General features: G+C 69.9%; 42 protein-coding genes and 3 rRNA genes (2 of these 45 only partly in view). 17 read left to right on the top strand and 28 right to left on the bottom strand.

From position 1 onward, the window contains the following. Positions 1 to 103 carry the start of an NAD-glutamate dehydrogenase gene (locus OHT77_RS27360; RefSeq protein ID WP_328831076.1) on the bottom strand. 4,829 nt of this gene lie to the left of the window's left edge, so the window shows 103 of its 4,932 coding nt (coding positions 1–103); it begins with the start codon at positions 101 to 103; the stop codon falls past the left edge of the window. A gap of 639 nt (positions 104 to 742) precedes the next feature. Here OHT77_RS27360 and OHT77_RS27355 point away from each other — a divergent pair. Next, a complete protein-coding gene (locus OHT77_RS27355; protein WP_019056759.1) occupies positions 743 to 1,309 on the top strand; it encodes a DJ-1/PfpI family protein in 567 nt (188 codons plus the stop codon). Between the two features lie 83 nt (positions 1,310 to 1,392). Here the strand turns inward: OHT77_RS27355 and OHT77_RS27350 are convergent, their stop codons facing one another. Continuing rightward, complete coding sequence (locus OHT77_RS27350; RefSeq protein WP_328831075.1) at positions 1,393 to 2,058, bottom strand: HAD family hydrolase; 666 nt, start codon at positions 2,056 to 2,058, stop codon at positions 1,393 to 1,395. Positions 2,059 to 2,133: 75 nt separating this feature from the next. Further along, positions 2,134 to 2,649, bottom strand: coding sequence for a DUF6912 family protein (locus tag OHT77_RS27345; protein WP_328831074.1), 516 nt, complete (start codon positions 2,647 to 2,649; stop codon positions 2,134 to 2,136). A 792-nt stretch (positions 2,650 to 3,441) separates the two neighbouring features. Between OHT77_RS27345 and OHT77_RS27340 the strand changes: the two genes are divergently transcribed. Further along, the gene (locus tag OHT77_RS27340; protein WP_328831073.1) at positions 3,442 to 3,831 is read left to right on the top strand and encodes an Rv3235 family protein; all 390 of its coding nucleotides are present in this window, start codon (positions 3,442 to 3,444) and stop codon (positions 3,829 to 3,831) included. Between the two features lie 304 nt (positions 3,832 to 4,135). Here OHT77_RS27340 and secA read toward each other — a convergent pair whose 3' ends face one another. Continuing rightward, positions 4,136 to 6,949, bottom strand: a complete 2,814-nt coding sequence (secA, locus tag OHT77_RS27335; protein ID WP_266769249.1) for a preprotein translocase subunit SecA — start codon at positions 6,947 to 6,949, stop codon at positions 4,136 to 4,138. A gap of 268 nt (positions 6,950 to 7,217) precedes the next feature. Between secA and OHT77_RS27330 the strand changes: the two genes are divergently transcribed. Both OHT77_RS27330 and OHT77_RS27325 read left to right on the top strand, forming a co-directional pair. Next, positions 7,218 to 7,787: a GNAT family N-acetyltransferase gene (locus OHT77_RS27330; RefSeq protein ID WP_328831072.1), complete on the top strand. Its 570-nt coding sequence runs from the start codon at positions 7,218 to 7,220 to the stop codon at positions 7,785 to 7,787. Between the two features lie 57 nt (positions 7,788 to 7,844). Beyond that, positions 7,845 to 9,047 (top strand): winged helix-turn-helix domain-containing protein, encoded by a 1,203-nt coding sequence (locus OHT77_RS27325; RefSeq protein ID WP_328831071.1) that lies wholly within the window; start codon positions 7,845 to 7,847, stop codon positions 9,045 to 9,047. A 45-nt stretch (positions 9,048 to 9,092) separates the two neighbouring features. Here the strand turns inward: OHT77_RS27325 and OHT77_RS27320 are convergent, their stop codons facing one another. The 7 genes from OHT77_RS27320 to mtnA all read right to left on the bottom strand — a co-directional run bounded on the left by OHT77_RS27320 (position 9,093) and on the right by mtnA (position 18,138). Beyond that, positions 9,093 to 9,839, bottom strand: coding sequence for a response regulator transcription factor (locus OHT77_RS27320; RefSeq protein WP_328831070.1), 747 nt, complete (start codon positions 9,837 to 9,839; stop codon positions 9,093 to 9,095). 206 nt (positions 9,840 to 10,045) lie between these two features. Then, complete coding sequence (hpf, locus tag OHT77_RS27315) at positions 10,046 to 10,738, bottom strand: ribosome hibernation-promoting factor, HPF/YfiA family (protein WP_328831068.1); 693 nt, start codon at positions 10,736 to 10,738, stop codon at positions 10,046 to 10,048. A gap of 313 nt (positions 10,739 to 11,051) precedes the next feature. Next, entirely contained in the window at positions 11,052 to 12,128 is a 1,077-nt protein-coding gene (locus OHT77_RS27310; protein WP_328834355.1) for a phosphoribosyltransferase family protein, read from the bottom strand. A gap of 264 nt (positions 12,129 to 12,392) precedes the next feature. Then, on the bottom strand, positions 12,393 to 14,228 hold the full coding sequence (locus tag OHT77_RS27305) for an LpqB family beta-propeller domain-containing protein (RefSeq protein ID WP_401326839.1): 1,836 nt from the start codon (positions 14,226 to 14,228) through the stop codon (positions 12,393 to 12,395). Further along, positions 14,218 to 16,299: an MtrAB system histidine kinase MtrB gene (gene mtrB / locus OHT77_RS27300; protein WP_328831067.1), complete on the bottom strand. Its 2,082-nt coding sequence runs from the start codon at positions 16,297 to 16,299 to the stop codon at positions 14,218 to 14,220. The genes OHT77_RS27305 and mtrB overlap by 11 nt, the downstream gene beginning before the upstream one ends. 1 nt (position 16,300) lies before the next feature. Then, on the bottom strand, positions 16,301 to 16,990 hold the full coding sequence (mtrA, locus tag OHT77_RS27295) for a two-component system response regulator MtrA (RefSeq protein ID WP_187284748.1): 690 nt from the start codon (positions 16,988 to 16,990) through the stop codon (positions 16,301 to 16,303). A gap of 8 nt (positions 16,991 to 16,998) precedes the next feature. Further along, positions 16,999 to 18,138, bottom strand: coding sequence for an S-methyl-5-thioribose-1-phosphate isomerase (gene mtnA / locus OHT77_RS27290; protein WP_328831065.1), 1,140 nt, complete (start codon positions 18,136 to 18,138; stop codon positions 16,999 to 17,001). Positions 18,139 to 18,278: 140 nt separating this feature from the next. On the opposite strand from mtnA, the gene OHT77_RS27285 reads away from it, so the two are divergent. The 5 genes from OHT77_RS27285 to OHT77_RS27265 are packed head-to-tail and all read left to right on the top strand — an operon-like array spanning position 18,279 to position 23,898. Beyond that, the gene (locus tag OHT77_RS27285; RefSeq protein WP_328831064.1) at positions 18,279 to 19,619 is read left to right on the top strand and encodes a DUF7544 domain-containing protein; all 1,341 of its coding nucleotides are present in this window, start codon (positions 18,279 to 18,281) and stop codon (positions 19,617 to 19,619) included. Positions 19,620 to 19,623: 4 nt separating this feature from the next. Continuing rightward, positions 19,624 to 20,409 (top strand): DUF4129 domain-containing protein, encoded by a 786-nt coding sequence (locus OHT77_RS27280; RefSeq protein ID WP_328831063.1) that lies wholly within the window; start codon positions 19,624 to 19,626, stop codon positions 20,407 to 20,409. Further along, positions 20,406 to 21,599 (top strand): DUF4350 domain-containing protein, encoded by a 1,194-nt coding sequence (locus tag OHT77_RS27275; RefSeq protein ID WP_328831062.1) that lies wholly within the window; start codon positions 20,406 to 20,408, stop codon positions 21,597 to 21,599. Before OHT77_RS27280 ends, OHT77_RS27275 begins: the two co-directional genes overlap by 4 nt. Then, a complete protein-coding gene (locus OHT77_RS27270) occupies positions 21,599 to 22,588 on the top strand; it encodes an AAA family ATPase (RefSeq protein WP_266769267.1) in 990 nt (329 codons plus the stop codon). The genes OHT77_RS27275 and OHT77_RS27270 overlap by 1 nt, the downstream gene beginning before the upstream one ends. Then, entirely contained in the window at positions 22,588 to 23,898 is a 1,311-nt protein-coding gene (locus OHT77_RS27265) for a DUF58 domain-containing protein (RefSeq protein ID WP_328831061.1), read from the top strand. Before OHT77_RS27270 ends, OHT77_RS27265 begins: the two co-directional genes overlap by 1 nt. A 98-nt stretch (positions 23,899 to 23,996) precedes the next feature. Here OHT77_RS27265 and rrf read toward each other — a convergent pair. From rrf to OHT77_RS27245, 4 genes are all read right to left on the bottom strand, one after another. Then, positions 23,997 to 24,113 (bottom strand): 5S ribosomal RNA (rrf, locus tag OHT77_RS27260). 91 nt (positions 24,114 to 24,204) lie between these two features. Beyond that, positions 24,205 to 27,328: ribosomal RNA gene (locus OHT77_RS27255) — 23S ribosomal RNA — on the bottom strand. A 314-nt stretch (positions 27,329 to 27,642) separates the two neighbouring features. After that, positions 27,643 to 29,168, bottom strand: a 16S ribosomal RNA gene (locus tag OHT77_RS27250). The 16S, 23S and 5S rRNA genes sit together here, the layout of an rRNA operon. Positions 29,169 to 29,731: 563 nt before the next feature. Then, positions 29,732 to 30,739, bottom strand: a complete 1,008-nt coding sequence (locus tag OHT77_RS27245) for a stage II sporulation protein M (RefSeq protein ID WP_328831060.1) — start codon at positions 30,737 to 30,739, stop codon at positions 29,732 to 29,734. Positions 30,740 to 30,868: 129 nt separating this feature from the next. Between OHT77_RS27245 and OHT77_RS27240 the strand changes: the two genes are divergently transcribed. Further along, complete coding sequence (locus OHT77_RS27240) at positions 30,869 to 31,858, top strand: RDD family protein (RefSeq protein WP_328831059.1); 990 nt, start codon at positions 30,869 to 30,871, stop codon at positions 31,856 to 31,858. A 45-nt stretch (positions 31,859 to 31,903) separates the two neighbouring features. Here the strand turns inward: OHT77_RS27240 and OHT77_RS27235 are convergent, their stop codons facing one another. Both OHT77_RS27235 and ahcY read right to left on the bottom strand, forming a co-directional pair. Beyond that, entirely contained in the window at positions 31,904 to 32,518 is a 615-nt protein-coding gene (locus tag OHT77_RS27235; protein ID WP_328831058.1) for a hypothetical protein, read from the bottom strand. 177 nt (positions 32,519 to 32,695) lie between these two features. Further along, positions 32,696 to 34,153, bottom strand: a complete 1,458-nt coding sequence (gene ahcY, locus OHT77_RS27230) for an adenosylhomocysteinase (RefSeq protein ID WP_328831057.1) — start codon at positions 34,151 to 34,153, stop codon at positions 32,696 to 32,698. Between the two features lie 470 nt (positions 34,154 to 34,623). On the opposite strand from ahcY, the gene OHT77_RS27225 reads away from it, so the two are divergent. Continuing rightward, positions 34,624 to 37,095: a fructose-specific PTS transporter subunit EIIC gene (locus OHT77_RS27225; protein WP_328831056.1), complete on the top strand. Its 2,472-nt coding sequence runs from the start codon at positions 34,624 to 34,626 to the stop codon at positions 37,093 to 37,095. Between the two features lie 209 nt (positions 37,096 to 37,304). Beyond that, on the top strand, positions 37,305 to 37,982 hold the full coding sequence (gene lepB / locus OHT77_RS27220) for a signal peptidase I (RefSeq protein WP_328831055.1): 678 nt from the start codon (positions 37,305 to 37,307) through the stop codon (positions 37,980 to 37,982). Between the two features lie 64 nt (positions 37,983 to 38,046). Here the strand turns inward: lepB and OHT77_RS27215 are convergent, their stop codons facing one another. The 6 genes from OHT77_RS27215 to OHT77_RS27190 all read right to left on the bottom strand — a co-directional run bounded on the left by OHT77_RS27215 (position 38,047) and on the right by OHT77_RS27190 (position 43,870). Then, on the bottom strand, positions 38,047 to 39,027 hold the full coding sequence (locus OHT77_RS27215; RefSeq protein WP_328831054.1) for a cation diffusion facilitator family transporter: 981 nt from the start codon (positions 39,025 to 39,027) through the stop codon (positions 38,047 to 38,049). A 145-nt stretch (positions 39,028 to 39,172) separates the two neighbouring features. Next, positions 39,173 to 40,324: a mannose-6-phosphate isomerase, class I gene (gene manA, locus OHT77_RS27210; protein WP_328831052.1), complete on the bottom strand. Its 1,152-nt coding sequence runs from the start codon at positions 40,322 to 40,324 to the stop codon at positions 39,173 to 39,175. 97 nt (positions 40,325 to 40,421) lie between these two features. Next, positions 40,422 to 41,549 carry an SIS domain-containing protein gene (locus tag OHT77_RS27205; RefSeq protein WP_328831051.1) on the bottom strand — a complete coding sequence of 376 codons (1,128 nt, stop codon included), beginning with the start codon at positions 41,547 to 41,549 and terminating at the stop codon, positions 40,422 to 40,424. A 31-nt stretch (positions 41,550 to 41,580) separates the two neighbouring features. Beyond that, entirely contained in the window at positions 41,581 to 41,751 is a 171-nt protein-coding gene (locus tag OHT77_RS27200; RefSeq protein WP_019072213.1) for a Trm112 family protein, read from the bottom strand. 136 nt (positions 41,752 to 41,887) lie between these two features. After that, on the bottom strand, positions 41,888 to 43,252 hold the full coding sequence (locus tag OHT77_RS27195) for a phosphomannomutase/phosphoglucomutase (protein WP_328831050.1): 1,365 nt from the start codon (positions 43,250 to 43,252) through the stop codon (positions 41,888 to 41,890). Positions 43,253 to 43,489: 237 nt separating this feature from the next. Continuing rightward, complete coding sequence (locus OHT77_RS27190; RefSeq protein WP_328831049.1) at positions 43,490 to 43,870, bottom strand: DUF3499 domain-containing protein; 381 nt, start codon at positions 43,868 to 43,870, stop codon at positions 43,490 to 43,492. Positions 43,871 to 44,200: 330 nt separating this feature from the next. Between OHT77_RS27190 and OHT77_RS27185 the strand changes: the two genes are divergently transcribed. Continuing rightward, on the top strand, positions 44,201 to 44,650 hold the full coding sequence (locus OHT77_RS27185) for a metallopeptidase family protein (protein WP_019072215.1): 450 nt from the start codon (positions 44,201 to 44,203) through the stop codon (positions 44,648 to 44,650). 28 nt (positions 44,651 to 44,678) lie between these two features. Here the strand turns inward: OHT77_RS27185 and OHT77_RS27180 are convergent, their stop codons facing one another. From OHT77_RS27180 to OHT77_RS27170, 3 genes are all read right to left on the bottom strand, one after another. Next, positions 44,679 to 46,166 carry a DUF5719 family protein gene (locus OHT77_RS27180; protein WP_328831047.1) on the bottom strand — a complete coding sequence of 496 codons (1,488 nt, stop codon included), beginning with the start codon at positions 46,164 to 46,166 and terminating at the stop codon, positions 44,679 to 44,681. Next, complete coding sequence (locus OHT77_RS27175; protein ID WP_328831046.1) at positions 46,163 to 49,882, bottom strand: glycosyltransferase; 3,720 nt, start codon at positions 49,880 to 49,882, stop codon at positions 46,163 to 46,165. The genes OHT77_RS27180 and OHT77_RS27175 overlap by 4 nt, the downstream gene beginning before the upstream one ends. A gap of 186 nt (positions 49,883 to 50,068) precedes the next feature. Then, positions 50,069 to 50,332 carry a WhiB family transcriptional regulator gene (locus OHT77_RS27170; protein WP_003975777.1) on the bottom strand — a complete coding sequence of 88 codons (264 nt, stop codon included), beginning with the start codon at positions 50,330 to 50,332 and terminating at the stop codon, positions 50,069 to 50,071. Between the two features lie 611 nt (positions 50,333 to 50,943). Between OHT77_RS27170 and OHT77_RS27165 the strand changes: the two genes are divergently transcribed. The 4 genes from OHT77_RS27165 (at position 50,944) to OHT77_RS27150 (ending at position 54,938) form a co-directional block, all read left to right on the top strand. Then, positions 50,944 to 51,453, top strand: a complete 510-nt coding sequence (locus OHT77_RS27165) for a cysteine dioxygenase (RefSeq protein ID WP_328831044.1) — start codon at positions 50,944 to 50,946, stop codon at positions 51,451 to 51,453. Between the two features lie 55 nt (positions 51,454 to 51,508). Then, positions 51,509 to 52,468, top strand: a complete 960-nt coding sequence (gene cofD, locus OHT77_RS27160) for a 2-phospho-L-lactate transferase (RefSeq protein ID WP_328831043.1) — start codon at positions 51,509 to 51,511, stop codon at positions 52,466 to 52,468. After that, a complete protein-coding gene (locus OHT77_RS27155) occupies positions 52,465 to 53,781 on the top strand; it encodes a coenzyme F420-0:L-glutamate ligase (RefSeq protein ID WP_328831042.1) in 1,317 nt (438 codons plus the stop codon). The genes cofD and OHT77_RS27155 overlap by 4 nt, the downstream gene beginning before the upstream one ends. Before the next feature lie 155 nt (positions 53,782 to 53,936). Next, positions 53,937 to 54,938 (top strand): DNA-3-methyladenine glycosylase family protein, encoded by a 1,002-nt coding sequence (locus OHT77_RS27150; protein ID WP_328831041.1) that lies wholly within the window; start codon positions 53,937 to 53,939, stop codon positions 54,936 to 54,938. A 361-nt stretch (positions 54,939 to 55,299) separates the two neighbouring features. On the opposite strand, the gene OHT77_RS27145 is transcribed toward OHT77_RS27150, so the two are convergent. Both OHT77_RS27145 and OHT77_RS27140 read right to left on the bottom strand, forming a co-directional pair. Continuing rightward, the gene (locus OHT77_RS27145) at positions 55,300 to 56,382 is read right to left on the bottom strand and encodes an NDP-sugar synthase (RefSeq protein WP_328831040.1); all 1,083 of its coding nucleotides are present in this window, start codon (positions 56,380 to 56,382) and stop codon (positions 55,300 to 55,302) included. A gap of 128 nt (positions 56,383 to 56,510) precedes the next feature. Further along, positions 56,511 to 57,671, bottom strand: partial view of a peptidoglycan recognition protein family protein gene (locus OHT77_RS27140; RefSeq protein ID WP_328831039.1) — the 3' portion only. Its footprint extends 180 nt past the window's final position; the window shows 1,161 of its 1,341 coding nt (coding positions 181–1,341); its start codon lies beyond the right edge, outside the window; its stop codon occupies positions 56,511 to 56,513.

Below are 57,671 nucleotides of genomic sequence, written 5' to 3'. Positions count from 1 at the left end.
CCGTCTTCCCGGTGGGTAGGTGCCCCCCGACCGGGCTGTTCTCAGCTACCCGAGCAGCCCTCTCGAGCAACTCGGCCTTTGCTTCGTCCAGCTTGGTCTGCATTGTCCTCTGGCTCCTGTCGCGCGCCGTTGCGTGACGTAGAAGGAAGTACGGTCTCTTCCCCTGCGGCTCGACGCCACGGCCCGGGTTCTCCGGTCTGCTCAGACGCTATGCCGCAAGGTGAGATGAGCGGTGGGTTATCAGCCATTTTCGGCACCCCCGTCGGGTGTGACGCTGCTCTCGGTCGAGCCGCTACCCGGGGTGTGCACGGCGTCCTGGGAGCGTTTGGAGCTCCGTCCCGCCCGCGTGGGCCCGTCATCGGGCAGGCCCTGGGAGGACCAGCGACCGCCGCCCGGTCACGGATGTATTCCGTGGTCGCCGGGCGCGGAGCAGGGGCGACGATGCCCCCGCGAAATATCGCGCTGATCACGCCACAAGGCTATCGCTCCTCACCGGGGGCTCGTCATGAGCCGGTTGTGTACAAAACAGAGGGTGGAACTTTGACGTTATGCACAGGGGCGCAAGGAGTGAAATCGTCGTATTCACGGGCAGTCGGGACGGTGACGGTCTCCGAGCCTCGCGGCCTCTTGGCAAGGACGCCGGGGCGCGGCACGTTGCCCATGACGGCCGACGCGGACGCCCGACGCGGACGCGTGTCACGACCACGGCCCCACAGCCACGGCCATCGAGGAGCGCACCGACATGACAGCGAAGATCCTCATCGTCACCGGCGACGCAGCGGAGTCGCTGGAGGTCCTCTACCCCTACCAGCGCCTGCGCGAGGAGGGGTACGAGGTCCACATCGCCGCCCCCGAGCGCAAGAAGCTCCAGTTCGTCGTCCATGACTTCGAACCCGGCTTCGACACGTACACCGAGAAGCCCGGCTACACCTGGCCCGCCGATCTCGCCTTCTCCGAGGTCGATCCCGGGCAGTACGCGGCCCTCGTCATCCCCGGTGGGCGGGCCCCCGAGTACCTCCGCAACGATCCCGAACTCCGCAAGATCCTCAAGTCCTTCTTCGACACGGACAAGCCCGTGGCCCAGATCTGCCACGGCCCCCTGCTCACCGCCGCGATCGACGGCCTGCGCGGCCGGCGCGTCACGGCGTACCCCGCGCTCGAACTCGACATGCAGTCCGCCGGCGCGACCTTCCAGGACGCGGAGACGGTCGTCGACGGCACGCTGGTCTCCGCTCGCGCGTGGCCGGATCACTCCAGCTGGATGCGGGAGTTTTTGACGGTGCTGCGGGCGAAGGCTCCGGTCACGTGAGGCGGTCGGCCGGGTGACGGGCAGCGCGGTGCCTGCTGAGTACGGCTCGTCGTGAGCCGGTGTTCTTCAGGCGCCGCGGCGCGTCACGCCGCCAGCCGCTCCGCCTCCGCGACGGCCTCCGCCAGGGAGTCCACCACCGGTACGCCCACGACCTCGAGGCTGGCCCGGCTGTGCGAGCCGCCGGTGTAGAGCACGGCCCGCGCCCCCACGTGCAGGGCGGCCACCGCGTCGTCGGCCGCGTCGCCGATCACGACGGTGCGCGCGGGGTCCACGCCGGTCAGCGCGCCGAGGTGCCGCACCATGTGCTCGGCCTTGCTGCCGCCGGAGGGCCCGGTGCGCCCGTCGACCCGTATGAAGTGCGGCTCGATCCCGAACTCCCGCACCAGCGGGACCAGTTCGTCATGGCCGTACATGCTGAGGATCGACTGGCTGCGACCCGCCGTGCGCCACCCCGCGAGCAGGTCCGCCGCGCCCTCGGTGAGGCCGCAGACGACGCGGTGCTCCGTGTAGTACCGGTGGAAGGTGCCGTCCATGACCTCCCACTCGGCGTCGGTGGGCAGCCGGCCCAGCAGCCGCTCGTAGAACTTGGGCACCGGCACGCAGTACAGCGTCCGGTACTCCTCCATCGTGATCGGCGTCAGCCCCAGCTCGGCGAACGCCGCGTTCGTCGCCCCGATGATCGCGTCATTGTCGTGGAACAGCGTGCCGTTCCAGTCCCAGACGATGTGCGCGCTTCCTTGCATCCCCATGCCAAAAACGTACCCGCCGCCACTGACAATCATGAGAACCGCAGGTCAACGGCCATAAACCGGCGCGGGACAGGCTCAGTCGGCCAGCCCGACGAGGTTCGGGATCTCCTGCGTCGCGTACCAGAGCAGCTCGTGGTCCTCGGCGCCGTCCACGACGAACTGCGCGTCGTCGTCCCCGTGATCGGCCGCCGCGAGCGCGTCGGCGGCGGCGCTCACATCGGCCTCCGCGTCGTCGAGATCCACGTGCACGGCAGCCGCCTTGGCCAGCGCCACGGTTCCGGTCACCCGGACCTCGCCGAGCGCCGCCGGGTCGAGCCCGCGGTCGGGGTCGCCCTGCGCGGTGCCGTCGGGCACGTCGACGGCGACCACGACCCGGCGCCGGGGCACGTCGGGGTGGACCGCGAGCAGCCGCAGCGAGGCGAGGGCGGCCCGGTTCAGCGCCGCGTACTCCAGCTCCTCGATGTCGTCGGAGAGGTACCACTCGCGCAGCGCGGGCGTCACGGCGTAGGCGACGAAGGGTCCCGTCCCCAGCTCACCCGTCTTGTACGCCTCGGCGAGACCGGGGAGGGTCAGGGGGACGTAGACGCGCATGGCTGGCCGCTTTCGTAGTCGGAGTGCCTCGGGGAGGACCGTTCCGCGGACGGTGCCGCGTCTCCTGGAGGACCTTCAGGATACGTGCGCGTGTCCCCTATCGAGTCCCCACCCACCCCCTCGGAACCGTCCACCTCACGCCCGGAATTCACCCTGGGCACCCCCGCGGTGATGGGCTCGCAGGCCCGTGAATCACCCGGATAAGCGAACGTTCCGGCCCCTCCGACCCGCGCCGCCACGTCCTTGCCACCTCGACCCGGGGCCCCGTACAAGATCCCCCACCAGAAGTTACTTCCCGGTACATCCCGGGCCGATCCAACGGGGACCCCCATGCACAAGGTCATGACCAGGACCGCCCAGCACACCCCGACCCGCCCCCCGACCCGCCGCGACCCCCGTCGCCCCGGCACGGGCACGCCGCGCGGCCAGGGCGGGGGCACGTCCCGTACGGCGCCGGTGGCCGAGGGGCCCGAGAACACGGTGACGGGAAGGCGGGCGGGCACTCCGGCCACGGGGTCGGGCACTCGCGCTGACGGCCTGAGCACGGGAGCACCCGGTAGCGGCCCCGGCCGGGGCACAGGACGCACCGCCCCGGGAGACGGCCGCCCGGCGGCCGCGCCGGCACGAGGAGCCCGTACGGCCCCCGGGAACGGCCGCGGGGCGGCAACGGCGGCCCGTGGGGCTCGTACGGCCGCCGAGGCTGCGACGGTCCGGGACGCGGCCTCTACGGCTCCCCCGCAGGCGGCAGGCCAGGGCACCCACCAGTCCTCACGTCATGACGGACCCCATACCGTGCCCGCCCAGGCCCCTCAGGTCGCCACCCGCCCCCGCGTCCCCCAGCCCCGCCCCACCGACGTCTTCGCCGACCGCCTCCTCGCCGTGCTGAGCGGTCAGCGGCCCGTCCACTGGATGCTCCGGCACACCGCAGGCCCCGCCTACGACGAGCTGATCCGCCTGGCCGAACACGGCCCCCTGCGCGCCACCCGCGGCGTCCGCCCGGTCGTCCGGGACATCGGCTACTACGTCGCCCGCCCCGGCGCCGTGGAGGCCTTCGCCCGCATCGGCGCCGGTGACGAGGTACGCGCCATGGCCTTCCGGCTGGAACAGGGCGCCGACCTCCGCTGGCGCTGCACCGCGGTCGAACTGGGCGGCCCCCGCGCCCCGCACCGGGACGACGACTGACAGCGCCTCCGGGCACGCACACCAAAGGGCCCGCCGACGACTGCCGGCAGGCCCCGGGCATGCGGTCGAAGAGCCTGCGCCGGCCGGTGACACGCCCTGGAGACCTGACGCCGACCGACCACGCCCCGCGGGCACGCACGCCGAAGGGCCGGGCACCCTCACGATGCCCGGCCCTTCACACAGCCTCTTCGCGGACCGCGGCCCGACAGGCTCAGCCCCTCACATGGGCCCGCCCGTCACCGACCGGACCCACACTCCGGGGGCCACCCGTCACAGCCCACCGCTCACCGCGGCGGAGCGACCGTCACTTCTTGCGGCGGCTGCTCCGGCGACCCTGCTTGCGGCGCTCCGCGCGCGTGAGGCCGTCCGCCTCGGAGCGCACGGGCTCGTCGTCGCTGGTGAAGTCGCCCTCGACGATGCCACCCTCGCCGTCCACGGTCGGCGCCGAGAAGTGCAGCCGGTCCGGCCGCTGCGGGGCGTCGAGGCCCTTGGCGCGGATCTCGGGGCGGCCGTTCGCCTGCGCGGGCACCGTGTCCTCCTTGTCGAGGGACGGCTTGTCGTCCTCCAGGGGGACTTCCTCGACCTGCTGCTCGACCTGGACCTCCAGGTTGAACAGGTAGCCGGCGGACTCCTCCTTGATGCCGTCCATCATCGCGGTGAACATGTCGAAGCCCTCGCGCTGGTACTCGACCAGGGGGTCCTTCTGGGCCATCGCGCGCAGGCCGATGCCCTCCTGGAGGTAGTCCATCTCGTAGAGGTGCTCGCGCCACTTGCGGTCCAGGACCGACAGCACGACGCGGCGCTCCAGCTCACGCATGATCTCGGAGCCGAGCTGCTCCTCGCGCTCCTTGTACTGCTCGTGGATGTCGTCCTTGATGGACTCGGAGATGAACTCGGCGGTCAGACCGGCCCGGTCCCCGGCCGCCTCCTCCAGCTCCTCCACGGTGACCTTCACCGGGTAGAGCTGCTTGAACGCGCCCCACAGCCGGTCGAGGTCCCAGTCCTCCGGGAAGCCCTCGGCGGTCTCCGCGGTGATGTACGCGTCGATCGTGTCGTCCATGAAGTGCACGACCTGCTCCTGCAGGTCCTCGCCCTCCAGGACACGGCGGCGCTCGCCGTAGATGACCTCGCGCTGGCGGTTGAGGACCTCGTCGTACTTGAGGACGTTCTTGCGGGTCTCGAAGTTCTGCTGCTCGACCTGCGACTGGGCGGACGCGATCGCGCGCGTGACCATCTTGTTCTCGATCGGCACGTCGTCCGGGACGTTCGCCATCGACATCACGCGCTCGACCATCTGGGCCTTGAACAGCCGCATCAGGTCGTCGCCGAGGGAGAGGTAGAAGCGGGACTCGCCCGGGTCGCCCTGACGGCCGGAACGACCGCGCAGCTGGTTGTCGATACGACGCGACTCGTGCCGCTCGGTGCCGAGGACGTAGAGGCCGCCGAGGTCCTTGACCTCTTCGAACTCGTCCTTGACCGCCTGCTCGGCCCTCTCCAGGGCGGCGGGCAGGGCGTGGGCCCACTCCTCGATGTGCTCCTCGGGGTCGAGGCCCTGCTGGCGCAGCTCCGCCTCGGCGAGGTCGTCGGGGTTGCCGCCGAGCTTGATGTCCGTACCGCGGCCGGCCATGTTGGTGGCGACGGTGACGGCGCCCTTGCGGCCGGCCTGGGCGATGATCGGCGCCTCACGGTCGTGCTGCTTCGCGTTCAGCACTTCGTGCTGGATGCCGCGCTTGGCGAGCTGCTGCGAGAGGTACTCGGACTTCTCGACCGACGTCGTACCGACGAGGATCGGCTGGCCCTTCTCGTGCTTCTCGGCGATGTCGTCGACGACCGCCTCGAACTTCGCGACCTCGGTGCGGTAGATCAGGTCGGACTGGTCCTTGCGGACCATCGGCCGGTTGGTCGGGATCGGGACGACGCCGAGCTTGTAGATCTGGTGGAACTCGGCGGCCTCGGTCATCGCCGTACCGGTCATGCCCGAGAGGTTGCTGTAGAGGCGGAAGAAGTTCTGCAGGGTGATCGTGGCAAGGGTCTGGTTCTCGTCCTTGATGTCCACCCCTTCCTTCGCCTCGATCGCCTGGTGCATGCCCTCGTTGTAGCGGCGGCCGGCGAGGATACGGCCGGTGTGCTCGTCGACGATCATGACCTCGCCGTCGATGACGACGTAGTCCTTGTCCTTCTTGAAGAGCTCCTTCGCCTTGATGGCGTTGTTCAGGTAGCCCACCAGAGGGGTGTTCACCGACTCGTAGAGGTTGTCGATGCCCAGCCAGTCCTCGACCTTGCTGACACCGGCCTCGTGGATGGCGACCGTGCGCTTCTTCTCGTCGACGTCGTAGTCGCCCGTCTCCTCAAGGCCCTTGAGGGAGTTGCCGGCCTCGCCCTTCTTCAGGCGGGTGACGAGCTTGGCGAAGTCGCCGTACCACTTGGTGGCCTGGTCGGCCGGGCCGGAGATGATCAGCGGTGTACGGGCCTCGTCGATGAGGATCGAGTCGACCTCGTCGACGATCGCGAAGTTGTGGCCGCGCTGCACCAGTTCGTCCTGCGACCACGCCATGTTGTCGCGCAGGTAGTCGAAGCCGAACTCGTTGTTCGTGCCGTACGTGATGTCGCACGCGTACTGCTCGCGGCGCTGGGCCGGGGTCATGTTGGCCAGGATGCAGCCGACCTCGAGGCCCAGGAACTTGTGGATGCGCCCCATCATCTCGGAGTCGCGCTCGGCCAGGTAGTCGTTGACCGTGATGATGTGGACGCCGTCTCCGGAGAGGGCGTTCAGATACGCGGGCAGGGTGCCGACCAGGGTCTTGCCCTCGCCGGTCTTCATCTCGGCGACGTAGCCGAGGTGCAGGGCCGCGCCGCCCATCATCTGCACGTCGTAGTGACGCTGGCCGAGGACGCGCTTGGCGGCCTCGCGCACGGTGGCGAACGCCTCGGGGAGCAGGTCGTTCAGGGTCTCACCATCGGCGTAGCGCTGCTTGTACTCCTCGGTGAGGGCCTTCAGCTCGGCGTCGGAGAGGTCGACGAAGTCCTCTTCGATGGAGTTGACCTGGTCCGCGATGCGGTGCAGCTTGCGCAGGATCTTGCCTTCGCCTGCACGCATGATCTTCGAGAGGACGGACACGGGGGTTGGTCTCCTTGCCGGTCGGGCCTGGGACGGTCGGTTTCCAATGACATGACTGAGCAACGGCCATCGTATGCGAGGACCCCGCCACGCCGGGAGCCTGCCGGGGACGCCGACCGTCCACTCCTTCAAATCTGCTTCAAAGGGGACAACGGCCGGGGGTCGCCGATGGTGCCGCGTCGCTCCGAGGAATTGCGCGAAATGTGATCACCCGCTCACGCAGCGCAAAAGTATGGCGTCCTCGTGCGCCCCCGAGCAGAATCGGCCGATGGAACCCGTCACGCTCACGACCGACCGTCTCCTCCTGCGCAGCGTCGGCCCGCAGGACACCGACGTCGTGTATTCCGCGGCCCAGGACCCCGAGATCCAGCGCTGGACGACGATCCCCTCGCCCTATCTCCTGGAGCACGCGCGGAGTTTCACCGAACAACTGGTCCCGGAGGGCTGGGAGAACGGTTCGATGTTCACCTTCGGCGTCTTTCTCCCCGAAGGGGAGTTGGTGGGCATGCTCGCGATCACGATGCGCTCCCTGGGCGTCGGCGAGGTCGGCTTCTGGGCCACGAAGGAGCACCGCGGCAACGGCTACATCACCGAGGCCACCGTCGCCGTCTCCCGCTGGGCCTTCACCCGCCTGTCGATCGACCGCGTGGAGTGGCGCGCGGAGGTCGGCAACAAGGGCTCCCGCGCGGTCGCCGAACACGCCGGCTTCACCGTCGAGGGCACCCTCCGCTCCGCGATCAACAACAAGGGCGTACGACGGGACTGCTGGGTCGGCTCCCTGCTCCCGTCGGACCAGGGCCTGCCGTCGACGGCGCCGTACCTGCCGACCCAGCCGTAGGGAACGAATCCCCGGCTCAGCCGGCGCTGTCAGTGCCACCGTCTATCGTGCGGAGACATGACGAGTGCCCCGCGCCCCACGACCGACCTGTCGGCAGCCGACGCCCGCCGCATCGCCCTGCGTGCCCAGGGTTTCCTCGGCGCCCCGGACCGCCGCGGGGGCGTGCGCGGCGTGCTCCGCCATCTCGGCGCGGTCCAGCTCGACACCATCTCGGTCCTCGCCCGCTCCCACGAACTCATCCCGTACGCCCGCCTCGGCGCCGTCCCCCGCAAGACGGTGGAGGACGCGTACTGGACGACCACACCCGCCGGCGCGTCTCCGGCACGCCCCCACGCCTTCGAGTACTGGTCGCACGCCGCGTGCATCCTCCCCGTGGAGGAGTGGCCGCACTTCGCCTTCCGTCGCCGCGCCTACCGCGCCCGCCCGCACTGGAACCACGACCTCCCGGACGGCACCTACGACCAGGTCATCAAGCAGCTCCACACCGAAGGCCCCCTCACCTCGACGGAGTTGGGCGGCGCCAAGCGCACCAGCGAGTGGTGGGACTGGTCCGGCGCCAAGGTCGCCGTCGAGCGCGCGCTCATGTATGGCGAGGTGGTCTGCGTGGAGCGCCGCGGCTGGAAGCGGGTGTACGACCTCGCCGAGCGCGCGATCCCGCAGGACCTGCTGCACGACGAACTGGATGACACGGAGTGCCTCCGCCGCCTGGTCGCCCTCGCGGGCCGGTCGCTGGGCGTCGGCACGCGCGCGGACATCGCGGACTACCACCGCCTCAAGGGCGAGCAGGTCGACGCGGTGATCGCCGACTCGGGTCTGGTCCCGGTCACGGTCGAGGGCTGGTCCAAGCCCGCCTGGGCGGACCCGGCGACCCTGGCGACACCCCCGCGCGGCCGCCACCGCACCACGCTCCTGTCCCCGTTCGACTCCCTCGTCTGGGAGCGGGCCCGCACGGAGCGCATCTTCGGCTTCGCCCACCGCCTCGAGGCCTACGTCCCCAAACCGAAGCGCATCCACGGCTACTTCGCGATGCCGGTGCTCGCCGGCGGCCGGCTGGTCGGACGCGTCGACCCCGCGCGCGAGGGCCGCACCCTGGTGGCCAAGCAGGTCACCCTGGACGGCGCCAAGGCCGTCCCGTCCGTGGCCCAGGCCCTGGTCGAGGCCGCGAGCTGGGTGGACTGCACGGACGTACGCGTGGAGCGGGTCGACGCCCCGGAGCTGCGCGCTCCCCTCGCCAGGGAACTCGTCCGTCTCCTGGCGTGAGCGACCGGCGATCCCCCTGGGAGAGCAGCGGATCCCCTTGAGGGATCAGCGGATCTCGAGGATCTTCTCCCGCATCGCGTAGACCACCGCCTCCATCCTGGAGTGCAGCTGCAGCTTCTCCAGGATGTTGCGCACATGGTTCTTCACGGTGTTCTCGGAGATGAACAACTGCTTGGCGATATCACGGTTGTTCATACCGGTGGCGACGAGTTTGAGGACCTCCAGCTCACGGTCGGTGAGCCGGGGCGCGGGCACCAGCCGGCGCTCGTCGGTGCGCTGGATCATCGACTTGAACTCGGTGAGGAGTTTCGACGCCATGGAGGGGCTGATCTGCGACTGCCCGTCGGCCACGGCGCGAATGGCGGTGGCCACCTCGTCGGTCGAGATCTCCTTGAGGAGATAACCCGTCGCGCCCGCCTTGATGGCGTCGTAGAGATCGGCCTCTTCGTCGCTGATCGTGAGCATGATGATTTTCGCGCTGGGCGCCACCTCCTTGATGGAGGTGCACGCCTCGATCCCGCCCCGCTTGGGCATCCGTACGTCCATCAGGACGATGTCGGGGAGCAGATCGGCGGCCTTGTCCACGGCCTCGGCGCCGTCACCGGCCTCGCCGACGACCTGGATGTCCTCCTCGGCGGCCAGCACGATCTCCAGGCCGCGCCGGAAGAGGGCGTGGTCGTCCACGACCAGGACTCTGATCGGCTCCTTGCGTGTCGAGCCCGCTTCCGGGTCCATGCCGACGACGCCGCCGTCGGCATCCCCGACATGCATCGGTCCGAAGCTGTCCGCCATCGTTCCTCCCCCTGAAGGCTCTGGCCTGTGGTCCTGCGCCATCGCCAACCCAAGGCAGCGGCCCACCGGTTGGGCCCTGTACGGCCATGATTCCATGCCCGGACGACAGTGCGGTCACGGAGCGGGGCGCGAAGTGGTCGCACACCGGTGCCCCTGGGGGCGCACACGCGCTCCAGGGGCACCGGCTCACCTCTCGGCCGGGTGGCTCAGCCGCCCAGCGTGCCGCCCGCCGCGGGCGGTTGCGCCTGCGTGACCATCGGGTCCGTGCTCAGGTGGATGACGCCGTAGTCGTAGGCGTGACGTCGGTAGACGACGCTCGGTTCCTTGGTCTCGGAGTCGACGAACAGGTAGAAGTCGTGTCCGACCAGTTCCATCTCGTAGAGCGCCTGGTCGAGAGACATCGGAGAGGCGACGTGGGTCTTCTCGCGGACGACCAGGGGACCTTCGCCCTTGACCTCCAGCGAACCGATCTTCTTGGTGGGCACACCGTCCGACTGCTCGTCCGGGACGGCTTGGCCGTTGCCGTTGAGCGTCGCGGCGCCCGGGACGTGGTCGGGGACCTCGGCGGCCGTGAGCCGACGGGCACCGCGGCGCGTGTTGCGCTTGTCGTGCTGCTTGCGCAGCCGGGCGTCCAGCTTCTCCGCCGCGAGGTCGAGCGCCGCGTACGGATCGTTGGCCGATGCCTCCGCCCGGATCACCGGACCGCGGGAGCGGAGCGTGATCTCCACTCGGTCACAGCGGTCGGCCTGTCGGGGGTTCGGCTCCTTGGACACCTCCACGTCGAGGCTGATCACCTTGCCGTCGAGCTTCTGGATCTTCTCCAGCTTCAGCTTCTCGGCCACGTGCTTGCGGAACCGCTCGGGCACCTCTGTCTTGCGGCCCTTGACGACGATGTCCACGCAGAACTCCGTTCCCGGATCGCTCCGCTTCGCTGCGGAGCGTCTCCCTTTCGCACCAGGCTCCGGTCACCCCGGAACCTCGGACTCGGTGACTTCCACCTCCTCCTCCCCCATGGGCAAGATCTCCACCCCATGGCGGCGAGTGATTGCAGAAAACCCGCAGCACGGCATTCGGATACGAGAGGCGCGGCCTGCGCCTTTCTCTCACAACCGAACATATCTCGCCCGGACGGATGTCGTCACCCTCTACTGCCGCGTACCTCCGTTCAGGTGAATTGCCCCTGTCATTACCTGCAACGACACAAGATCGCAGTCAGTTCCGGTTTATTTCGAAGGAATCTGGCGAAGCCGCGATCACTGCCGCGCAGATCAGGTCATCGGGGCCGTTCACACCCACGAATCCCGGTGCACTGAGTGCCATGTTCCTCCCGTTCTCCATTGATCTCTCGCTGTGTTCTTCTCTGCCTTCCCTGGACGCACGCGCATACACAGCGTCAGTCGCGCCAACTTCACCGCGGCACACGATCGCCTCCCGAACGGCCCGCGCCGCCTCCCGCAAGGTGGCCCCCGTCGTCATCAGGTCGTCGACGAGCACCACCCGCCCTCCGGCGAGCAGCCCGGCACCGCCCGCGACCACCTCCAGCGCCCCGGCGAGATTCTCCAGCCGCTGCCGGGAGTTGAGCCCCGACTGATCGGCCACCCACCGCCCCTGCCGCAACACGGCGACCACCCGGGCCGGCGTCCCGGTCCGCCGCAACTCCCCCGCCGCCGCGAGCGCGATCCGCCGCGCCGGATCATGCCCCCGAGCCCGCACGGCCGCCCGCGCGGAGGGCACGGGGACGAGGAGGAGGGGCGGCTGGGCTGGGCTTCGGGGGTTAGGGGGGCGGACGTCCGGGTGCCCGTCCGGGTGCCGTCCGGTTTGCGTCTGGCGACGTTCCCCGCGGGCTTGCTCGGTCTGGATTCGGGCGTGATCTGGATGGGGGCCGACCTGGGCTTGGCGATGTCCTGTCCCAGCCTGCGAGGTTTCCGCGCCGTGAGCCTGTCCTGCCACCGGTTGCCGTAGCTGCTGGGCCCTCCCCCACCCCACCCCTCCCCCCTCCCGCACCCCCACCCGCACCGCCCCCGCCAACGCCGCACCCAGCGGCCCCGCAAGAGCCAGCGCGCCTCGTTCCTTGTGGGCGAGGAGCATCGAGCGCACCTCGTCCGCGTACGGAGCCGTCGCGTACGTCGCCGGTAGCCCTGACGGCTCGGGCATCGGTCGCACCCGGCTCGGTACGGCCCCGGTCAGGGCGGCACGGCACTCCGGGCAGAGCACCGTGCGAGGCCTTCCGCAGCCTCCGCACTCGGCCGGCAGCACCAGATCCGTGAGGTCCCGCCACCACCCCCGCATGTCCACCACTGTGCCAACGCCTCCGTCGACCGGCCACCCCTGTGGACAACGGCCTGTGGACAACTCCACGCGACCGTCGACAGCCGTCACCCGTACGAGTGCGAGCCCGCCCCGGAACACGCGAACGGCCGCCTCCACCGAGCCTCAGCCCGACCGGAGACGGCCGCTCTCAGTCCGCTTTCAGTCCGTCGACTCAATGCCCCGACGCCTCGAACACCGGCGCACCTCAATCACCTCGGCGCATCACCTGGACACATCAGGGCCTCACCCCGGATAGACCGGCGCCGACCCCGTCTTGACCACCTTCTGCCACTGCGCCCCGCTGGGCAGCCGTACGATCCCGTCCTCCGAGTAGGCGACCAGCGGCAGCTTGTCGTCCTCGGACGCGGCGATCTCCTTGACCCCGGTCAGGGCGGCGGGCGCCGGGCCCTCCGGTGTGGAGCCGTCGACCTGGACGTACCGCATCTGCAGGACGCCTTCGTGTTCGCGGCCCACCACCACGAGCCGGCTGTCCCCGGCCCACGACATGGCCGTGATCTCCTCCAGGTCCGGGGTGACGGACCGCAGTTCGAGGACCGAGACCACCGGCGGCTCGCTGCTCGTCCCGCCCCGCTGGATCCGCCCGATGAGCAGGGACCGCTTGCCGTCCTTCTCCACGACGAGCGCGATCCGTACCCCGTCGGCGGCGACGCGTACCGACTCGATACGGCCGTCGAGCCCCGGTGCCTCCACCGTTATGGGCTGTCCGGCGCCCTTCTGCAGCAGGAGCAGCCGGGGGTTCGCCTGGTCCCGGTCGGCCACCCAGAGGTCGCCCTGCGCGTCCCAGCTGGGCGGCGTAAGCCGGTCGTCCTCGGTCTTGCCCTGGCTGGTCAGCACGGGGTCTCCGAGCGACGCACCGGACACCATCGAGCCGACGTAGAGCGACTTCCCGTCGAGGCCGACGCCGGCCCCGGTCTCCTCGTCGCGCGAGATCGCCACCGACCGCAGCTGCTTGACGCCCTCGCCCAGTGCGCCCGGCACCGGATCGGCGTGCGCACCGCCCGCGCCGGGCATCCGTACCACCCGGTGCTTGTCGTCGAGGAAGTACAGGTACTCGGGACGGTTCACGGCACCGTGTGCCGCGAGGCCCTCCGCGCTCTCCTCGGAGTAGACGCACAACTGCGCGCCGTTGGCGGCCTGCAGCTCGACCTCGTCCACCGTGGGGGTCATGGTCTGGAGGGTGTAGAGGATCTGGGTGGCCATCTCGTTGCACCGGGCGAGACCGACCCGGGAGGCCGTCTGGTTCAACGGGACCGTCAGCTTGTTCTGGTCGTCGGGTGTCAGCGAGGTGACGCCCTTGCGGAGCGTCGTCCCGGTGGGGAAGCTCGACCTGACCACGGGCCCGAGCCAGCTGGTCGGCCCGTTGAGCAGCGACCGCACCATCTGTGTCACGGGGTCGACCCGCCGCCGTACGAACACGGGGTCGGCGACCGCGATCGGCTGCGAGCTGGTGCCGGCCGAGGTGTTCGACGCGAAGTAGTACTTGTTGACCGACATGTAGTTGCGCTGGAAGTCCGACTCGCCCATGACGACACCCTGCGGCAGCTCGTCGATGCGCCACTGGCCGCTCTTCGCGTCCTTCGTGAGGTGGACGGACTTGCTGTACTGCCCGTCCGCCGGGGAGTACGCCTGTTGCGCGTCCACGGTGGCGACCCGGTTGCCGGTCAGCGTGTACGTGAAGGTGTCGGTGTCCTCCCGGCCTGCCGGGGCGCGCAGGGCCATCGTGCTCGGGCCGTCGGCGAGGACCGTGGTGGACAGCTCCGGCTGCCAGCCGCGCGCGGCCTTGGCGGTCAGGTACATGCGGGCTGTCTTGAAGTTCGGGTCGTCGCTGGTCAGTGCCTCCAGGAAGCCCTGCACGATCTCGCCCTGCGACGCGTCCTCCCGGGGTGGCATCGCGAAAACGCGCACCTGGGTGTCCTGTCGGGGCGTCGACTCGACCCCCCGGAGATCCCCGCTGTCGGGCATCGAGGCGCATCCCGCCAGTACGACGACGCCACACGCGGCGTACGCCATCGCGCGTCCCTGTCTCCGCCGGGCGCCCGCCGCGCGGTCAGCGCCCACGAGATGCCTCCCCCTGCTTGGTCGTGTTCTCCGGCGCGGCGGCCGGGTCCGTGCTGCCCGCGGCCTCGCTCCGCCCCGGTTCCGCGGCCGGCCGGTCGTCCTGGCGCCGGGTGCCGCCGGTGGGCCGGGGCACCACGCGCGCGCCGTTGCCGGGCAGCGCCGTCGGGTCCGCCGTCGCGGTCGTGGTGTTCCTCGGGGCTATCGGGGTCCGGCCGGATATCGGCGCCCCCTGGTCACCCATCGGCTGCACCGGGACCGTCGCGCGCTTGTCCCCGCCCCCGCTCGGCAGACCGGCCTCATTAAGTCCACGATTACGGCGTGAGTCCTTGGGCTCCAGGGGTATCGGCGAGCCCCGCAGCGGTTCGTCGGCGGTGCGCGGCAGCGTCAGCCGGAACTGTGAGCCGCCGCCCGGCTCGCCCCACGCCTGCAGCCAGCCGCCGTGCAGTCGCGCGTCCTCCAGGGCGATGGACAGCCCCAGACCCGTACCGCCGGTGGTACGCGCGCGTGCCGGGTCGGCGCGCCAGAAGCGGCTGAACACCCGGGTCGCCTCGCCGGGCTTGAGCCCCACCCCGTAGTCGCGCACCGCGATGGCGACCGCACCGCCCGCGGTGGCGAGCTTAACTATGACGTCCTTGCCGTCGCCGTGCTCCACGGCGTTGACGACGAGGTTGCGCAGCACGCGCTCGACCCGCCGGGCGTCGGCCTCGGCGACCACGGGCTGCTGGTCGCCGACGACGCGTATCCGCGTGCCCTTGCGCTCGGCGAGCGGTTCAGCGCCGCTCAGGACCCGTCGTACGACCTCTCTGAGGTCTATCGGCTCGGCCTCCAGGGCCGCCGCGCCGGCGTCGAAGCGGCTGATCTCCAGCAGGTCCGCGAGCAGCGTCTCGAACCGGTCCAGCTGGTCGGCCAGGAGTTCGGCCGACCGTGCGGTCATCGGATCGAAGTCCACGCGCGCGTCGTGGATGACATCCGCCGCCATCCGTACGGTCGTCAGCGGCGTCCGCAGCTCGTGCGACACGTCGGACACGAACCGCCGCTGCATCCGCGACAGGTCCTCCAGCTGCTGGATCTTCAGCTGGAGGTTCTGGGCCATCTTGTTGAAGGCCTCGCCGAGGCGCGCGATGTCGTCCTCACCGGTGACCTTCATGCGCTCCTGGAGGCGCCCTGCGGACAGCCGCTCGGCGATCCCGGCGGCCATCCGCACCGGCGTGACGACCTGCCGTACGACGAGCCAGGCGATGGCTCCCAGGAGTACGACGACGAAGAGTCCGGCCGTGGCGAGGGTCCCCTTGACCAGGCTGAGCGACTTCTCCTCCTGGGTGAGCGGGAAGAGGTAGTACAGCTGGTAGGGATCGCCGTTCGGGTCGTTGACCTGCTTGCCCACGACGAGCGCCGGCTGGGATTCCTTGCCGTTGCTGTAGATGATCCGGGTGTAGCTCTGGGCGGCGGTCGTACGGTCGTTGACCCGCGCGCGCAGGTCCTCGGGGACGCTGGCGGACGGGTCGACGTAGCCGGAGCCGCGCGGGCTGCGTCCGCCGCCGCTGTCCATGCCGGCGGGCAGGGTCACCACGTCGAAGGCGCCCTGGCCGCCGCTGGAGAGCGACGACACGAGGTCGCTCATCCACTGGATGACGTTCTGGGAGGAGTTGCCTCCAGTGGCGGAGCCGTCGTCGGCGGTCCCGGTGGCCGCTTCGTCGGCCCGCTGCTTGGCCACGGCGAAGCCGCCCGTCGCCTGGCTCTGGGAGGCCTTCACCTTGGCGTCGAGCAGGCCGTTGCGCACCTGGCCGATGACGACGAAGCCGAGCAGCAGGACGACGCCCAGGGACATCAGCAGGGTGGTGACGACGACCTTGAGCTGGATGTTGCGCCGCCACAGCCGCATGACGGGCAGCAGCGGCCGGCGGACCCAGCGCATGAACAGGCGCAGGACCGGGCTGCCCTGGACCCCGCCCTGCAGCAGCCCGCCCTCCAGCAGGCGCCCCCAGCGGGAGCCCGCCGCCTTCCGGCCGACAGGCCGCCCCGCACGAGCCCCGGACCCCCCGGGCGCCGAAGCGGCACTGTCCCTGGACATGTCAGCTCGGTCCCGCCTTGTAACCGACACCTCGGACGGTCACCACGATCTCCGGCCGCTCCGGGTCCTTCTCGACCTTGGAACGCAGCCGCTGGACATGCACGTTGACCAGCCGGGTGTCCGCCGCGTGCCGGTAGCCCCAGACCTGCTCCAGGAGCACCTCACGCGTGAACACCTGCCACGGTTTACGGGCCAGCGCGACCAGCAGGTCGAACTCCAGCGGGGTCAGGGCGATGGACTGCCCGTCCCGCTTCACGGAGTGACCGGCCACGTCGATGACCAGGTCGCCTATGGCGAGCTGCTCGGGCGCGGGCTCCTCAGACCTCCGCAGCCGGGCCCGGATCCGGGCGACCAGCTCCTTCGGCTTGAACGGCTTCACGATGTAGTCGTCCGCGCCCGACTCCAGGCCCACCACGACGTCGACGGTGTCGCTCTTCGCCGTGAGCATCACGATCGGTACCCCGGACTCCGCCCTGATCAGGCGGCACACCTCGATACCGTCCCGTCCGGGCAGCATCAGGTCCAGGAGCACCAGGTCGGGCTTGCTCTCACGGAAAGCGGCCAGCGCCTTGTCGCCGTCGGCTACGAAAGACGGCTCAAAACCTTCACCACGCAACACAATGCCGAGCATCTCGGCCAGTGCGGTGTCGTCATCGACGACAAGGACTCGTCCCTTCATAAACGACATCATCCCATTAACTAAATCGTTACCTGTCGTGACCTGTCACACAGCTCTGCCAGCGCCTCCGCCGTCACGGGCGAAACAGCGCCTTCTTCGGTGACGATCGCCGTCACCAGCTCGGGAGGCGTCACGTCGAACGCCGGGTTGTAGGCCTGGGTTCCCAGCGGTGCCACCGGAATCCCGCCTCCCGCTCCCGACACCGTCACTTGGGGTGATGTGATCTCCGTCACTTCGAAGCCCGGGCGCTGCTCCACCTCGATGGACGCTCCGTCCGGCGTGTCCGGATCGACCGTCGTCACCGGCGCCACCACGATGAACGGCACATGGTGGTACCGGGCGAGCACGGCGAGCGGATAGCTCCCCACCTTGTTCGCCACCGAACCGTCGGCGGCGATCCGGTCCGCCCCGATCAGCACCGCATCCACCTCCCCGGCCGCGAACAAAGAGCCCGCCGCGTTGTCCGTGAGCAAGGTGTACGCCATTCCGTTGCGTGCCGCCTCATACGCCGTCAGGCGAGCACCTTGCAGCAACGGACGCGTTTCGTCCACCCACAGCCGCCTCAGCCGCCCGTCCCGGTGCGCCGCGAGCGCCACCGCGAAGGCCGTGCCCTCGCCGCCGGAGACCAGCGCCCCGGTGTTGCAGTGCGTCAGGATCCGGTGCCCGCCGCCGGGCAGCAGCTCGTCCAGCAGGGCCAGCCCGTGCGCGGCCATCCGCGCGCTGGCCTCGGCGTCCTCCTGGTGCAGCCGCCGCGCCGCGGCCAACGCGGCCGCCGCCGCCCGCTCGGCGCCACCCCCCTCGGCGAGCGCGGCCCGGTGCGCGGTCTGAGCCCTGCGGACGCCCAGGGAGAGGTTCACCGCGGTGGGCCGGGCGCCCGCCAGCGCGATCGCGGCCTCGTCCACGTCGAAGCCCCGCGCGGCGGCGAGCGCGACGCCGTACGCCCCCGCGATGCCGAGCAGCGGTGCCCCGCGCACCGCCAGTGAGCGGATCGCCTCCACCAGGGCGGACGCGTCCGTGCAGACCAGCTCGACCTCCTCGGCCGGCAGTCTCGTCTGGTCGAGCAGGACCAGCACAGGACCCTCGGGAGGTTCGTCCCATCGGATCGCGGGTATGTCGGTCGGCCGGCCGTCCTCGCCGGATTGCGCGTACTGATCAGCCATGCGGTCAGTCTGCCCCGTATCCGGCGGACAATTGAAGGTGTGCAGCCCATACCGCGGCCGGTCACCGCTCGACCACCCCATGGCACGATGGCTGCCAACCTGCCGCCGCGCCCGCGGACGGGCACCGTGAAGGAGCGACGATGAACGACACTCCGGGCTGGGCCTCGCCCGGATCCGCCCCGCCCGACGGGCCCGAGCCCGGCGCGTCCGGTACCACCGAGCCGGCCGACGGCTCCGGTCCCGCACAGCCCGCGGACCAGCCGGGCCCCGGCCCGCAGTGGTCCAAGGAGCAGCCCCCGGCCGCCCAGTGGTCCGCGCCCACCGGCGCCCCCGGCCAGGACCAGGCCCCACCGCCCCCACCACCGGGTCCGGGCTGGGGCGGCGGCCGGCCCGGCGGCCCCGGCGGTCCTGGGGGATACGGCGGTTACGGCGGCCCCGGAGGCTACGGCCCTCCCGGCGGCTGGGGAGCCGGCTGGGGCGGCCCGCCGCCCGCGGCCAAGCCCGGTGTCATCCCGCTCCGCCCACTCGGCGTGGGCGAGATCCTCGACGGCGCCGTCTCCACCATGCGCACCTACTGGCGCACGGTCCTGGGCGTCTCGCTCAGCGTCGCCGTCGTCATGCAGACCATCGTCGTCCTCGTCCAGGGCTTCGCCTTCAGCGACCTCTCCAGCACCAACGCCCTCGACGACCCCAACGCCAGCGCCTCCGAAGTGACCCGCGCCATGAGCGAGGCCTTCCTCAGCACCGGCGTCGTCTACCTGGTCGTCCTCATCGGCACCGTCATCGCCACCGCCCTGCTCACCTCGGTCACCAGCCGCGCCGTGCTCGGCAAGCCGGTCACCGCCGGAGAGGCCTGGCGCGACGCCCGCCCCCAGGTGCTCAAGCTGTTCGGCCTGATCTGCCTGCTGCTCCTCATGGCCGTCGTCCTGATCGGCGTCCCCACCGTGCCCGGCATCATCGTGGCGCTCGTCGGCTCGGAGGGCGCGGGCATCGCGCTCGCCGTCATCGGCGGCCTCGCCGGCTGCGTCGTCACCCTGTGGCTGGCGATCCGCTTCTCCCTCGCCTCGCCCGCGCTGATGCTGGAGAAGCAGGGCATCATCAAGTCGATGACCCGCTCCGCGAAGCTGGTCCGCGGCTCCTGGTGGCGCATCTTCGGCATCCAGCTGCTCGCCCAGATCATCGCGAGCATCCTGTCGTCGATCCTCGTCATCCCGTTCGCCTTCATCGCCGGGCTGTTCAGCGGCGACGGCATCAGCGGACTCGTCGACGGCACCGGCGACCTCGGCTGGACGTTCCTCATCATCAGCGGCCTCGGCTCGGTGATCGGCCGCATGATCGCGTTCCCGATCACGGCGGGCGTCACCGTGCTCCTGTACATCGACCAGCGCATCCGCCGCGAGGCCCTCGACCTCGACCTGGCCCGCGCGGCCGGCGTCCCGGACCAGGGCACCGCCGCCCCCGGCCCCACTCCCGGGAGCTGATGCGGTGAGCCTGGCGGGGGGAGTTCTCACAGCGGTATCCACGGCGCCGCCGCGCGCCGCCGAGTCGGTCACGGGGGCGCTGCTGCGCGCCCACGGCACGGTCGTCCGGTTCTCGGCCCTCTCGGGCGACGAGCCGCCGGTGACGACCCCGCGCGACCCCGCGCGGGAAGCGGCCCGGCGTGAACTGTCCAAGCAGATGTACCACCAGAACGACCCCAGCCTGGTGCAGCGGGCCCTGGACGCCATCTGGAACTGGATCGACAAACTGTTCAGCAGGGCATCCGAGGCCGCACCCGGCGGCACGCTCGGCCTGCTCGTCGTCGTCCTGGCCGTCCTCGTCGTCGGCGCCGCCCTGTGGTGGCGCCTCGGCACCCCGCGCCGCCAACCCGGCTCCGCCGCCGCCCTGTTCGAGGACGGCCCCCGCAGCGCCGCCGAACACCGCTCGGCCGCCGAGGCACACGCGGCCCAGGGACACTGGAACCCCGCCGTGCAGGAACGCATGCGCGCCATCGTCCGCGCCCTGGAGGAACGGGCCCTGCTCGACGCCCGCCCCGGCCGCACAGCCGACGAGGCCGTCGCGGAAGCCGGCCGCGCACTGCCCTCGCACACCGCCGAACTCCGCGCCGCCGCCGCCCACTTCGACGACGTGACATACGGCGGACGCGGCGCGAGCGAGCAGTCGTACCGCCGCATCGCCGAACTCGACCGCGAACTGGAGCGGACCAGGCCCGTCCTCACGAGCAGCGCCCACAGCACGGCCCACCACACCAGCCAGGGGGCCGCCGAATGACCGCGGAGGCCACGCTTCCCGCCACCTCGGCCTCGCCGACCGCCCGCCAGGTGTGGACCCGCACGCGGGGCATCGTCCTCGCCCTCGTGATCCTCCTGGCCGCCGCCGTCGCCATCGCCGCGATCCGCTCCGACGCCCGGCACGGCGACCTCGACCCGCGCTCCGCCGACCCCTACGGCAGCCGCGCCGTCGCCGAACTCCTCGGCGACCGGGGCGTGTCCACGCGCGTGGTCACCACCCTGGCCCAGGCCCGCGCCGCGGCCGGCCCGGACACCACCCTCCTGGTCGCCGTCCCCGACCTGCTGACCGACCGTCAGCAGTCCGGCCTGCACTCGGCGTTCGCCGACTCCGGCAGCCGTACGGTCCTCGTCGCCCCCGGTCCCGCGTCCCTGCCCCGGCTCGCCCCCGAGGTCACCGCGGACCCCGGACCCGCCCTCACCTCGACGCTCTCCCCCGACTGCTTCCTGCCCGCCGCCCGGCGCGCAGGCGACGCGGAGACCGGCGACTACCGGTACACGACCACCGCCGACAACGCCGACGAGTGCTACCCCAGTGACGGCCGATCGACCCTGCTCCGCCTCCCGGACGCGTCCAGGGGCGGCGACACCGTCGTCATCGGCTCGCCCGACATCCTCTTCAACAAGCGTCTCGACAAGCAGGGCAACGCCTCGCTCGCCGTCCAACTCCTCGGCTCCCGCCCCCATCTGGTCTGGTACCTCCCCTCCCTGACCGACGCCTCGGCCACCGACTCCGGCAGCCAGAGCTTCTTCGACCTGCTCCCCTCGGGCTGGCTCTGGGGCACCCTGCAGCTGTTCATCGCCGCTGCCGTGGCCGCCCTGTGGCGGGCACGCCGACTCGGCCCCCTGGTGCCCGAAAAACTCCCCGTGGCGATCCGCGCCTCCGAGACCGTCGAAGGCCGCGCCCGCCTCTACCGCAAGGCCAACGCCCGCGACCGCGCGGCCAACGCCCTGCGCTCCACCACCCGCACCCGCCTCGCCCTCCTCACCGGCGTCCCCGTCTCCCAGGCGCACGCGCCCGAAGCCCTGCTCCCCGCGCTCTCCGCCCACCTCCACGGCGACGGACAGACCCTGCACGCCCTCCTCTTCGGCCCGCCGCCCAGCGACGACGCGGCCCTCATCGCACTTGCCGACCAACTCGACGCCCTCGAAAGAGAGGTACGCCGTTCATGATGGATCCGACCACTGACAACGCCGGGACCATGGGGGACGCGGGCACCGCCCGGGCCTCCCTCGAATCCCTGCGAGCCGAGATCGCCAAAGCCGTGGTCGGCCAGGACCCCGCCGTGACCGGTCTCGTCGTCGCCCTCCTCTGCCGCGGACACGTTCTCCTAGAAGGAGTCCCCGGGGTCGCCAAAACGTTGCTCGTCCGCGCCCTCGCATCCGCGCTCGAACTCGACACCAAGCGCATCCAGTTCACCCCGGACCTGATGCCGAGCGACGTCACCGGCTCCCTGGTCTACGACACCCGCTCCGCCGAGTTCCGCTTCCAGCCCGGCCCGGTCTTCACCAACCTGCTCCTCGCGGACGAGATCAACCGCACCCCTCCGAAGACCCAGTCGTCCCTCCTGGAGGCCATGGAGGAACGCCAGGTCACGGTCGACGGCACCCCGCGCCCGCTCCCCGACCCGTTCCTGGTCGCCGCGACGCAGAACCCCGTCGAGTACGAGGGCACGTACCCCCTCCCCGAGGCCCAACTCGACCGCTTCCTCCTCAAACTGACGATCCCTCTGCCCTCCCGCCAGGACGAGATCGACGTCCTCACCCGCCACTCCGAGGGCTTCAACCCGCGCGACCTGCACGCCGCCGGCCTGCGCCCCGTCGCAGGCCCCGCCGACCTCGAAGCAGCCCGCGCGGCCGTCGCCAAGACGACGATCTCCCCCGAGATCACCGCCTACGTGGTCGACATCTGCCGCGCCACCCGCGAGTCGCCGTCCCTCACGCTCGGCGTGTCCCCGCGCGGCGCCACCGCCCTCCTGGCCACCTCGCGCGCGTGGGCCTGGCTCACCGGCCGCGACTACGTCATCCCGGACGACGTGAAGGCCCTCGCGCTCCCCACCCTCCGCCACCGCGTACAACTGCGCCCCGAGGCCGAGATGGAGGGCGTGACGGCGGACTCCGTCATCAACGCGATCCTCGCCCACGTGCCGGTCCCCCGCTGATGGCCCTCACCGGACGCGCCGCCCTCCTCGCAGCCATGGGCTCCCTCCCCGTAGGCATCTGGGAACCCAGCTGGACGGGCATCCTCGCCGTCAACGCCCCCCTGGCACTGGCCTGCGCCTGCGACTTCGCCCTGGCCGCCCCGGTCCGCCACCTGAGCCTCACCCGCTCGGGCGACACCTCCGTACGCCTGGGCGAAACCGCCGACGTCACCTTGACGGTCACCAACCCGTCCCGCCGCCCGCTCCGCGCCCGCATCCGCGACGCCTGGCCCCCCAGCAGCTGGCTCCCCGGCACCGAATTCACCGCCTCCCGCCACCGCCTGACGGTCCCGCCGGGCGAACGCCGCCGCCTCACCACCCGCCTACGCCCCACCCGCCGCGGCGACCGCCACGCAGACCGAGTGACCATCCGTTCCTACGGCCCCCTCGGCCTCCTCACCCGCCAGGGCACCCACGCGGTCCCCTGGGCGGTACGCGTCCTGCCCCCCTTCACCAGCCGCAAGCACCTCCCGTCCAAACTCGCCCGTCTGCGCGAACTCGACGGCCGCACCAGCGTCCTGACCCGCGGTGTGGGCACGGAGTTCGACAGCCTGCGCGAATACGTCCCCGGCGACGACACCCGTTCCATCGACTGGCGCGCCACCGCCCGCCAGACATCGGTCGCGGTACGCACCTGGCGCCCCGAACGCGACCGCCACATCCTCCTGGTCCTCGACACCGGCCGCACCTCAGCGGGCCGCGTCGGCGACGCCCCCCGGCTCGACGCCTCCATGGACGCGGCCCTGCTCCTGGCAGCCCTGGCATCCCGCGCCGGCGACCGCGTGGACCTCCTCGCCTACGACCGCCGGGTCCGCACCCTCGTCCAGGGCCGCACGGCCCGTGACGTACTCCCGTCCCTGGTCAACGCCATGGCGACACTCGAACCCGAACTCGTCGAGACAGACGCCCGAGGCCTGGCAGCCACCGCGATCCGTACGGCCCCCCGCCGCTCCCTGATCGTCCTGCTGACCAGCCTCGACGCGGCCCCCGTCGAAGAGGGCCTGCTCCCCGTACTCGCCCAACTCACCCAGCGCCACACGGTTCTGGTGGCATCCGTAGCGGATCCCCACATCGCCCGCATGGCCACATCCCGCGGAAACACGGAGGCGGTCTACGAGGCCGCAGCCGCCGCCCGCGCCCAGACCGAACGCGACCGCACCGCGGAAAAACTCCGCCGCCACGGCGTCACCGTCGTCGACGCGACACCGGACGACCTCGCGCCGGCATTGGCGGACGCGTATCTGGCCCTGAAGAGCGCGGGACGTCTGTAATCAAGGGCCCTGCTTGGAAAGCAGAGCCCATTACGGAACCCCTTAAACACAGAAAACCCCCGTACCGAATTAACGGTACGGGGGTTTTCGCAATATTTGTTCGGCGGCGTCCTACTCTCCCACAGGGTCCCCCCTGCAGTACCATCGGCGCTGTAAGGCTTAGCTTCCGGGTTCGGAATGTAACCGGGCGTTTCCCTCACGCTATGACCACCGAAACACTATGAAACAGACAACCGCACCATCACCGTGACCATGGCAATGGGGTTGTTCGTGGTTTCAGAACCAACACAGTGGACGCGAGCAACTGAGGACAAGCCCTCGGCCTATTAGTACCGGTCACCTCCACCCATTACTGGGCTTCCAGATCCGGCCTATCAACCCAGTCGTCTACTGGGAGCCTTAACCCCTCAAGGGGGTGGGAACACTCATCTCGAAGCAGGCTTCCCGCTTAGATGCTTTCAGCGGTTATCCCTCCCGAACGTAGCCAACCAGCCATGCCCTTGGCAGAACAACTGGCACACCAGAGGTTCGTCCGTCCCGGTCCTCTCGTACTAGGGACAGCCCTTCTCAATGTTCCTGCGCGCGCAGCGGATAGGGACCGAACTGTCTCACGACGTTCTAAACCCAGCTCGCGTACCGCTTTAATGGGCGAACAGCCCAACCCTTGGGACCGACTCCAGCCCCAGGATGCGACGAGCCGACATCGAGGTGCCAAACCATCCCGTCGATATGGACTCTTGGGGAAGATCAGCCTGTTATCCCCGGGGTACCTTTTATCCGTTGAGCGACGGCGCTTCCACAAGCCACCGCCGGATCACTAGTCCCGACTTTCGTCCCTGCTCGACCCGTCGGTCTCACAGTCAAGCTCCCTTGTGCACTTACACTCAACACCTGATTGCCAACCAGGCTGAGGGAACCTTTGGGCGCCTCCGTTACTCTTTAGGAGGCAACCGCCCCAGTTAAACTACCCATCAGACACTGTCCCTGATCCGGATCACGGACCCAGGTTAGACATCCAGCACGACCAGACTGGTATTTCAACGACGACTCCACCCACACTGGCGTGTGAGCTTCACAGTCTCCCAGCTATCCTACACAAGCCGAACCGAACACCAATATCAAACTGTAGTAAAGGTCCCGGGGTCTTTCCGTCCTGCTGCGCGAAACGAGCATCTTTACTCGTAGTGCAATTTCACCGGGCCTATGGTTGAGACAGTCGAGAAGTCGTTACGCCATTCGTGCAGGTCGGAACTTACCCGACAAGGAATTTCGCTACCTTAGGATGGTTATAGTTACCACCGCCGTTTACTGGCGCTTAAGTTCTCAGCTTCGCCACCCCGAAGAGTGACTAACCGGTCCCCTTAACGTTCCAGCACCGGGCAGGCGTCAGTCCGTATACATCGCCTTACGGCTTCGCACGGACCTGTGTTTTTAGTAAACAGTCGCTTCTCGCTGGTCTCTGCGGCCACCCCCAGCTCATGAAGTAAATTCAATCACCGGTGATGGCCCCCCTTCTCCCGAAGTTACGGGGGCATTTTGCCGAGTTCCTTAACCATAGTTCACCCGAACGCCTCGGTATTCTCTACCTGACCACCTGAGTCGGTTTAGGGTACGGGCCGCCATGAAACTCGCTAGAGGCTTTTCTCGACAGCATAGGATCATCCACTTCACCACAATCGGCTCGGCATCAGGTCTCAGACTTAATGAATGGCGGATTTGCCTACCACTCGTCCTACACCCTTACCCCGGGACAACCACCGCCCGGGATGGACTACCTTCCTGCGTCACCCCATCACTCACCTACTAACCGCTTGGGCCGGCGGCTCCACCACTTTCCATTCCCCGAAGGGTCCGGAACGGCTTCACGGCCTTAGCATCACGATGCTCGATGTTTGACGCTTCACAGCGGGTACCGGAATATCAACCGGTTATCCATCGACTACGCCTGTCGGCCTCGCCTTAGGTCCCGACTTACCCTGGGCAGATCAGCTTGACCCAGGAACCCTTAGTCAATCGGCGCACACGTTTCTCACGTGTGTATCGCTACTCATGCCTGCATTCTCACTCGTGAACCGTCCACCACTAGCTTCCGCTGCAGCTTCACCCGGCACACGACGCTCCCCTACCCATCCCAGCACCCGTTGGGGCTTATTGCTGGAATGACACGACTTCGGCGGTACGCTTGAGCCCCGCTACATTGTCGGCGCGGAATCACTAGACCAGTGAGCTATTACGCACTCTTTCAAGGGTGGCTGCTTCTAAGCCAACCTCCTGGTTGTCTCTGCGACTCCACATCCTTTCCCACTTAGCGTACGCTTAGGGGCCTTAGTCGATGCTCTGGGCTGTTTCCCTCTCGACCATGGAGCTTATCCCCCACAGTCTCACTGCCGTGCTCTCACTTACCGGCATTCGGAGTTTGGCTAAGGTCAGTAACCCGGTAGGGCCCATCGCCTATCCAGTGCTCTACCTCCGGCAAGAAACACACGACGCTGCACCTAAATGCATTTCGGGGAGAACCAGCTATCACGGAGTTTGATTGGCCTTTCACCCCTAACCACAGGTCATCCCCCAGGTTTTCAACCCTGGTGGGTTCGGTCCTCCACGAAGTCTTACCTCCGCTTCAACCTGCCCATGGCTAGATCACTCCGCTTCGGGTCTTGAGCGCGCTACTAAATCGCCCTATTCGGACTCGCTTTCGCTACGGCTTCCCCACACGGGTTAACCTCGCAACACACCGCAAACTCGCAGGCTCATTCTTCAAAAGGCACGCAGTCACGACGTTGCATGCAAGCATGCAACGCGACGCTCCCACGGCTTGTAGGCACACGGTTTCAGGTACTATTTCACTCCGCTCCCGCGGTACTTTTCACCATTCCCTCACGGTACTATCCGCTATCGGTCACCAGGGAATATTTAGGCTTAGCGGGTGGTCCCGCCAGATTCACACGGGATTTCTCGGGCCCCGTGCTACTTGGGTGTCTCTCAAACGAGCCGTTGACGTTTCGACTACGGGGGTCTTACCCTCTACGCCGGACCTTTCGCATGTCCTTCGCCTACATCAACGGTTTCTGACTCGTCTCACAGCCGGCAGACTGTGAAAGAGAGATCCCACAACCCCGTATACGCAACCCCTGCCGGGTCTCACACGCATACGGTTTGGCCTCATCCGGTTTCGCTCGCCACTACTCCCGGAATCACGGTTGTTTTCTCTTCCTGCGGGTACTGAGATGTTTCACTTCCCCGCGTTCCCTCCACTTGCCCTATGTGTTCAGGCAAGGGTGACAGCCCATGACGACTGCCGGGTTTCCCCATTCGGAAACCCCCGGATCAAAGCCTGGTTGACGACTCCCCGGGGACTATCGTGGCCTCCCACGTCCTTCATCGGTTCCTGGTGCCAAGGCATCCACCGTGCGCCCTTAAAAACTTGGCCACAGATGCTCGCGTCCACTGTGCAGTTCTCAAACAACGACCAACCACCCGTCACACACCACTCACGCGATGTTTTACCGGGGTCGGCACTGAAGGCAGCTGGTAACAGCCGTACCTTCAGACACCCAACAGCGTGCCCGACACTACCGTCACTCGTGATCAGCTTTCCACGCTCCGAAGAGCAGTACTTGCAGCCCGAGATGACAGGCAGTGCCGAATAATCAACGTTCCACCCTTGAGCAACCACCGCAGAACATTCGCCTGCGTTATGGCCGTGGACCACCAAGCAAGCTTGGCGGCCTAGATGCTCCTTAGAAAGGAGGTGATCCAGCCGCACCTTCCGGTACGGCTACCTTGTTACGACTTCGTCCCAATCGCCAGTCCCACCTTCGACAGCTCCCTCCCACAAGGGGTTGGGCCACCGGCTTCGGGTGTTACCGACTTTCGTGACGTGACGGGCGGTGTGTACAAGGCCCGGGAACGTATTCACCGCAGCAATGCTGATCTGCGATTACTAGCAACTCCGACTTCATGGGGTCGAGTTGCAGACCCCAATCCGAACTGAGACCGGCTTTTTGAGATTCGCTCCACCTCACGGTATCGCAGCTCATTGTACCGGCCATTGTAGCACGTGTGCAGCCCAAGACATAAGGGGCATGATGACTTGACGTCGTCCCCACCTTCCTCCGAGTTGACCCCGGCGGTCTCCTGTGAGTCCCCGTCACCCCGAAGGGCACGCTGGCAACACAGGACAAGGGTTGCGCTCGTTGCGGGACTTAACCCAACATCTCACGACACGAGCTGACGACAGCCATGCACCACCTGTACACCGACCACAAGGGGGGCACTATCTCTAATGCTTTCCGGTGTATGTCAAGCCTTGGTAAGGTTCTTCGCGTTGCGTCGAATTAAGCCACATGCTCCGCTGCTTGTGCGGGCCCCCGTCAATTCCTTTGAGTTTTAGCCTTGCGGCCGTACTCCCCAGGCGGGGAACTTAATGCGTTAGCTGCGGCACCGACGACGTGGAATGTCGCCAACACCTAGTTCCCACCGTTTACGGCGTGGACTACCAGGGTATCTAATCCTGTTCGCTCCCCACGCTTTCGCTCCTCAGCGTCAGTAATGGCCCAGAGATCCGCCTTCGCCACCGGTGTTCCTCCTGATATCTGCGCATTTCACCGCTACACCAGGAATTCCGATCTCCCCTACCACACTCTAGCTAGCCCGTATCGAATGCAGACCCGGGGTTAAGCCCCGGGCTTTCACACCCGACGTGACAAGCCGCCTACGAGCTCTTTACGCCCAATAATTCCGGACAACGCTTGCGCCCTACGTATTACCGCGGCTGCTGGCACGTAGTTAGCCGGCGCTTCTTCTGCAGGTACCGTCACTTTCGCTTCTTCCCTGCTGAAAGAGGTTTACAACCCGAAGGCCGTCATCCCTCACGCGGCGTCGCTGCATCAGGCTTTCGCCCATTGTGCAATATTCCCCACTGCTGCCTCCCGTAGGAGTCTGGGCCGTGTCTCAGTCCCAGTGTGGCCGGTCGCCCTCTCAGGCCGGCTACCCGTCGTCGCCTTGGTGAGCCATTACCTCACCAACAAGCTGATAGGCCGCGGGCTCATCCTGCACCGCCGGAGCTTTTAACCACAGACCATGAGGCCCGAAGTGTTATCCGGTATTAGACCCCGTTTCCAGGGCTTGTCCCAGAGTGCAGGGCAGATTGCCCACGTGTTACTCACCCGTTCGCCACTAATCCCCACCGAAGTGGTTCATCGTTCGACTTGCATGTGTTAAGCACGCCGCCAGCGTTCGTCCTGAGCCAGGATCAAACTCTCCGTGAATGTGTACCGGTAATCCGGTGATACATCACGAGAGCGGAACAGCCAGGCGGAATAAGCCCGACCGTTCACAGCGTCCTCGCTGTGTATTTTCTTCAAAGGAACCTCGCCCCAACCGTGATGGCTGGAGACGGGGTATCAACATATCTGGCGTTGATTTTTGGCACGCTGTTGAGTTCTCAAGGAACGGACGCTTCCTTTGTACTCACCCTCTCGGGCTTTCCTCCGGGCTTTTCCCTTCGGTCTTGCGTTTCCGACTCTATCAGACCGTTTCCGGTTCCGATTTCCTCGGTGCTTTCCAGGTTTCCGCTTCCGCGTTTCCCTTTCCGGCGGTTCCGACTTTATCAGAAGTTCCGGACCGGATTGACCGGCCGTTCTTTTCCGATTCATCGGCAGTGCGGCTTCTCCGAAATCGAAGTTTCTAGAAGCAGACAGACACTCACTGTCGCCGACCGGACCAGATCCAGTTCTAGGCAACTGTTCGAATCTACCTCCCCGACCGGTCCGTGTCAACGGCTCCTGTGGGGCGAAGAGGAGACTAGCAGCTCAGCGGGAGTGACCGCACATCAGGCGGCGGTGGGCACCTCGGAGCTGCGCTCGGCCTCCTCGACGTCGCCCGTGTCACCGGCGCGTACGGCGCGACCGCCCAGGACGTAGACGTACGTCAGGAACGCTGCTTCGGCGAGGATGCCGATGCCGATGCGGGCCCAGGTGGGCAGGCCTGACGGGGTGACGAAGCCTTCGATGGCGCCCGAGATGAACAGGACCAGGGCCAGGCCGATGGCCATGCCCACGGCTGCTCGGCCTTCTTCGGCCAGGGCGGTGCGCCGGGATCGTGGGCCGGGGTCGATGAGGGTCCACCCCAGGCGCATCCCGGTGCCGGCCGCCACGAAGACCGCCGTGAGTTCGAGCAGGCCGTGCGGGAGGACCAGGCCGAGGAACGTGTCGAGCCGGCCCGCCGACGACATCAGGCCGATGCCTATTCCCAGGTTGAGCATGTTCTGGAAGAGGATCCAGAGGACGGGCAGGCCCAGGAAGACGCCCAGGACCAGGCACATCGCGGCGGCCTCTGCGTTGTTCGTCCAGACCTGCGCCGCGAAGGCCGCCGCCGGGTGACTGGAGTAGTAGGTCTCGTACTCGCCACCGGGGCGGGTGAGTTCGCGGAGCTGACTCGGGGCCGCGATGGAGGACTGCACCTCCGGGTGGGTGCCTATCCACCAGCCCAGGAGGATCGCCACCACGGTCGACAGCAACGCCGTAGGCACCCACCAATGGCGTGCTCTGTAGACCGCGGCCGGGAAGCTGTGTCCCAGGAAGCGTGTGACATCGCGCCAGGAGGCTCGACGGGTTCCTGTCACGGCACTACGCGCGCGTGCCACCAGTTGGCTGAGCCGGCCGGTGAGCTGGGGGTCCGGGGCGCTCGACTGGATCAGGGAGAGATGGGTCGCCGTGCGCTGGTACAGCGCGACGAGTTCGTCGGCTTCGGATCCGTTGAGGCGGCGCCTGCGGCGGAGCAGTGCGTCGAGGCGGTCCCACTCGGCTCGGTGGGCCGAGACGAAGACGTCGAGGTCCATCTGGTTGCCTGCTCCTCGGCTGCTCGTCGACCGCTGGTCCGGGGATCAGCTTGTCGTACTGGGGCACGATGTGCCCTCAGCTTGGCAGACTGGCTGTTCCAGGGGCAGGGCAGGGGAAGGGCGGCAGGCGTGAGTGAGCTGGTGACGGGCGAGGCGGTGGCGCTGGAGTTGCGCCCCGCGAGACTGCCCAGCAGGGCGCTGGCGGTGTTGCTCGATCTGATCGTGGCCATCGCCGCCTACACCGGCGTCACTGTGGTGCTGGTGTTCTCCACGGGCTCCTTGGACGACGCCGCGCAGGTCGCGCTGTCGATCGCTGCCTTCGTGCTGGTGCTGGTCGGCGGGCCCATAGCGGTGGAGACGCTGAGCCACGGGCGCTCGCTGGGGAAGCTGGCGTTCGGGCTGCGCGTGGTGCGGGACGACGGTGGGCCGATCCGGTTCCGGCACGCGTTGGTGCGCGGTGCGATCGGGGTGATCGAGATCCTGATGACGTTCGGTGTGGTCGCCTGTATCGCCTCCCTCGTCTCGGCGCGCGGCCGACGGCTCGGCGATGTGTTCGCGGGCACTCTGGTCGTACGGGAAAGGGTGTCCGCCGGGCAGACGGCGTTCGTGCCTCCGCCGCCGCCGTGGCTGACGGGGCGTTTCTCGGAGCTCGATCTGTCCGCCGTTCCCGACGGGCTGTGGCTGGCGATCCGGCAGTACCTGACGCGGATGCACCAGTTGGATCCGCAGGTCGGCTGGGCCATGGCCGAGCGGCTCTCGGCGGACCTCGTGGCGCGTACGGGCGCTCCGGCTCCGCAGGGGGTGCCGCCGGCCGCGTATCTGGCGGCGGTGGTGCAGGAGCGGCAGGCGCGGGACGTGCGGCGGACCTTCGGGAACGGCGCGGGCGCACCCGGCGGCGGGTTCAGGCCCGGGGCCGGTGTGCCGGGGGCCTTCGGCCACGCGGCGCTCCAGCCGTCACCGGCTCCTCAGCAGTCGTACGGCGCCACTCCCCCGGTCTGGCGTGCCCCTGCCGCAGCTGCGGAAGCCGGTCAGGCCGCGCCCAGCCCCGAGCCGCCGGCGCCGCAGAACCCGGCGCCCGCCGAGCCCCGTCCCTCCACCGGGTTCGCGCCGCCCGCCTGACGCGGCTCAGCCGCGTCCCCGGCAACCGGCTCGGATCGTCGCCGTTCAGTCGAAGACGGACGGCGGCGACTCCAGTTCCTCCAGTTCGATGCCCGGCGCCGCGAGGACCACGTCCCCCGCGATGTGCACGGCGTGCTGTTCGCCCGTGTCCAGGGCTGTGACCTGGTATTCGTCCACGGTCAGAGGGCCGTTGTCAGTGCCGTGTGTTTCTCTTTTCAGCAAGGCCCAGGACTGGTCCACGGTGCGGGGGGCGAGGACCGGTTCCGTGAGGCTGACCAAGCGGACGCGGGTCGCGGACGTGGAAGGGGTGAGGCGCAGGAGACGGGTGGTGGCGATGAGGAACGCAGGGGAGGTGCCGGTGAAGGCGTGCGCGCGGACATTGCCTTCGGTGGCATCGGCGCCGGTGGGGTCGGTGCGGACCCAGGTGACGCCGTCGAGAGCGGCGCCGCGCACCTGCCAGCTCGCCGCCTGGAGCTCCAGCCGGATGGGGCGGCCGAGTTCGTCGAGCGTGAGGTCGACGGAGCCGCTGTGATCGCCGGAGGGGGCGGTGAGCTGGGAGACATAGCGCCAGCCGGACGGGCCGGGGGCGCACTGGAAATGTTCGTCGGCGAGGGGGGTGTGATCGTGCGGATCGTGGAGCGAATAACGGCCGCGGGGCATCGGGGTCCTGGGTCTTGACGGGCCGGTCCGGCCAACGGAACCAAAGGGGCAGGCCCCCGGCACGGGGGTGCGGGGGCCTGCCTCGGAGGATCTGCTGCTGAGTACCAGCCGCTGAGGCCGCGTCAGTGCACGGACGCGGACACAGCGGGCGGGGTCACAGCCGGCGGGGTCGCCGGCTCAGTAGCGGTAGTGGTCCGACTTGTACGGGCCCTCGACCTCTACGCCGATGTACGACGCCTGATCGGGGCGGAGCGTGGTCAGCTTCACGCCGAGCGCGTCCAGGTGGAGGCGGGCGACCTTCTCGTCGAGGTGCTTGGGCAGCACGTAGACGTCGGTCGGGTACTCCTCGGGCTTGGTGAACAGCTCGATCTGGGCCAGGGTCTGGTCCGCGAAGGAGTTGGACATCACGAACGAGGGGTGGCCGGTGGCGTTGCCCAGGTTCAGCAGGCGGCCCTCGGACAGCACGATGAGGACCTTGCCGTCGGGGAACGTCCAGGTGTGGACCTGCGGCTTGACCTCGTCCTTGACGATGCCCGGGATCTGCGCAAGGCCGGCCATGTCGATCTCGTTGTCGAAGTGGCCGATGTTGCCGACGATCGCCTGGTGCTTCATCTTGGCCATGTCCGCGGCCATGATGATGTCCTTGTTGCCGGTCGTGGTGACGAAGATGTCGGCCTTGTCGACGACCTCGTCCAGCGTCGTGACCTGGTAGCCGTCCATCGCCGCCTGCAGCGCGCAGATCGGGTCGATCTCGGTGATGATCACGCGGGCGCCCTGTCCGCGCAGGGACTCCGCGCAGCCCTTGCCCACGTCGCCGTAGCCGCAGACGACCGCGGTCTTGCCGCCGATGAGGACGTCGGTGGCGCGGTTGATGCCGTCGATCAGGGAGTGGCGGCAGCCGTACTTGTTGTCGAACTTCGACTTGGTGACGGCGTCGTTCACGTTGATCGCCGGGAACAGGAGGGTGCCGTCACGGTGCATCTCGTAGAGACGGTGCACGCCGGTCGTGGTCTCCTCCGTCACGCCGCGGATCTCCGAGGCGAGCTGGGTCCACTTCTGCGAGCCGTCGGAGATGGTGCGCTGCAGGACCTGGAGGACGACGCGGTGCTCGTCGGACTCGGCGGTGTCGAGGGAGGGGACCTTGCCGGCCTTCTCGTACTCGACGCCCTTGTGGACGAGCATCGTGGCGTCGCCGCCGTCGTCCAGGATCATGTTCGGGCCGCCGGTGGGGGTGTTCGGCCAGGTCAGCGCCTGCTCCGTGCACCACCAGTACTCCTCCAGGGTCTCGCCCTTCCAGGCGAAGACCGGGATGCCCTGGGGGTTCTCGGGCGTACCGTTCGGGCCGACGGCGATGGCGGCGGCCGCGTGGTCCTGGGTGGAGAAGATGTTGCAGGACACCCAGCGGACCTCGGCGCCGAGGGCGACCAGGGTCTCGATCAGGACGGCGGTCTGCACGGTCATGTGCAGCGAGCCCATGATCCGGGCGCCGGCCAGCGGCTGGGCCTCGGCGAACTCGCGGCGGATGGACATCAGGCCGGGCATCTCGTGCTCGGCGAGGGTGATCTCCTTGCGGCCGAACTCGGCCAGGGAGAGATCGGCGACCTTGAAGTCCTGTCGGTTGTCGACAGTCGTCATGGAGAGGTGCTCCTCGGGGTTGGGGCGAGGTGGGAACGGCTGGTCTGCGCGGCGGCGGACACAGGGGTGCCCGGAGGAGGGCACAGGAATGCCCGCGTACGCGCAGCGCAGTCCGTCGGAGGCCCTCTCTCCCTCGGCCGGTCCGCGGTGGGACCGCCCGACCGCCATCAGCAGCGACGTCTGGCTCCCACCCAAGCTACACCGGTGGACCCGGCCGCCCCCAGCCCGCCTCCGGACGGATCCGGCCGAACTCGAGCGGACGTCAGGTGTCGGATCGGGTTTCCGGGGGAGCTGCGACAGGGTGCCCGAAAGCGGTGGGAGGAGCGGAGTGGACGACGGCGACCTGGGACTTCCGTGTCTTTGAGTCGGGCGTCGGATGTTGCAGGATGCACGGTGATCAGGAGTCTCTGGTCGATCTTGCGGGACGCCCGGGACGGCGTTCCGCGCGACGAAGGTGTTAGGAGAACGACGTGACGAGTACGGCCGGCCCTCCCCCCACGGGCCGCGGCGAAGGCGAGTCGCAGCGGTTGAAGCTGCTCGCGGTGACCGCGTGCCCGACCGGCATCGCCCACACGTACATGGCCGCGGAGAAGCTCGCGCAGGCCGCCGCGAGCCGCGGCATCGACATGAAGGTGGAGACGCAGGGTTCGATCGGGGCTGAAAACGTCCTGGATGACAACGATGTCAGCACCGCGGACGGAGTGATCGTCGCCGCGGACAAGGACGTGGACCTGAGCCGTTTCGCCGGCAAGCGAGTCCTCGTGGTCGGGGTCGCCGAGGGCATCCGGCATCCCGAGCGGCTGATCGAGCAGGTGCGGTCGGCGCCCGTGCACACGGCGGGCGGTACGGCCGCGGCGGCTGCGGCGCCGGGCGGCAAGGAGCGGAGCGTCGCGTACAAGGCGCTGATGAACGGGGTCAGTTACATGATCCCGTTCGTCGTGGTCGGCGGGCTGCTGATCGCTATCTCGCTGTCGCTCGGCGGCCACCCGGACCCCTCCGGCGGCCTGGTCATCCCGAAGGACTCCTTCTGGATGGACGTGAACAACATCGGCGTGATCGGTTTCACGCTGATGGTGCCGATCCTGTCCGGCTACATCGCCTACGCGATCGGCGACCGCCCCGCGCTCGTGCCGGGCATGATCGGCGGCTGGATCGCCAACACCGGTTCGCTGTACGACTCGAAGGCGGGTGCCGGGTTCATCGGGGCGATCGTGACCGGGTTCCTCGCCGGGTATCTGGTGCTGTGGATCAAGAAGGTCAGGGTCCCGAAGTTCGTCCAGCCGATCATGCCGATCATCGTGATCCCGATCGTGGCGACGACTGCGCTCGGACTGTTCTTCATCTACGTCATCGGGAAACCGATCTCCTGGGTGTTCGAGCACCTCACCAGCTGGCTCGGCGGGATGACCGGCACCAGCGCGATCCTGCTCGGCACGATCCTGGGGCTGATGATCGCGTTCGACATGGGCGGGCCGGTCAACAAGACGGCGTTCCTGTTCGGCGCGGGGCTCATCGCGACCGGCAACCAGTCCGTCATGGGCATGTGCGCCGCCGCGATCCCGGTGATGCCGCTCGGCCAGGGCCTGGCCACGCTGATACGGCAACGCCTCTACACCGAGCAGGAGCGGGAGACCGGTCTGGCCTCGCTGTTCATGGGCTGCTTCGGCATCTCCGAGGGCGCGATCCCCTTCGCGGCGGCACGGCCCGCGCAGGTCATCCCCGCCAACATGCTGGGCGGCGCGGTGGCCGGTGCGGTCGCCGGGCTCGCCGGGGTGAAGGACGCGGTGCCGCACGGCGGACCGATCGTGGCGGTGCTGGGCGCGGTGAGCGGCGTACCGATGTTCTTCGTCGCGGTCGCGATCGGTACGGCGGTCACGGCGGTGACGACGGTCGCGCTGGTCGACGTGAGCGAGCGGAAGCGGCGCGGGGAGGCTGCGGGGCACGTTGTCGGTATGGGCGAACCCGAGCCTGCGTTGGTCGGGGCGGGGGTCGGGTCCGGAGTGCCGGGCGCCGGGGTCGTCGTAGCGGAACGGGTTTCGCGTGGGGGCGCGGCTGCGGGCGGTGTGATCGGTACGGGCGGGTCGGGCAGGTCAAGTGCGGGGGCTGCGGCTGCCGTTGGGGCCAGGGTCGACGATGACTCGGCCGACTCGGGTCTGGTCGACTCCGGTTCGGCCAACTCGGGCTTGGCGAACGGTGACTTGAGCAAGGCCGATCTGGGCAGCGCCGACTCGGCCGATGTCCGCTCGACCAACTCCGGCTCGACCAACTCCGGCTCGACCAACTCCGGCTCGACCAACTCCGGCTCGGCCAACTCCGGCTCGGCCAACTCCGGCTCGGCGGGCGCCGAAAGCGCCCCCGGTGCCGATTCCGGTTCCGGTTCCAGGTCCGGTAACGAGTCCGATTCCGCTTCCGGCTCCCCCGCCGTGAGTCCCGCCCCGGAGGCCCACCCCGGAATTTCCCCGGAGGCTCTCCCTGATGGTGTCCCCGAAGTCCTCTCCGGCTATCTCACCGAGCAGACCGTCAAGGTGCGGCTCGACGCTGGCGGCAAGGAGGCTGTGATCCGGGAGATGGCCGGTCTCCTGGCGCGGACCGGGAAGGTCGTGGACGTCGAGGAGTTGGTGGCTACCGCGTTGCGGCGGGAGGCGCAGGGGACGACCGGGCTCGGGGAGGAGATCGCGATTCCGCATGCCAAGACGGATGCGGTGAGTGCGCCCGTGGTCGGGTTCGCGCGGTCGGTGGAGGGGGTCGAGTGGGGCTCCCTGGACGGTACGAAGGCCCGGTTGGTGTTCATGATCGCCGTGCCTGAGGCGGCGGCCGGGGACGAGCATCTGCGGATTCTGGCGCTGCTGTCACGGAAGTTGATGGATGCCGGGTTCAGGGAGCGGCTGTCGGCGGCCGAGGACGCGTCGGCGGTACTCGGTGTGCTGAGCGAGGTCGGTTAGGGCCTGTCCGACGGATCCGGGAGCGGACGCCGAGCCCGGCACGCGCAGTTGCGGCGATGACCCGGGTCGGCGATTGCCTGCGACCTGGTCCGCGGACGGGTCCCGGCCGGTGCGGGTCCGCGCCTCTCGTGGGGCGCGGACCCGCACCGACCGTTCATGGACGCCCGTTACCCTCGCCCCCGCGGAAGTGCCGCATGGGGAGGGAAACGATGTCGGGCAAGGGGCGGGGACTGGGGGTCGCGGCGGTCGTGGTGGGGCTGTTGGGGGTGGTGTTGGCGGTCGGCGCGTTCGCGTACGGGCGGAGTTCCTACGGCAGTTCCACCATCAGCAGTCAGAGCATGGCGCCGACGTACAAGCCGGGTGACCGGATCATCTACGAGCAGGTCGACGGCGGTGACGTGCACCGCGGTGACGTCGTGCTGTTCTCGGCGCCGGACCGCTACGGGTTCAGCGCGAGCGTGATGCAGCGGGTCGTCGGGGTGGGGGGCGACCGGGTGGTGTGCTGCACGGGTTCGGGCACGGCCGCGCGGATCACCGTGAACGGCAAGCCGCTGGCGGAGCCCTATGTGAAGCAGGGCGATGTGGACGGCGTGCACAAGACGTACGACGTGACGGTCCCGAAGGGCCGGCTGTTCCTGCTCGGCGACAACCGGGCGAACTCGATGGACTCGCGTTTCTTCGCGAGCGACCACGACGGCACGGTGGCCGAGTCCGCCGTCCGGGGCCGGGTGACCGGCGACCGTGCGGTCGCTTCCGGTCTCGGGGTGGCCGTCATCGGCGGGGTCCTGCTGGCCCTGGTCGGGATCGGCCTGGGCATCGCCGCGTTCGTCGTACGGCGGCGGCAGCGGGTGGTGCCGGTGGCGCCGTGGCCCGTGCAGCGGGTCTAGCCGGGGCGGTGGCGGGGCCCGTCGGAGGTCTCGGCGGGCCCTGCTGCCGTGGTGGCGAAGGGAGTCAGTGCTCGGCGGGGTGCTGGGCCGGGCCTCCGGGGGTGGCTTCGCGGTCCGGGCCCTTGGTGGCTTCGGACTCGCTGTAGATGTCGGGTTCGAGGTAGATGACCCGGGCGATCGGGACGGCCTCGCGGATGCGGGCTTCGGCGGCGTTGATCGCGGTGGCGACCTCGGCGGCCGTGTCGTCGTGCTGGACGGCGATCTTGGCTGCGACGAGCAGTTCCTCGGGGCCGAGGTGGAGCGTGCGCATGTGGATGATGCCGGTGACGGTGTGGCCGTCGACGACGGCGGCCTCGATCTTCTGGACGTCCTCGATGCCGGCGGACTCGCCGAGCAGCAGGGACTTCGTCTCGGCGGCCAGGACGAGTGCGATCAGGATGAGCAGGATGCCGATGCAGAGGGTGCCGATGCCGTCCCAGACGCCGTCGCCGGTGAGCAGGGCCAGGCCGACGCCGCCGAGCGCGAGGACCAGGCCGATGAGCGCGCCGAAGTCCTCCAGGAGGACGACCGGCAGTTCGGGGGCCTTGGCGCGGCGGATGAACTGGGACCAGGAGTGCGTGCCCCGCAGTTCGTTCGACTCCTTGATGGCCGTGCGGAACGAGAAGCCCTCGGCGATGATCGCGAAGAGCAGGACGCCCACCGGCCAGTACCAGTGCTCCAGTTCGTGCGGGTGCTTGATCTTCTCGTAGCCCTCGTAGACGGCGAACATGCCGCCGACGGAGAAGAGGACGATGGAGACGAGGAAGGCGTAGATGTACCTCTCGCGGCCGTAGCCGAAGGGGTGTTGGGGGGTGGCCTCGCGCTGGGCCTTCTTGCCGCCGATCAGGAGCAGTGCCTGGTTGCCCGAGTCGGCGAGGGAGTGGACGCCCTCGGCGAGCATCGAGGACGAGCCGCTGAAGGCGAACGCGACGAACTTCGATGCCGCGATCGCGAGGTTGGCGCCGAGTGCCGCCACGATCGCCCTGGTGCCGCCTGACGCGCTCATGTGTTCGCGGTGTCCCTTCGCCTTCGTACGTCTACATCGGACGTCTGCCCCGGATGGGCCGTCCGACGTCTTTGCCCGCCCTTTGCCGGTGAGTCATTCTTGCAGCCCCGCCCGGCGACGGCTCGTCAGGTATCCACAGGCCCGGTCATACGATCACAGTGGCCCGGAAGACCGTGCCCACGCCGGACACCTCGGCCTGGTCGCCCGCCGGGACGAACACCGACTGGCCGGGGCCGAGCTCGAACTCCCCCGCCTTCACCGAACCGGCCGTGCACAGCAGGATCTGCGGGGTGTCGAGGGTGAGGTCGTGGGCGCCGGTGCCCTCGGGGAGGACGTACCGGGACAGCCGGAACTCGTCGATGGGGGTCTCGTAGACCTCCTCGCCGTCCGGGGACGCCTCGGGGCGCAGCACTCCGGGGTCGCTCGCCTCGAAGTCGACGATGCGTAGGAGTTCGGGGACGTCGACGTGCTTGGGGGTGAGGCCGCAGCGCAGGACGTTGTCGGAGTTGGCCATGATCTCGACGCCGAGGCCGTTGAGGTAGGCGTGCGGGATGCCGGCGCCGAGGAACAGGGCCTCGCCGGGCTGAAGTCGGACGTGGTTCAGGAGCATGGCCGCGATCACGCCGGGGTCGCCCGGGTAGTGGTGGGCGATGTCGGCGTAGGGCTCGTACTCGCCGCCGAGGCGGGTGCAGGCGGTCGCCGCCGCGGTGACCGTGTGGCGCATCTCCTCGGGGTCGGCGGTGAGGATCGCCGTGAGGACCTCGCGCAGGGCGGCTTCCTCGGGGTGTGCGTGGAGGAGGTCGACGTAGGGCTTCAGGGAGTCGACGCCGAGGCCGGCGAGCAGGTCGGCGGCGCGCAGCGGGTCGCGGAAGCCGCACAGGCCGTCGAACTCCGTGAGCGCGCAGATCAGTTCGGGCTTGTGGTTGGCGTCCTTGTAGTTGCGGTGCGGGGCGTCCACGGGGATGCCCCGGCGCTCCTCGTCGGCGTAACCCTCCCTGGCCTGCTCCAGGTTGGGGTGCACCTGGAGGGAGAGGGGGGCGCCGGCGGCGAGGATCTTCAGCAGGAAGGGCAGCCGGGGGCCGAACTTGGCGACCGCCTTGCCGCCCAACTCCCGCTCCGGGGCCGCCTCGATGACCTCGACGAGCGTCCCGCGCGCGGTGCGCGAGGGTGCGCCCGGGTGGGCGCCCATCCACATCTCCGCCTGCGGTTCACCGCTGGGCTCGACGCCGAGCAGCTTGGGGATGGCGGTGGTGGAACCCCATGCGTAGGGGCGGACGGTGTTGTCGAGGCGGTCCATGCGGGTCTCTACCGGTTCTCTCTGCGTACGACGTGGGGATGACGTGGATTCGCGCCACGTACGTCGGTGTGCGGCGGCCAGGGCTTCGACGACAAGATCAGGCGCCCGAGGCGAGCGCCAGGTAAACGGCGGCGAAATCCGTCATGGCGATCAGCTCCGCGAGGGTCTCCAGCTCGCCGCCCTCCTCCGGCTCCAGCTCGCTGATCGGCGTGTCGTGGCTGAGGGCCAGGTCACGGGCGGTGGGCGCGGCGGTGAGGCCGCCGATCGGGCGGTCCCGGAGCAGCACCACGCGTGCGTGCAGCGCGGGTGCCTCCTCGACGCGGTCGCGGAAGAAGTCGTCGGGGTCGGCGCTCGCGGCGAGCGGTCCCGCCAGGAGGGCGTTGTGCTCGGCGAGCGCCTCGGGCAGTTCGGAGACGAGCGCGGGGCGGCCGGCCAACTCCGCGAGCGCGGCGGCGAATCGGCGGCCCGCGGGACCGGCCGAGGTGCCCTCCGTCCAGATCACCGGGAGCGAGTCGGCGAGTTCGGAGGCCAGGGTCTTCGCCGGGTTGCTGTACGTCGCGACGGCGGGCCCGCAGCGCTCGGCGACCTGGTCGAGCCGGTCGGCGACCTTCTCCAGTGCCTCCGGGGGCGCGCTGAGCAGCCCGGTGCGGTCCAGGATCGCGAGCAGCGGGGTGAGCAGCGCCCAGAGGACTCCGGGGGCGGAGGCGGCCAGGGGCTCGTCGTGTTCGTACGGTGCGGTCGCCATCGGTACGAAGAGGCCGTGGGCGCCGTCCACCGCCTCGGTGAGGGGGCTGCGGCCGGGTGCCACGGCGACGACGGTGCAGCCGCGGCGGTAGGCCTGCTCGGCGAGGAGGGACAGGCCGGGTTCGCTGCCGTCCGGGGTGGTGATCAGCAGGAGGTCCACGGAGCCCGCCCAGCCCGGGAGTTCCCAGCGCAGGGCGCCGGCCGCGGGGGCGACGCCGGTGGGCGCGAGGCGGGTGACGGGGCTGCTGGCGCCTGCAAGGGTGCCGAGCAGGTCGGCGACGCAGGTCGCGGCGGCGCCGGGGCCCGCGATCAGGATGGCGCGGGGGCGGCCGTCCGGTTTCAGGTCGTGGACGCCTGCCTCGGCGGCGTGCCGGGCGGCGGTGCGCACCCTCGCACCGGCTTCGGCGGCACCGCGGAGCAGGGCCCGTCGGTCGGCCTCGGCCAGTGCCTCAGGGGTGTCGAGCAGCGATTCGTCGAGCATGGGCGGCAGCCTCCGAACGCGTCGTCGTCGGTTACGCGGGGTGGCGGGCCTCGTCGACGAGGAGGACGGGGATGCCGTCCCGGACGGGATAGGCCAGGCCGCAGTCCTCGCCGGTGCAGATCAGCTCGGTGTCCTGCTCCTTGAGGGGGGCGTGGCAGGCCGGGCAGGCCAGGATCTCCAGGAGGCCGGCTTCGAGCGGCATGGGTTTCCCTCCGAGGGCGAGTGTCTACGACGGCTTGCGGATGTGCCTGGTCAGGTTACCGCCGGTGGTGAGTGAGCGCGGGGGTTGGGGCACCGGCCCGGAACAGCGACCGGTGCCGAGAACGCGCCGTCCGCCGTCACCCCCTGATGATGCCCAGCACCTCGTCCCGCACCTTCGTCATCGTCGCCTCGTCCCGTGCCTCCGCGTTCAGCCGGAGCAGGGGTTCCGTGTTGGACGGGCGGACGTTGAACCACCAGTCGGCGGAGGAGACGGTGAGGCCGTCGAGATCGTCCAGGGTCAGGTCGGACTGGTTCCCGTAGGCGGCGCGGATCGCGGCGAGGCGGGCCTGCTGGTCGTCGACCGTGGAGTTGATCTCGCCGGAGCCCACGTAGCGGTCGTACTGGGCCACGAGCGCGGAGAGCGGGCCGTCCTGGCCGCCGAGCGCGGCGAGGACGTGGAGGGCGGCCAGCATGCCCGTGTCGGCGTTCCAGAAGTCCTTGAAGTAGTAGTGCGCGGAGTGCTCGCCGCCGAAGATCGCGCCGGCCTTCGCCATCTCGGCCTTGATGAAGGAGTGGCCCACGCGCGTGCGGACCGGTGTGCCGCCGTTCTCCTCGACGACCTCGGGGACCGACCAGGAGGTGATCAGGTTGTGGATGATCACGCCCGTGCCGCCGTTCCTCGCCAGCTCGCGGGAGGCCACCAGGGCGGTGATCGCGGACGGGGAGACCGAGTCGCCGTGCTCGTCGACCACGAAGCAACGGTCCGCGTCGCCGTCGAAGGCGATGCCGAGGTCGGCGCCCTCCTCGCGGACGCGGGCCTGGAGGTCGACGATGTTGGCCGGGTCGAGCGGGTTGGCCTCGTGGTTCGGGAACGTGCCGTCCAGCTCGAAGTACATCGGGACCAGGGTGAGCGGCAGGCCGGCGAAGACCGTCGGGACGGTGTGGCCGCCCATGCCGTTGCCCGCGTCGACGACGACCTTCAGGGGGCGGATCGAGGTCAGGTCGACGAGGCCGCGGAGGTGCGCCGCGTAGTCCTCCAACGTGTCCCGCCGGGTGATCGTTCCCGTAGGTCCCGCGGCCTCCGGGGCGCCCGAGTCCAGCCAGGACTCGACGAGTTGGCGGATCTCGGCGAGGCCGGTGTCCTGGCCGACGGGGGCGGCGCCCGCGCGGCACATCTTGATGCCGTTGTACTTCGCGGGGTTGTGCGAGGCCGTGAACATGGCGCCCGGGAGGTCGAACGCGCCCGACGCGTAGTACAGCTGGTCCGTCGAGCACAGGCCGATCTCGGTCACGTCGACGCCGCGCGCCGCCGCCCCGCGCGCGAAGGCCGCGGACAGGCCCGGGGACGAGGGCCGCATGTCATGTCCGGTCACGATCGCGCTCGCGCCGGTCACCTGGACGAAGGCCGCTCCGAACAGCTCGGCCAACGACTCGTCCCACTGGTCCGGGACGACGCCCCGTACGTCGTACGCCTTCACGAGCTGTGACAGATCAGCAGACACGGCCAACCCTCCAGAAAGTTCCATCGGTCGCCCCAAACTACCCGTCGGCACCCACATCACGACGCGCGGTAACCGAGCCGTCCACAGACTCTTACCTGCGATCCAGGCGGCGGTGTCGGCGAGTTGGGGAGGGAATCGTTGAACGAACGCTTCGCGGAACATCGGCATCGTTGAACGAACGCAGCGCTGTACGACCTGAACGAGGGGATCGTTGAACGAACTCGCGGACCGGCGCGGTCAGTTGTCCGGGGAGCGCAGGACCCGCAGGTGGCCGCGGCGGGCGACCTCCATGGGGTCCGCCGTGCGGGCGCCGCCTCCGCCGCCGGCCTCGGCCGTGCGTTCCTGGGGGCGGGCCGCCTCGCGGACGGCGTTGGCGAGCGCCTCCAGGTCGTCGCCGCTCGGGCGGGCCGGAGCGGAGCTGTCGAGGAGGCGGACGACTTCCCAGCCACGGGGCGCGGTGAGGCGCTCGGAGTGCTCGGCGCACAGGTCGTAGCAGTGGGGTTCGGCGTAGGTGGCGAGCGGGCCGAGGACCGCGGTCGAGTCGGCGTAGACGTACGTCAGCGTCGCGACGGCGGGGCGGCCGCAAGCGGTGCGCGAACAGCGACGTACAGGGCTCACGACGTTGGACGGTACCGCACTCTTGAGCGGGCCGCGACGACTCTCCCCCAGGTCACCCCACCGTGTCGGTCTGTGAGACGCCCCACACACCCCATCGGCAACACACCCCTGACCTGCGCGGACACCCCCTCTCGGGATCTCGAACGGGGTCGGACCCGGTCACCACTCGGCACAAACACCGTCAATTGCCTTGAGAGCGACGGTCTTGGAGACATACGGAATCGAGCCCAACCTTGGCTGGAATGGTCATCCGGCGACATGCCCCACAGAGCGTCCGACGGCGGGTGGAGTCGGGCGGGCGGACCCGGCGGGGACTACGCTTCACCAGTGATGGACACCCCCGTACCGCCCCCTGCCGCAGGCCCTGGGCCCCGCCGCCGCGACCGCCACGGCCGGGGCATGCGCGGCCCGATCGCACCGCCGCAGGTCCCGCTCGCCGCGAGCCGGGCCGAGGCGTTCGCCGATCTGGTGCAGGACTCCGTGGAGCGCCTGGAGCGACGCTGGCCGCAGTTGGCCGACATCGATTTCCTGGTCCTGGAAGTCCCTCGACTGGGTGGTGCGGGCGAGGGCTGGAACGACGAGTCGGTGCCCCTGGGGGGCACGATCGCCGCCCGCGAGGGGCAGCCCGCGCGCGTGGTGATCTACCGGCGCCCGGTCGAGATCCGCACGAAGGGGCGCGACGAACGGGCCGCCCTCGTCCACGAGATCGTCGTGGAGCAGGTCGCCGAACTGCTGGGGCTCACCCCGGAGACGGTCGATCCGCGCTACGGGGAGGACTAGCCTCCCCGCGCGCGTGTGCCCCGCGCCGCTACTTCTGCAGCACCGACAGGTCCTCGTCCGTCTCGGGCACCGACACCGTCCCCCGGTCGTCGGGGAGCGTCTGGATGGTGAAGCCCGGTACGCCCTCCTCGGTCGCCGACAGTGTGCGGGCCGCGTACACCGGGCCGCCGGACTGCGGTTCGAGGGTCAGGGCGTAGGTGCCCTTCAGGCCTGCGGGGACCGGGAGTTCGACGTCCTCGGTGGTGCCGGCCTTGATCGTGTACGTCTTCGAGAGGGGCGTACCGCCACCGCTGCCCGCGGACGCGGTGACCTTGACCGTGGCGGTGCGGGTGGGGGCGACCAGGGACAGCGTGGAGCCCTTGGCGCTGTTGTCGGCGGACGTGGCGCGCTTGCCGACCGGGCTGGTCGCCGGGATGAACGCCGTCTCCTGCTTGCTGCCCTTGCCGCGCACGACCTTCAGGGCGGCGACGATCGGCACGGACTGGTCGGTCGGGGTCAGGACCAGGGAGCCCGGGTCGCCGCGGGTGACGTCGCCGAGGTCGACGGCGGTCGTCATGCCCGCCTTGACGTGCACGGTCTCGTGTCCGGCCGGCGTGATCATCCCCGTGGGCGAGGAGAGCCGCACCTTCAGGTCGGCGTCCGCGTCGCCCGGCGTGAAGGCGATCAGCCGCACGGACGTGGCGTCCTTCGGGATGCCCGGCATGACCAGGCTGCCCGCGGGGTCGGTGGACGCGGCCAGCCAGTCGCCGCCGAGCTTGGAGTCGAGGGCCTGCACGGACGCGCCGACCCGGCCGCTGCGCACGCTCACGTGCACCGTCAGGTCGGTCTCCTGGTCGTCGGTGAGCGTGGACAGCAAGATCGGCTCGCTGGCGTGCGGCTCGACCGTGATGCCCTCCCCCACCGTCGACTTGAGGTCGCCGTCCTTGCCGTAGAGCTGGATGTCGACGACGGCGGCGGAGTCGTCCGGGTTGGTGAGGTGCACGTAGTCGGTGCGGCCGGCGGCGGTGCTGGCGCCCGGGAACCAGAACTCGGTGTCCGGGGCGGTGCAGTTGACGCCCTGGAGGCCGCGGCCGTTGCCCGCGGCGACCTCGGTGGTCTGCTGGACGGTCCAGCCCGGCGCGTACTTGCCCTCGGCGGTGCCGAGCAGGGCGGGCGCGTCGGCGCCGGACTTGTCGCCGGTGGCCGGGGTGCCGGGGGCCTTGGGCTCGAGGACGGGCTTGGCGGGCTTCTTCTTGCTGCTGGTGCCGTCGCCCGACTCCTCGGCGGCGGACTGGAGTTCGGCCTTGCCGCTGCTGTCCGTGCCCTCTGTGACGGGCGTGAAGGACGTGTACGACGTGTCGGCGAGGTCGGAGGTGCTCGGCGCCGGGCAGAGCAGGCTGGTGCGCTCCACGGGCAGCACAGCGGCCGCCTTGGAGCCGCCGGCGCCGGACGCGGCCGGTGCCTTCATCTCGGCGAACCCGGTGACGGCGGCGAGCGCGACCACGCCGGCGAGGAGGGAGAGGGCGGGGCGGTTCACTGCTGGCTCCCGTCGGGGCGCTCATTGCCGTGCGGATGCTGCTGCTGGGCGGGGTCGTAGTTCGGGTCGTACGCGGGGTCGTAGTTCGGGTCGTAGCCCTGGTTCTGGTCGTAACCCTGGTCGTACGTCGGGTCGTAGGCCGGGGCCTGGGGCTGCTCGCCGTAGGCGTACGGGTCGTACTGGCCGCCCTGGTAGGGGTCCGCCTGGTACGGCTGGTCGTAGCCGCCCGCCGGGTACTGCTGCTGGTCGGCCTGGTACTGCTCGGCGCCGTAGGTGCCGTACTCGGCGCCCGCGTAGCTCGCCGCGTCCCACTCGCCGTAGGACTGCTGCTGCGGGATCGCGGCGACGGCTTCCTCCTCCGGAGGAGGTGTGGCGCCCGCGGCGAACGCGTCGAACTGCCCGGTGTCAGCGGGGTCGTCGGTCTGGTCGGTGGACTCGGCCTCGGCCTCGGCCTGGGCGCGCAGGCGGCGGGCCCTGCGGCCCTCGCCGGCGACGGCCTGGGCCGGGATCAGCTCCTCCTCGGGGAGGTCGTCGTCGACGTCACGGCGGCGGCCCGGGAGGGCGAGCACGACCAGGACGAGGGCGAGCGCGCCCTGGGCCCACAGCCAGGCGGTGTGCCCGATCGGGTCGTCGTAGGTGACGTCCAACCTGCCGCCGGAGTCGGGGAGTCGGAAGCCCTGGGCCCAGCCGTCGACCGTGGTACGGGTGAGCGGCTTGCCGTCCAGGGTGGCCGTCCAGCCCGCGGCGGCGGAGTCGGCCAGGCGCAGCACGCGGCCGGTGGCGCCGGACGGGATCGTGGTGTGGATGTCGACGGGTCCGGCGGCGACGGGCTCGGGGGCGGCGGAACCGGCGACGATCGCCGCGCGGGAGACCTGCGCGTTGACCCGCCACAGGGCGCTGCCGTCGGCCTGGCTGAGCCTGCTGAGGCCCGGGGTGGCGTCCAGGACACGGCTGACCTCGCGGGGCGCGCCCTTGTGGACGAGGACGTAGCGCACGGCGAAGCCGCCGAGTTCGTCGGCCTGGTCGGCGCCGGAGCCGGCGACGAGGTTGGCGACGACCTTGTCCAGCTTGGTGTTCTCGCCGTCGGCGGCGGCGAACTCGCCGTCTCCCATGCGGGCGCCGGAGCCGCGCACCAGCATGTAGCCCACGTGCGCGGCGGAGTCGCTGTCCAGGACCAGCGTGCGGGCCTGGTCCCGGGTGCCGCTCTCCTCGGCGACGAACGCGGGCACCTGGGTGGGGTCGTGGCGCTCCAGGGGGCCGTCGGCGCCGCGGATCATCCAGCCGGCGGCGACGAGCAGCGGGCCCGCGGCCGAGGCGAAGGCGATCAGCACGGCGACCGGCTGGCGCCAGCCGAAGCTCTGCTCGGCGACACGCGCGCGTGCCCCGTCGGCGCCGAGCGCGGCGGCGGCGAGGAGGGCGAGGCCGTAGACGAGGGTCGCGGGGCCGGCCCAGGTGGAGCTGTTGGACAGGACGGCGAAGACGAGGCCCACCAGGGCGACGCCCCAGGCGGTCCGGATGCCGAACTGGCGCTCGCTGCGCAGCAGGGCGGCGAGCGCGGCCAGGACGATGCCGATGAGCATCAGGCCGCTGACCGTGCCGGGGCCGCCCGGGCTGGCGCCGAGCAGGTCGAGCGGGGACGCGGACCCGGAGCCGAACTCGAGACCGGCCTGCTGGAAGAAGCCGAACGGGAGCAGCGTCAGCGACCAGGGCGCCAGGACCAGCAGGGGGGTGCCGAACTGGGCCAGGAAGCGCGGGCCGTAGCCGACGAGGTCGCCGCGGCGCACGGCCAGCAGCGCGATGCCCAGGAGCAGCGTGATGGGCCAGATGATCGGCGTGAAGGCGGTGGTGATCGTCAGGAGCAGGGCGTACGCCCAGGTGGCGCGCCAGCTGCCGCGGGCTCCGGAGGAGTGGGTGAGGCCGCTGGCCGCGATGCCCGCGCGGGCCATCAGCGGGAGCAGCACGGCGAGGACGGCGGTGCCGATGCGGCCGCCCGCGAGGGCGCCGGTGGCGGCGGGCAGGAAGGCGTAGACGACGGCCGCCCACGCGCGCAGGAGCCGGGACTCGACGAGCGGGCGGGACGCGAAGTAGGCGGTGAACCCGGCGAGCGGGACCGAGGCGACCAGCAGGACGGTGACCGCGACGCCGGTCGAGCCGAAGAGCAGCGAGGAGAGCATCGCGACGAGCGCGAGGTACGGCGGCGCGGACGGGGTGCCGCCGGCGCCGACCGGGTGCCAGGAGTCCAGGAAGCGGGACCACAGCTCGCTGGAGTCGCCCGGGGCGGGCAGCATCGCGCCGCCGGTGAGGGCGCCGCCGCCGAGCAGGTCGCGGCAGGCGACGAGCGAGACGAGCAGCAGGACCAGGAAGAGCACCGGGCCGGGCTTGCGGGCGATGCGCTTCACGCGCGCGAACTGCTCGATCTCCAGGAAGTCCGCGTCGTCGCCGCCGGGCCCTGACTCGACGGCGCCGCCATGCCGGCCGGCTCCGGAGGTGATCTCGGGGTCGGAGGTGTCGACGAAGCTTCCGGCGACCTGCTCGAAGGTGGCCCTGACGGTCGCGCCGGGCGGCGGGAACAGGGGCCGCAGTTCGGCCTTGTCGATCTGGGCTCCGGCGCGCCTGCGCCGTCCGGCGAGGATCCGCTCGGGGCGCAGCAGGGTGCCCAGGAGGCCGCGGATCTCGTCGAGTGCCTGTCCGGGGACCTTGCCGACGAGGTTGGCGACGGTCCGCAGGACGGTGCCGACGACGACCCTGAAGAGGACCCAGGGCAGCACGGCCGTACGGCTGTTGACGAGCAGGGTGTAGACCGCGCCGGCCTTGTCGACCTTGTGCGGGGAGGCGACGGTGCGGCCCGCGCAGTCGACCGCGCGGCGCTCGCGGGAGGCCGCCTCGGCGTGCCGTACGACCGCCTCGGGGGCGACCAGGACGCGGTGGCCGGCGGCGGTGGCGCGCCAGCAGAGGTCGACGTCGTCACGCATCAGGGGCAACCGGCGGTCGAAGCCGCCGAGTTCGTCGAAGACGTCGCGCCGGATCAGCATGCCCGCGGTGGACACGGACAGCACGGGCCGTACGTGGTCGTGCTGGCCCTGGTCCTGTTCGCGGCGGTCGAGGCCGGTCCAGCGGCGGCCGGAGTGGGCGATGGTGACGCCGACCTCCAGCAGCTGCCGCCGGTCGTACCAGCCGCGCAGCTTGGGGCCTACGACGGCGACGTCCTCGCGGCCCAGTTCGTACTCCTGGTCCACGACCCGCAGCAGCTGGGCCAGGGCGTCGGGCTCCGGTGCGGAGTCGTCGTGCAGCAGCCACAGCCACTGGACGGGTTCGCCGTGCGGGAGTTCGGGGAGGTCGTAGGCGTCGTCGCGCCAGCTGCGCGTGACGGGGTCCCAGCCGCTGGGGCGCTTGAGGTACGGCAGCTCGTCCGGAGTCAGCAGGGGCGACGTGCGGTTGGCCTCCTCGACGGCCTGGCCGAAGCCGGTGCGCCGGGCGAGGTGGAGCACGCGGTCGGCGCCGAGGGCGTCGGTGACCAGCTGGGCGGACTCGTCGGCGCTGCCGGTGTCGGCGGCCATGACGCTCTGCACGGGGCGCTCCTGGCCGAGCAGCCCGGCGAGCGCGTCGGGCAGCCAGCGGGCGCCGTCGTGGGAGACGAGCACCGCGGTCACCACGTGACGCGGGAACTCAGGAGTGGCAGCGTCGTGTTGGCCTGCCGTGTGGCTGTGCACGGACATCGAGGTACGGGCCCCGGTTCGATGGACTGCGGTGGACGACCGCGTCCCGAGGGGACAGCGATACGTCTCGGACGAGCGCCCACACTATCGGCTGGGCATGACGACGGCCCGCCGCCTGTGGATAACCCAGCTGCGACGGGCCGTTCGGTACGTCCCGAGGTATGTCCCGAGGTGTGCCGCCGCGCTTCAGACGGCGGCCTTCTTGAGCCGACGGCGCTCCCGCTCGGAGAGACCGCCCCAGATGCCGAAGCGTTCGTCGTTGGCGAGGGCGTACTCGAGGCATTCGGAGCGGACCTCGCAGGCGAGGCAGACCTTCTTGGCCTCGCGGGTGGAGCCGCCCTTCTCGGGGAAGAAGGACTCGGGGTCGGTCTGGGCGCACAGCGCGCGCTCCTGCCAGCCGAGTTCCTCGTCCGCGTCGTCGACCAGCAGTTGCTGCACCAGCTCGGTCATGTGCGCCCCTCGTCCGTCTTTCGCGTCCCCGTGATGTGGCCGCCGTTACCGATGTCGGCTAAACGACACGAGTGAAATTACAAGTGTGCTGCTCCGGGCGAGTCAAGCCGAGATCTGCTATTGGGCCCCTTATTCACTCTGCGGAACCAAGGCCTAGCGGAAAGTGTTCAAATCGGCATAAACCTTGACAAGCCGAGGAGACCCCCCGAGCGCCTCCTACCCCGAGATGGAGTCTGTACGGGGGAGGACGCCCAGGAGTTCGATCTCGTTCCACTGGGGTGTGTGCGCCCGGTTGTGCGCCATGTGTCCCGGTAGACGCCTGAACAAACCTTTCAGCGCGGAGATGAACCGGATGAGGTGAAACCTGTCCCACATCCCGGGCGTCGAGTTGACACCGCTGGTGTGAACCGCTGTCCTTGTGGGCATGCTCGCGAACTCGGCACTCACCACGACCCGCTCCGCCGGGTCCCTCGGTGCTGCCCACGCTCGCTGTAGCTGTTGTTGCTGTTCCGGCTGTTGAGCCCACGCGCTCCGGCCCTGCCTGCTCTCTTCATCTGGTGACACCCAGCCCCCGCCGTTGCTTACTTACGCCGAGGAACCACCGCACCCCCATGAACAGCGACAGCGACCTCCAGATCGCCGGCGACATCCTCGAAGTCCCGCACCTCCTCCAGCCGCCGCGCGAACACCCGGCCACCGTGGCCGAGTTCGTCGGCCTGGCGCGCTCCGTCGCCGCCGACCGCGCCCAGTGGGAACACCTCGTCGAGTACGACGCGACGACCCGCTGGTACCACCGGCTGAGCACCGGACCCGGCTACGAGGTGTGGCTGCTGTCCTGGGTGCCCGGACAGGGCAGCGGACTGCACGACCACGGCCGCTCCTCCGGTGTGCTGACCGTCCTGGACGGCACGCTGACCGAGCGCACCGAGCGGGGCACGCGCGCGCTGGGGGCGGGCGCGCAGCGGGTGTTCGCGCCGGGGTACGTCCACGAGGTCGTCAACGACACCCTCGAACCGGCCATAAGCCTGCACGTCTACTTCCCGGGCCTGACCGAGATGCCGATGCACACGGCGTGCGCGGCGCGCGCCGGGTCCGACCCGGTGGACGCGGTGACCGCCTGACGCGATGCGGCCACTGCCTGCCGCGTTGTCGGACCCGCCTGCAAGACTTGTCCCCATGCGCATTGTGGTTCTGGCAGGCGGTATCGGTGGTGCCCGGTTCCTGCGCGGTCTCAAGCAGGCCGTGCCGGACGCGGACATCACGGTGATCGGCAACACGGGGGACGACATCCACCTGTTCGGGCTGAAGGTCTGCCCGGACCTCGACACGGTGATGTACACACTCGGCGGCGGTATCAACGAGGAGCAGGGCTGGGGCCGGGCCGACGAGACCTTCCACCTCAAGGAAGAACTCGGGGCCTACGGCGTCGGGCCCGAGTGGTTCGGACTCGGCGACCGGGACTTCGCCACGCACATCGTGCGGACCCAGATGATCGGCGCCGGGTTCCCGCTCAGCGCGGTCACCGAGGCACTGTGCGACCGGTGGAAGCCCGGGGTGCGGCTGATCCCCATGACGGACGACCGCGTCGAGACGCATGTCGCCGTCCAGGTGGACGGCGAGCGCAAGGTGATCCACTTCCAGGAGTACTGGGTCCGGCTCCGCGCGTCGGTCGCCGCCGAGGCCGTCGTACCCGTGGGGGCCGAGCAGGCCAAGCCCGCGCCCGGGGTCCTGGAGGCGATCGCGGAGGCGGACGTCATCCTCTTCCCGCCGTCCAACCCGGTCGTCTCCGTGGGCACCATCCTCGCGGTGCCCGGCATCCGGGAGGTGATCGCCGAGGCCGGGGTGCCCGTGGTCGGCCTCTCCCCCATCGTCGGGGACGCGCCCGTGCGCGGGATGGCCGACAAGGTGCTCGCCGCGGTGGGCGTCGAGTCCACGGCCACGGCGGTCGCCGAGCACTACGGCTCGGGGCTGCTCGACGGCTGGCTCGTCGACACCGTGGACGCCGCCGCCGTACCGGACGTCGAGGCGGCCGGGATCCGCTGCCGGGCCGTGCCGCTGATGATGACCGACACCGAGGCGACCGCGCGGATGGCCCGGGAGGCGCTGGCGCTGGCCGAGGAGGTGCGGGCGGCATGAGCGAGGTGGCGCCCGCGGAGGGGTACCGGGTGTGGGCCGTGCCCGGGATGCCCGAGGTGGTGGGCGGGGACGACCTGGCCAAGCTGATCGCCGCGGCCGAGCCCGGGCTCGTCGACGGGGACGTGCTCCTCGTTACCTCGAAGATCGTGTCCAAGGCCGAGGGGCGGATCGTCGAGGCGGCCGACCGGGAGGCCGCGATCGACGCCGAGACCGTACGGGTCGTGGCGCGGCGCGGAACCCTGCGGATCGTGGAGAACCGGCAGGGGCTGATCATGGCCGCCGCCGGTGTCGACGCCTCCAACACCCCGGCCGGGACCGTGCTGTTGCTGCCCGAGGACCCGGACGCGTCCGCGCGCGCGATCCGCGACGGGCTGCGGGACGCGCTCGGCGTCACCATCGGCGTCGTCGTCACCGACACCTTCGGGCGACCCTGGCGCACGGGGCTCACGGACGTCGCGATCGGCGCCGCGGGGGTGCGCGTGCTGGACGATCTGCGCGGGGGCACGGATGCCTACGGCAATCCGCTCAGCGCGACGGTCGTGGCCACGGCCGACGAACTCGCCGCCGCCGGTGACCTCGTCAAGGGCAAGGCCGCCGGGCTGCCCGTCGCCGTGGTGCGGGGGCTGCCGCACGTCGTCGCCGCCGAGGACGACGGGGTCGGGGCGCGGGCCATGGTGCGGGGCGGGCGGGACGACATGTTCCGGCTCGGGACGTCCGAGGCGGTACGGGAGGCGGTGACCCAGCGTCGTACCGTGCGGGCCTTCACCGATGAGCCCGTCGACCCCGGTGCCGTACGACGGGCCGTCGCCGCCGCTGTGACCGCGCCGGCGCCGCATCACACGACGCCGTGGCGGTTCGTGCTGCTGGAGTCCGCCGAGTCGCGGACCTCGTTGCTCGACGCGATGCGGGACGCGTGGATCGCGGATCTGCGGCGGGACGGGAAGTCCGAGGAGTCCATCGCGAAGCGGGTGCGGCGGGGGGATGTGCTGCGGGGGGCGCCGTATCTCGTGGTGCCGTGTCTCGTCATGGACGGGTCGCACACGTATGGGGATGTGCGGCGGGACGGGGCGGAGCGGGAGATGTTCGTGGTGGCCGCGGGGGCGGGGGTGCAGAACTTTCTCGTGGCGCTGGCCGGGGAGCGGTTGGGGTCGGCGTGGGTTTCCTCGACGATGTTCTGCCGGGATGTCGTGCGGGATGTACTGGGGCTGCCGTCGGGGTGGGATCCGATGGGGGCGGTGGCTGTGGGGCATGCGGCGGCTTCGCCTGCGGCTCGGGCCGGGCGGGATCCGGGGGCGTTTATCGAGGTGCGGTGAGTCGGCGTTGGGGGTGGGGGTGGGCTTGGACTCGGGTGCGGGTGCGGGTGCGGGTCGTGTGTGGCTGGTCGCGCAGTTCCCCGCGCCCCTAGGGGGCGCTTGCGCCTAGGCTCCTAGGACCTTCAGGTACCTCACATCACCACTGGAAGCTTGCTGTGGCTGGACGTTTTGATCCTCGGGCCACTCGTACGACTGTGCGAGGCGGGGAAGTTGTCGTGCCCAGAGGTGTGCCTCGGCAGGGTTCTGGGGGTGGGCTGGTTCGGGAGTGGGTGCCTGGTGGGGTGCTCGATCTTGGGCTGGTGTTGGGGCCGCTGCGGCGGGGGCCCGGGGATCCCACGTTCCGGGCCACGGCGGACGGGGCCGTGTGGCGGGCCAGTCTCACGCCGGTCGGGCCGGGGACCCTGCGGGTGTCCGCGCACGGGGGTGCGGTGCGCGGGGAGGCCTGGGGGCCGGGGGCGAAGTGGTTGTTGGAACGGTTGCCGGAGATGCTGGGCGCCGCGGACGACCCTGACGCGTTCGTGCCCCGGCACCGGTTGCTGGCGGTCACTCGGCATCGGCGGCCTGGGTTGCGGTTGACGCGGACCGGGCTGGTGCTGGAGTCGTTGATTCCGTCGGTGCTGGAGCAGAAGGTGACCACCGACGAGGCGTATCGGGCCTGGCGGTTGCTGGTACGGAAGTTCGGGGTGCCGGCGCCCGGGCCCGTGGACGGGCGGATGTGGGTGATGCCGGCGCCGCGCGCGTGGGCGTTGATTCCGTCGTGGGAGTGGCATCGGGCCGGGGTCGACGACAAGCGGGCGTCCACGATTCTGCGTGCCGTACGGGTCGCTGCGCGGCTGGAGCAGGCGGGGGCGATGTCCGCGGAGGATGCGCGGGCTCGGTTGGAGGTCGTGCCGGGGGTGGGGGTGTGGACGTCCGCGGAGACCGTGCAGCGGAGTCATGGGGCGGCGGATGCGGTGACCGTGGGGGATCTGCATCTGCCGGGGATCGTGGGGTGGGCGTTGGCCGGGGATCGGGACGCGGATGACTCGGTGATGTTGTCGTTGCTGGAGCCGTATGCGGGGCAGCGGCATCGGGCGGCGCGGTTGATCTTGTTGAGCGGGCGTACGCCGGCTCGGCGGGCGCCGAAGATGCCTCGGGGTGACATCGGGGCGTTGTGAGGTTCCGGGGGCGTTGGTTGCCCGGGGTTTCGCTTGGCGGGGGTGGGCTTCGGTAGCCGGGGGCTGTTAGCCGGGGGGCTTCGGTTGCCGTCCCTGGGGGCTCCGCCCCCAGACCCCCAGGCCCTATGCCCACCCACCGCCCGTTCCGGTTGGCCAAGAAGTGCCGTACTACCGACTCGGTGGGCCCCGATGTACACCGACGCCCGACTCGGTGGACCGAGAAGCCCACGACCACCCGACTCGGCACGCCAAGAAGCGCACCGGTACCGAGTCGGTGGGCAACGGAGCGCCGCACCACCGCCCCGCTACGCCCAGAAGCCCCCCAGCCCCCCCAGGGCCCCCGCGCCCCCCCCCACCCCCCTCACTGATCAGAAGAAAACCGCACCGCCCCCGCCGGAATCCGCGCATCGCACCAGACCCTCATCCCGTCGCGGAGCTCATTGTCGGCGCCGATGATCGCGCCGTCGCCGATCACCGTGCCGGTGAGGACGGAGCGTTCGCCTACGCGGGCTCGGGTGCCGATGAGGGAGTCGGTGATGACCGCGCCGGGTTCGATGACCGCGCCGGGGAGGATGGTGGAGCCGAAGACTCTCGCGCCCTCGGCGACGAACGCGCCCTCGCCGACCACCGTGCCGCCGGTCAGTTTGGCGTCGGCGGCGACGCGGGCCGTGGGGAGGACCAGGCGGTCTCCGCAGCGGCCGGGGATCGCGGGGGACGGGGCTCGGCCGAGGACCAGGTCGGCGGAGCCTCGGACGAAGGCGGCCGGGGTGCCCAGGTCCAGCCAGTACGTCGAGTCGACCAGGCCCTGGAGGTGGGCTCCCGCCGAGAGGAGGCCGGGGAAGGTCTCGCGTTCCACCGAGACCGGGCGGCCCGTCGGGATCGTGTCGATGACCGAGCGGCGGAAGACGTACGCGCCCGCGTTGATCTGGTCGGTGACGATCTCCTCGGGGGTCTGGGGCTTCTCCAGGAAGGCCAGGACGCGGCCCGTCTCGTCCGTGGGGACCAGCCCGTACGCGCGCGGGTCCGTCACCTTCGTGAGGTGGAGGGAGACGTCCGCGCCCGTCGTCTCGTGGGTGTCGACCAGGGCCCGGATGTTCAGGCCGGTGAGGATGTCGCCGTTGAAGATCAGGACCGGGTCCTCGGGTCCTGAGTGGAGCCGCGAGGCCACGTTGCGGATCGCGCCGCCCGTCCCGAGGGGCTCGTCCTCCGTGACGTATTCGATGTGGAGGCCCAGGGACGAACCGTCACCGAAGTGCGGTTCGAACACCTCCGCCAGATAGGAAGTGGCCAGGACGATGTGGTCAACGCCCGCCGCTCTCGCCCGCGCCAGCTGATGCGTGAGGAACGGCACCCCCGCCGCCCTGACCATCGGCTTCGGGGTGTGCACCGTGAGCGGGCGCAACCGGGTGCCCTTGCCGCCGACCAGGAGGATCGCTTCTGTCACCTGTCGTCTCTGCTTCCTGCCGGGACCGGCCGAACTGTTTTTTCGGCCGGCCAGTGTATGCGGACCGTGCACCTGTACCTGTACGTGTACCTGTTCCGCAGACCCTTCCCCGGCACCCCCTGCCCCGGTCAGCGGCCCTGGTACCGGGCCGATGTGGAGCGGGCCGAGCCGAGCTTGCCGTAGAGCTGCCGTCCTGGGCACTCCGTGGCGAACCCGTCCCGATGTCCGGAGATCACATTGAGTCGTACGTTCTTTCCTTTTCGGTAGAGATTGCCACCCCCGGACTTCAGGTATGTCTTGCCGCGCGGATTGGCGCCGGAGAGTCCGAGCTTCCACGCGGTGAGACGGGCGATGGCGGTCACTGCCGCCGAGGACGGTTTGGCGCTGCCGAAGGTTCCGAGGACCGCGATCCCCGTGCTGTTGGTGTTGAAACCGAGCGTGTGGGCGCCCAGGACCGCCTTCGCCACTCCGCCTGCCCGGCCCTCGTAGATGGTCCCGCACTTGTCGATGAGGAAGTTGTAGCCGATGTCACGCCAGCCGCTGCTCTTGACGTGGTAGCGGTAGATACCGCGAATGACCGAAGGCGCTTGCGAGCAGCGGTAGTTGTTGCCCGTGGCGGTGTGGTGCACGAAGGCCGCCTTGACCTGCTTCGTGTACACGAACCCCTTCTCCCGCAGCTTCTCGTCGGCGCCCCAGCCGTGCCGGGTGACGATGCGCGGGCGCGGCCCGATGTACGGCTGCGCCTTGTGACCCAGGTCGACGAGTTCCCGTTCGGTGGCCTGCTTGGTCAGGGCCGGGAGTTCGGTGGCGGCCTCGGGGGCGGTGGCGGCTCTGTTCCTGGTCGACGGCGCGCCCGCGAGCGGGGGGTCCGCGGCGCCCGGGTCGACCAGTTCCAGGTGCAGGCCGGTGGGGAGTTGGGCCGGTTGTTCGTCCGGCTTCCCCACGGTCCGTGTCGCCACCCTGTCCGCTCTCACGCGTACGTCCACTCCGTCCGAGTCGCCCACCCAGAGCGGGGCGGTGGAGCCGCGGACGTGGCCGGAGGCGCGTTCGGCGGTGCCGGGGTCGGCGCCGTGGTCGTCGTTGTGGGTGTCGACGTCCTGCCAGCCGGACCAGGTGCCGGTGGCGGTGGCCCGGGTGCGGACCTGGACGCTGCCGCGCAGTGCGGTGTCGGGGTCGTCCCAGATGACGCCGACGAGGGAGAAGCGGTGCACGTCGCCGCGGGTCAGGCCCTGTTCGGGGGCGGCGCCGAAGGTGCGGTCGCTGGTGCGGGGGGCGAGGGGCAGCGACTG

Origin of the sequence: Streptomyces sp. NBC_00252, from assembly GCF_036187565.1 — a bacterium.
In the GTDB taxonomy this organism is placed as follows: Bacteria; Actinomycetota; Actinomycetes; order Streptomycetales; family Streptomycetaceae; genus Streptomyces.
Note: the sequence above shows the minus strand (reverse complement) of the source record. Positions and strands in the feature narration are given on the sequence as shown.

Excerpts from the sequence above, each read along its gene's own strand:
- lepB (WP_328831055.1), top strand. The coding sequence starts at position 37,305 with ATGTCGGGCAAGGGGCGGGGACTGGGGGTCGCGGCGGTCGTGGTGGGG.
- OHT77_RS27310 (WP_328834355.1), bottom strand. The coding sequence starts at position 12,128 with ATGCGGGGGTGGTGGCGGGACCTCACGGATCTGGTGCTGCCGGCCGAG.
- OHT77_RS27345 (WP_328831074.1), bottom strand. The coding sequence starts at position 2,649 with ATGCGCGTCTACGTCCCCCTGACCCTCCCCGGTCTCGCCGAGGCGTAC.
- OHT77_RS27275 (WP_328831062.1), top strand. The coding sequence starts at position 20,406 with ATGACCGCGGAGGCCACGCTTCCCGCCACCTCGGCCTCGCCGACCGCC.
- OHT77_RS27155 (WP_328831042.1), top strand. The coding sequence starts at position 52,465 with ATGAGCGAGGTGGCGCCCGCGGAGGGGTACCGGGTGTGGGCCGTGCCC.
- OHT77_RS27215 (WP_328831054.1), bottom strand. The coding sequence starts at position 39,027 with ATGAGCGCGTCAGGCGGCACCAGGGCGATCGTGGCGGCACTCGGCGCC.
- OHT77_RS27205 (WP_328831051.1), bottom strand. The coding sequence starts at position 41,549 with ATGCTCGACGAATCGCTGCTCGACACCCCTGAGGCACTGGCCGAGGCC.
- OHT77_RS27330 (WP_328831072.1), top strand. The coding sequence starts at position 7,218 with ATGGAACCCGTCACGCTCACGACCGACCGTCTCCTCCTGCGCAGCGTC.
- OHT77_RS27170 (WP_003975777.1), bottom strand. The coding sequence starts at position 50,332 with ATGACCGAGCTGGTGCAGCAACTGCTGGTCGACGACGCGGACGAGGAA.
- OHT77_RS27285 (WP_328831064.1), top strand. The coding sequence starts at position 18,279 with ATGAACGACACTCCGGGCTGGGCCTCGCCCGGATCCGCCCCGCCCGAC.
- mtrA (WP_187284748.1), bottom strand. The coding sequence starts at position 16,990 with ATGATGTCGTTTATGAAGGGACGAGTCCTTGTCGTCGATGACGACACC.
- OHT77_RS27245 (WP_328831060.1), bottom strand. The coding sequence starts at position 30,739 with ATGGACCTCGACGTCTTCGTCTCGGCCCACCGAGCCGAGTGGGACCGC.
- cofD (WP_328831043.1), top strand. The coding sequence starts at position 51,509 with ATGCGCATTGTGGTTCTGGCAGGCGGTATCGGTGGTGCCCGGTTCCTG.
- manA (WP_328831052.1), bottom strand. The coding sequence starts at position 40,324 with ATGGACCGCCTCGACAACACCGTCCGCCCCTACGCATGGGGTTCCACC.
- mtrB (WP_328831067.1), bottom strand. The coding sequence starts at position 16,299 with ATGTCCAGGGACAGTGCCGCTTCGGCGCCCGGGGGGTCCGGGGCTCGT.
- OHT77_RS27175 (WP_328831046.1), bottom strand. The coding sequence starts at position 49,882 with ATGTCCGTGCACAGCCACACGGCAGGCCAACACGACGCTGCCACTCCT.
- OHT77_RS27235 (WP_328831058.1), bottom strand. The coding sequence starts at position 32,518 with ATGCCCCGCGGCCGTTATTCGCTCCACGATCCGCACGATCACACCCCC.
- OHT77_RS27185 (WP_019072215.1), top strand. The coding sequence starts at position 44,201 with ATGGACACCCCCGTACCGCCCCCTGCCGCAGGCCCTGGGCCCCGCCGC.
- OHT77_RS27165 (WP_328831044.1), top strand. The coding sequence starts at position 50,944 with ATGAACAGCGACAGCGACCTCCAGATCGCCGGCGACATCCTCGAAGTC.
- mtnA (WP_328831065.1), bottom strand. The coding sequence starts at position 18,138 with ATGGCTGATCAGTACGCGCAATCCGGCGAGGACGGCCGGCCGACCGAC.
- OHT77_RS27325 (WP_328831071.1), top strand. The coding sequence starts at position 7,845 with ATGACGAGTGCCCCGCGCCCCACGACCGACCTGTCGGCAGCCGACGCC.
- OHT77_RS27270 (WP_266769267.1), top strand. The coding sequence starts at position 21,599 with ATGGATCCGACCACTGACAACGCCGGGACCATGGGGGACGCGGGCACC.
- OHT77_RS27265 (WP_328831061.1), top strand. The coding sequence starts at position 22,588 with ATGGCCCTCACCGGACGCGCCGCCCTCCTCGCAGCCATGGGCTCCCTC.
- OHT77_RS27350 (WP_328831075.1), bottom strand. The coding sequence starts at position 2,058 with ATGGGGATGCAAGGAAGCGCGCACATCGTCTGGGACTGGAACGGCACG.
- OHT77_RS27355 (WP_019056759.1), top strand. The coding sequence starts at position 743 with ATGACAGCGAAGATCCTCATCGTCACCGGCGACGCAGCGGAGTCGCTG.
- OHT77_RS27320 (WP_328831070.1), bottom strand. The coding sequence starts at position 9,839 with ATGGCGGACAGCTTCGGACCGATGCATGTCGGGGATGCCGACGGCGGC.
- ahcY (WP_328831057.1), bottom strand. The coding sequence starts at position 34,153 with ATGACGACTGTCGACAACCGACAGGACTTCAAGGTCGCCGATCTCTCC.
- OHT77_RS27200 (WP_019072213.1), bottom strand. The coding sequence starts at position 41,751 with ATGCCGCTCGAAGCCGGCCTCCTGGAGATCCTGGCCTGCCCGGCCTGC.